Source organism: Alkalihalobacterium alkalinitrilicum, assembly GCF_002019605.1.
GTDB classification, from domain to species: domain Bacteria; phylum Bacillota; class Bacilli; order Bacillales; family Bacillaceae_F; genus Alkalihalobacterium; species Alkalihalobacterium alkalinitrilicum.
Genome location: NZ_KV917368.1, coordinates 3,796,519 through 3,854,189 on the forward strand (window position 1 = coordinate 3,796,519; position 57,671 = coordinate 3,854,189).

Sequence of the window (57,671 nt, forward strand, 5' to 3'; positions counted from 1 at the left end):
GCTTCAGGAGACCGCGATAAAGATTTCACAGCTTTGGGAATATCCAAGCTCGAAAGTGGAAGGCTGTTTAAAAAGAATTATGCATTCCTTGAACGGCTATTAAAGGAGGACAGTCCGACAATCAACAGCGATTTAGGCGTCATCGATGGAACGGATATGAGAATGATCCCCAAGCCTTTTTCCTCGATTCCGACCATGGTGACAGGATTCAGCAATCAATCGATTGAATGGATCGCCCAGAATGGGGACGGCTGGATCCATTACCCGAGGGCTATCCCACAACAAACTCAATTGATTAACGAGTATCGCGAGTTGTCGGAAATTCACGCCCCAGGAGTGTTTAAACCTTTCACTCAGACTTTATTTATTGATTTATCGGAAAATCCCGATGCGTTACCTGTTCCGATTCCTTTAGGATTTCGTGTAGGACGCAAACAGTTATTAGAAATTTTATATCAATTTCAATCCATTGGTGTCAATCACCTGGCTTTTGTTTTGTATTTTTCAAAGCGCCCTCCCGAGGAAGTCATACAGGAGCTTGGAGAGTTTGTGTTGCCTTACTTTCCGACTCATGAAATTCCAGTAGGAGATTAGTTTTTAATAAAATTGGATAAGGGAAGAAGATGAACTTATGTCTAAACATGCAATTAAACTAAACGAAATTCCATTCTCAGTGCTGGATCTTGCACCGATAACAGCCAGAAGTACTCCTGCAGATTCTTTCCGCCACACATTGGAACTCGCACAGCATGCTGAAAAACTTGGTTACAACCGTTTTTGGCTTGCTGAACATCATAATATGCCGTTCATCGCCAGTTCCGCCACTTCGGTGGTGATGTCCCATGTGGCAGCCGGTACATCAAAAATCCGGATTGGTTCAGGAGGAATCATGCTGCCGAATCACGCACCGCTCGTCATCGCTGAGCAGTTTGGCACTCTTGAATCCTTATATCCTGGGCGAATTGACCTTGGTCTGGGGCGGGCACCCGGTACAGATCAGGGGACTGCTCGTGCATTGAGACGCGACTTGGGAAGTACCGGAGATGACTTTCCTGAGCAATTAGCGGAACTCCGCGGTTACTTTGATCCATCCTTGGCACAAGGAAACCTAATAAAAGCGATTCCAGGTGAAGGTTTGAATATTCCAATCTGGCTGTTGGGTTCAAGCGGCTTCAGTGCGCAGCTGGCCGGAGAACTGGGTTTGCCATTCGCATTTGCCGCCCATTTCTCACCACTTAACACTCTGGGTGCTCTACAGATCTATCGCAAGGCGTTTAAGCCTTCGAATGTTCTCGATAATCCGTATGCGATGGTGGCATTGAATATCATTGCAGCAGAAACGGATAAAGAGGCAAAACTCCTTTTCACAACCCTGCAGCAGCAATTTTTGAATCTGATGAGCGGCAACCTTACACCGCTTCAACCACCAGTAGATGACATAAGCGAAGTGGCAAGTAGTTACCAAATAAATGCTCTTCAGCAGCAATTAGGTTCATCGATCATTGGCAGCCAGCAGACGGTGAAGGAAAAGCTGAAGACATTTGTGGAGGAAAGCCAGGCTGATGAAATCATGGCCATTGCCCAAGTTTACGACCACAAAGCTCGCCTGCATTCATACGAACTTCTGGAAGAAATTACAAAAAGCGAAAGGTAAAAAGGAGGACATCAGCAAGGAAACCTTCTTGATGATTTTTCTAAGGCATTGAATATGGATGAAACCGTGAGATCAGGTTATGAGATTGTTCACAGGATTCCTTAATTAAAAAGATAAAAGTTATTAGAATAGGAGACAATGATATGAACTGCAAAATTAATCGAAATGCTGCTAAAGTGCTGAAACAAATGTTGGAAAGTGAAGAGGCCGAAGGGAAAATGGTTCGTGTCTACATTACATTGGACCATGGGGACCATGCCCATTATGATGTAAAACTTGATACGCCCACGGACCATGATGAAATTGTGAAAACAGACAAAGGCATTGATGTTTTACTTGATAAAAGGGAACCGTTTTTAGATGGGGTTTGGATCAAGTATTTCTATGTGCCGCAAGCAGGATTTGACATCACGAATTCTTCCAAAGGGCATCACCATCATTAAACACGTGACAGAGCGATACTAAATGTTTTTATATCCTCATATATCTAGCAGTAACATATACTAAACACGGTAGATTACTTGTATTTATTGTGATAAATGAGAATAATACCAACGATGCTTTTACAAATTCAAGGGGGCTTATCATGATGAGCAAAAAAATCGCTACACTGCGGGTCTTGGGGACAGGTAATTCGACCCGTCTGCGCTTTAAAATATGAAAGTGCTGCACCATAGGAATAACAAAAACAAATTGAACTTCCACAAGTGAACGAACAATTGTCTTGGCCGAATAAAATAGGGGGGAAGATTCTCCTCAGCTATCAGCACAAGTTCAAAAAGAAGCACTAACACTACCTAAAGCTGCTTATTTTCGTAAATAATTTAGTCTATTAAAGTGTAAACGGGTCATAGTTCCTGTCCCCCCAACCCAGTCTAGGGAACAGTTAAGGTTTAAATAGAGTTATAAAAACGTAAGCGTCAAATAGTCCTCATCTTTTTAGTAGGTGGGGACTATTTGACGCTTACGATTCTAAAGGGAAAATAATCGGTGTGCATGGTGTTGGAAAAGGAGCTGGTGATTGGATGCAAACCATTATCTTTGCTATCACTCAAAAGCATAAGATTGGAGATCTCTCACAAATGATCTATCCGTATCCCAATCATGTAACAGCCGTTCAGCGTACAGCAGATTTATATTGGAGAGAGAAGTTATTTAATGGTGTATACCAAAACTAACAAAGTTTCGATAATAAACATCCTAACTAACGATTATAGTTGGGATGTTTATATTTCTTCTAATACCTGCTGTACTTTATCAGCATTAATGGACATCTTTATTCCCTTTTTTATAAATCCATCCTTTTTAAGTTGACTTAATATGGCACTTGTTGTTTCACGAGTTGACCCAATCATATTAGCAATATCTGCATGTGTAAGTTTCATGTTAATTGTTTGCCATTCTTTATTTCTTATTCCTGTTTTTTCACTTAATTTTAATAATAAATATAATAATCGATATTTGACGTCACTAAGAGCTATTTTCTCACTCAGACTATAAACTTCCTTTAAACGATTGGACAGAATATTTATAAATTTTAGAGCGATTTTTGGGTTTTTTTCAATGAACCTTTCAAAATCATTTTTTCCTATAATGCATAGGTAGGTATCTACCATTGCTTCGGCATAAATCTGATCATCTGTTAATGAGAGAGTTGAGGTTTCACCAAATATATTTCCTCCAGTTAGCACATCAACAGTAAATTGTTTCCCCTGATTGTTCATACGGTACAAACGAACTTGCCCTTCCTTTAACAAAAACAAAGCTTCAATTGGTTGATCGGGTGATAATATGAGAGTTCCTTTTTTTACTGGTTTCATGTCGCTTAATTCATCTATAACCATGAGGTCATCCATTGGAAGTTCATCAAATAAACTAATTTGTGAAAGTAATAATAATTTATCCATTTCTAAGCAATCCCTTCACCATTTTATAGAGCATTATACTTTTAAAAATGAAATTAACTGTAATTTAACTTACTGTTAGAATGCAAAATAAGCTGTAAAGTATATGTAGGAGGAATGAAAGGTGAAACTCATTTTATATACAATTGATGGCTGTATCAAATGTCATAGAGCAAAAAAATATCTCACAAAAAAAGATATACCATTTATTGAAAAAAATCTACTTCTAGATAAAGAAGCTGCATCACAGTTAAAAGAATTACTTGGAGAAATAGTGGCACCTGTTTTTGTCTCTGGAGCGAGCATTATTAATGGATTCGAAATATACAATTCTGAAAGGGAGAAGATGGATCAAGATGAATCCAATCAGTTTAAACGATAATATACAAAAAGGAGCAAAGGTTAATGGTCCAACAGAAAAAAGAAATGGACGAATTTCTTTTGTGTGCTGGAAACATGGGTGATTACTCACAAACACTATATCAAGTATCGAATGAAAGAGGTTCACCATTGGATTTATATGGGTATTATGCTAATTTTCATATCTTTTCTATCACAAAAGGTTGGTTGGATTTATATGATGGCTCCTCCCCTAATAGTAACACTATATGAACTCACAAAAAACAAGTCATTATTAAGAAAAAAACCAATACGATTAATATCATTGATGTTTTTGTCTAGTATTTGGGGTGTTATTTGCGTAGTTATTCTATATCATTTATTCAACGTTCCACTATGGGGTGTAGCAGGGGTTATTACTCTATCTATTCATTTAGTCTTTATGATCATTAAGCTAGAATTTCCTTCTGCAGCTGCTATAGCATTATTACCAACTATTATTCACCTTGAAAATCTTTGGTTCTATCAATACAAATACTGTTTGGTATATCTTTTTTCGTTTTATCAAGCCTGATTTATCTTCGTAAAGGAAAACTTAATTCCCGGGATTATATAAAAGAATTAAAAAATGAAATATAAAAATAGTAAATGTAATCGAGCTTACAGAAGATTTTTCGTATCAGATTTATAATAAATAATGTACCAAATAACTTAAGGAGGAATATTAAATGGCAACTAAAACAAAAGTACAGATTACATCAGAGTCCAAAGGGATGCAAACTGTGATAAATGCAGGAAAACATACAATTACAATAGATGAGCCAGCAGATATGGGAGGAAATGATACAGGGGCTGATCCATTAACAATACTACTATCTTCTCTTGCTGGTTGTGAAAATGTTATTGCAAACATGGTAGCTAAAGAAATGAGTTTTGATTTACAGGGGATTGAGTTCGATATAAAAGGGTTACTTGACCTTCGTGGATTAATGGGTGAAGAGGGAGTTAAACCATACTTTGAAAAAGTAACGATTAATGCGAAAGTCAAAACATCAGAGTCCCAAGAACGTGTAAATGAATTACAATCTAAAACTGATAAGCGTTGCCCGGTATTTACTACATTTGAGGCAGCTGGAATAGAGCTTGTACCTAATTGGGTAAAGGAATAATAAACAGTAAAAAAGCAATGCGACCATTTTGGGTTCGCATTGCTTTTTTATTGTTTATGTGAATTCATAAAACGTTTATCAATATAGTGCTTTATATTCCATGCAGCAGGATGAGATTGACCTGATGTAACTTTTACTTTTTTACTGACAGGATCCAATTCAATAATAGTATCCTTAATAAACTGTACAGAAGCCGCTGGGCATAGTTCTTCAATATTAATACGAATGTCATCTATATCACAAATTACCTTCTGTAAAACCTGAAAATATACCCGAGTAGTACTGATATTTATTAGGTGAAATAAGTATAATTTCATCAGGAATAGTTTCTTTTCGTAATGCACGAAGAATAGCGAGATGTGCATGACCACCCCCAATGAGTATTAATTCACTCATTAAAATCACTCCGTTAAAATAAGGTTAAATTGAAAAGGAGCCTCTTTAAAAGGAGACTCCATTACGGTTTTATGAGAAGTATTTTGAAAGGAATTCATTTACTTGATCAGGTGTTTTAGCATTTGCACTATGCAAGTGACCAAGTTTTTCACCGTTTTTAAAGACCAGTAAACTAGGTATCCCCATTACTTCATTTTTTTCTGAAACATTTGGAAAAGAATCTTTATCTATTTCATAAAAAGGAATATTATCAAATTCCTCCAAAACAGAAGGTAAAAAAGCCTCCATTCTTTTACAATCTGGACACCAACTAGCAAAAAATTTTACAACTACAGGATTTTCACTATTAATTACTTCGTTAAATTTTTGTTCTGAATCAATTAATATAAGCATATAAACTTCTCCTTTATTAATTCAAATTTTCGGATACAGGTATATTAAGCTTTGAGGGGAGCTTAAATACCAATGCTACAAGGATAGAAAAGAAAATGTGAGTTCCGAGGTTTATTAATTGTTGAGGTGCTAAAGAGTTAGTATGGTTTGCCCATTCCCATCATCTCTGCAATCTCAGCTATCATACTCAACATTTGCATCATAATATTGTAGTACCTTTATCTTACAGGAGTGGTGATAATATTTATGTAATCTCGATTACAAAACAGAATAATCGTTATATTGTTGTTATTTAAAGCGAAACCGTCTATGGAAAATAGACAGTTCACTTGTAACCCCTTAGTGTCCAAATGCACTTACACCGACAATGATAAGCAAAATGAATAAAACTACGATTATGGCAAAGCCACCACCATGAAATCCACTCATATAAATTCACCCTATAGCTTTCTATGATATCTTTTTTAAATTTGTATAGGTACATGTATAAGAAAGTTAATTCTGTAAGGTAGTTTACAAAACATTAGTGGATTTTATTTTGAAATTGTAACTGAGAACGTTGTTAAATAACGGAAAATTAGGCGTATATAAGACCGAATTAGGCTTTATAGCGATATTTCACTTCATAATACTTTGCAAGATTTAAAGGGGGGGGTTACTATGAATCGATGGTAAACAAACATATGAAAGAGCAGATACTGATTTTGTCTGCTCTTCGGTAATTGTTACTATTTCAAATTTTTTCCAATGTACTGTACGATTTTTCTTAATTCAGTTGATGTAGGTCGTCCAAATGGACTTGTTTGTTTTTGTTGATAAAGCAAATTTCCTTTTTCATCAACTAAGAAGTAAGCAGGTTCACCATGCGCTCCATGGTCTTCATATGGTGCATCATCACTATGATAAAATACGTCAAATAACTTTAGTGCTTCTAGATCCTCATCAGATAAAACTGGAAAAGATAACTGATGTTCTTCTACCATTTTTTTTAGGTTACCAAGTGTATCTGTAGAAATAGTGACTAGGTGAACATTCTTGCTTTTAAAAAATCCTTTATTTTCTTCTAAATCTTTTAAGTCTTGAACACAAACAGGACACCATGCACCTCTAAAGAAAATAATTAGATGCCAATTTGGATGCTCTTTTTGATGCGATTCAAAAGATAATTCATCACCAGAAACAGAAGGTAGAGTAAAGTCTGGTATCTTGTCTCCTAATGAAAATTTGGACAATGAAAATCCCTCCTTGTTAATTTTCGGATTATGTTAAGACACTCTATATAGTATCTTGATTTTAAAATTATATATGTATGGATCCCCTAGAAGAGTAAGCAATTATCAAATCATGGCATTTATTGAGAATAAAAAGTTACACCCAGAGCTTATATTTGAAGTAGGAGTTAGGGGAGGTTTGGAAACAGCTAAGTTATTTAAGGAGAAACATATTTTGAATGTGAATATAGAAAAGCATTCAGTATAACTGGTCTCAATGCTCACTTTTTTGCCTCTTAAATAACCACGGTGAACCTTATCACAAATAGGTTGTGGTTGGACTTAAAATATAATTAGCGCATGATAATAAGAAGAAATTCATTTTTTAGAAAATGATGTTTGTGACGTTATGGAACATCCTTGAGGGTAAAGAGAGAGATTGATAAATAAAGTTTTGAGATATTACTTTCTGTATAACAAGGAACTATTCGGTTTCTCCTTTGTTTTAATTTGTATTTACTTGTAATTGTTCATACCCTTCTTTTTCTGCATGACCTAATAAGTATAGGAAAGCAAAGGCGGGGATACGGATAATTTTTGTACTTGTCTCGTGCTTTGTCATTCCATAATCATCGTCGTTACGGGTAACAATGATTGCCCCTTTCGTTTGTTTGTCATTTGCCCATTCTACAATCGCTTCATTTTTAGAAATAGTAGAGTTTTGTCTGTATTTCACTTCAATAATCGTTCTACCAAACGGGAAAGATACAATAATGTCAATTTCCTTTTGGGTTTTTGCATCTCGAAAATAGCCGATAGTAGGGTGTTGGTCGTAAAAGAATGTATGGATATGTTTGTATACAGCAGTTTCAATAATGGTTCCCATTTCTAATGGATCGGTTAAAACTTCCTCTCCCAACATGAGAACAGCGTTTCGAATAGCAGGATCAGCCAAATAGATTTTTGGTTTCGATTTTAAAATTTTCTTCCCTTTTAGTTCAAAAGGTTTACTCATATAAATTAAGTTGGCGTGTTCAAGAAGCTCTAAGTAATTACTAATGGTTGGTCTAGAAACGCCAATTTCTTTGGCAATGGTTTCCATAACAACAATATTTCCACTTGTCATACACAAATACAAGAAAATCTTCTCGAATTCAGATACATTACGTATATTAAATAAAGAGACAATATCACGCTTGATGACTTTATCGACTACATCTTCTCGAATGATTTTTTGAGCGAATGGAATATCATGTGTCTTTGCTACTTCTGGAAAACCACCAATTAAGAGATATTGGTGAAAGTGTTTCTGCAATGGCTGTAAGGCAAGCATTATAGCAGTTAAATCAATTTCAGATAATTGACTTAATTGAGTTGGTTTAATATTTTGTGGTAGTTTTGGTTGAGTTGCACCAATCAATTCTATATATTCATAAAAGGAGAGCGTTGGTATTTTAATCTGTGTCCACCTTCCAACACCGCTTTCACTCATTTTTGAAACGAGTATAGGACTTGCTGAACCTGTCGCCATTATTTTATAAGAAGGGTGCTGATCGTATAATGTTTTTAGCCATGTATCCCAATCTGTGGCGTACTGTATTTCATCAAAAAATAAAAATAAATCTTCTGATCCCTGAGAAATATTATTCTCAAACACTTCAAGAATATCGCCAATCTCACATAATTTAAGCATAGGATGATCAAATGAAATATACAAAATTTGTTTAGGTGAAGAATGTTCAAGTATATCACCAATCATTTGGTACATAATCGTGGTTTTTCCTACACGCCTTGGTCCAGACAAGATGACTTCACGTCTGATTTCTGTATGATAAAAATACTTTTTCGCTTCATAAAATGCTAATCGTTTGACAGGTTTTATAAAGTCACGAGGAATTTGTCCGCTATTCCACCAAGGGTTGAAACCTAATAAAACTTTTAATATTTTTTCTTGAGATATAAAGGACACCAAAATCACCCCTTCAACAAACTTAATTATATTTTATACTTATTTAGTAAAATTTTAAAGTATACTTTATATTTTTACCGAAAAAACTAAAATATAAACCAAAAAGCAAAGAAAACAGCATAGGTAAGTTGATTTTACCAATGCCGTTTTTGCCTCTTAAATAACCACGGTGAACCGTATCATAAGTAAAAGAAAGTTTCTTTGTGTAATTAAAGCCGGCTGCGATCAGCAGTCGGCTTTATATTTATATCCAATTGCAATTATCGAATCACTGATTTATCGGGAAATCTCATTGTTTTTTATATTCTCTGCAAACAGGTTTTTAAACAAAACCTTCTAGTACAATTTTACCAATCGTCCTATTGCTCTCCAAAAATTTGTGGGCTTGACGGAGATTTTCTGCTGAGATCGGTCCAAGGACTTCGGCCAGTGTTGTCTTTAATTTTTGATGGTCCACAGCATCAGCAATACGATTAAGCAATAGATGCTGCTCAATCATATCATCTGTCTCGTAAACAGGGCGAGTAAACATAAACTCCCACACGAAGGTGACGCTTTTTTGCTTAAGCAATTTGAGGTCCAGCGGAGAGGCTGGATCATCAATTGCGCACACAACTCCTTGCGGAGAAATAGCTTCGCTAATACCGGCCCAGTGTTTTTCCAAAGCATTCAGGCAAAAAATGTACGGAACGTTTGTAAATCCAATTGCTTGAAGTTGTGGAAGGAGCGGGTCATGGTGATTAATGGTATAGTCCGCTCCCATTGATTTAACCCAGCTAACAGTTTCCGATCTGGAAGCAGTCCCGATTACAGTAAGCCCCGCTTGTTTTGCAAGCTGAGTGGCAATGGAACCTACACCCCCGGCTGCACCAATGATCAGCAGAGCCTTTCCTTTGTTAGGGCCTGGATCTTGGGAAATAGACATTCGGGTAAATAACGCTTCCCAAGCTGTAATTGAGGTTAGGGGAAGAGCTGCGGCTTCCACAAAACTTAAGGAACCAGGTTTGCGCCCAACGATTCGTTCATCGACCAGATGGTATTCACTGTTTCCGCCTTGTCGTGCAATACTGCCAGCATAAAAAACTTCATCTCCCGGACGAAACAATGAACAGTCCGGCCCTGTCTCTTCGACGACTCCTGCTACATCCCAACCTAGAATTTTAGGAACTTCCTCAACTCTTTCCTTAGGAGCTCGTACCTTTGTATCAACAGGATTGACCGATATGGCCGCAACTTTGACCAAAATGTCACGACCCGTTGCTTTTGGTTTTTCTACAACTACGTCCACCAGGCTTTGGGGATTGTCAATTGGAAGGTAACGAGTTAATCCTACCGCCTTCATTGTATTCATGATGAACCACATCCTTTCCTTATTAGTATACCCGTTATTAGTAATGGCTTAAAATAATTACTATTAGCCTATAGTTTCTAAGCATCAGTGAAATTTAGTGTTAATATGTGAATGAGGTGTTAATAGTATGGAAGATATAACCTTAAGTTCACTGCTGGACGTCATTGGTGAATTATTTTCGGATACAAAAGAATATATCTACTATCGGCCAAGTAAACGAATTGATTTGAAAATTAGCGCCGGAGATCCTATAAAGGAACGATTGCCCATAAAGCAATGGTGACGAAGCAAAAGGTCTCAGAGTTTTTTAACAGGGATATTTTTGGTATTCCTTATCTTGGAACGGCCGTACCATTTTTATATAATGAAAATCTTGAGTAGGGGCATCGTCTTTTTATTTTGCTAAAGGAGAGATGTCATTTGAAAAAATCAGCTGTTAAAGAAGATACGGCAATAGGTCTGTACGAAGATGGAATATTAAACAAGACCGATACCTTGTATCAAATAGAGAAGTGTATAAGCTAAAAATAATGGAATAAGTTCAAAGATGGAGTGGCGGAACCGTCGAAAAAACCTGTTATTTGCAGGTTTTTTAGTGGTCTTTTTTAAGATGGAAGCATTTAGCCGTATCTCCTTCGAAACAAATCATTTGATTTGGAAGGACCAGATGGCTAATCTATTAATATCGGGAATTACCGATTTGGCATGATGCTTTCAGATCATCTATCCAGCTTCCATTGGGATAGTGATAATTGATATAGAAAGAGGCAAATGACATTGAAGCAGGAATCGGAACGCTTAAATGATGAACAAGCCGTTGAAATTTTTAAGGCATTGTCGAACCAGACGAGGGTGAGCATTCTTCAAATGTTAAAAGATCCCGACAGTCATTTTTCACCGCAAGCCCATATTATTGCTGATGAAGGATTTGAAGGCGGGGTTTGCGTAGGGGATATCCGAAGCAAGGCGGGGATTTCGCAATCCACTACTTCACAGTATTTATCGATTTTGCTGCAAAGCGGACTTGTTGAAATAAAGCGAATCGGACAATGGACATATTATCGCCGTAATGAGGAGACGATTAAAAAGTTCGAAAAATACATTGGTACAAAAATATAAGGAGAATTGAAGTGAGTTTATTACAGCATCGAGCATATAACAGGTTGTACCAAAGGATAAAATGACGCTTGGTTTCGCGGCATTGTGGCTTCGGGACGTTACGATTCAGAATTTGAATATTGATGATAATGGTCAAATGTTTGATGTATGGATTTATTTAACCTATCTTGCGGCCCATACCAAGGATATTGCACTTGGGACGGCTAGTGTGGTCCTCCCTCTGCGCCACCCTGTCAGAGTTGCAAAGGAAGCATCATCTATTGACCAGTTGTTTCCCGAACGGCTGATCATGGGAGTGGCTTCAGGAGACCGCGATAAAGATTTCACAGCTTTGGGAATATCCAAGCTCGAAAGTGGAAGGCTGTTTAAAAAGAATTATGCATTCCTTGAACGGCTATTAAAGGAGGACAGTCCGACAATCAACAGCGATTTAGGCGTCATCGATGGAACGGATATGAGAATGATCCCCAAGCCTTTTTCCTCGATTCCGACCATGGTGACAGGATTCAGCAATCAATCGATTGAATGGATCGCCCAGAATGGGGACGGCTGGATCCATTACCCGAGGGCTATCCCACAACAAACTCAATTGATTAACGAGTATCGCGAGTTGTCGGAAATTCACGCCCCAGGAGTGTTTAAACCTTTCACTCAGACTTTATTTATTGATTTATCGGAAAATCCCGATGCGTTACCTGTTCCGATTCCTTTAGGATTTCGTGTAGGACGCAAACAGTTATTAGAAATTTTATATCAATTTCAATCCATTGGTGTCAATCACCTGGCTTTTGTTTTGTATTTTTCAAAGCGCCCTCCCGAGGAAGTCATACAGGAGCTTGGAGAGTTTGTGTTGCCTTACTTTCCGACTCATGAAATTCCAGTAGGAGATTAGTTTTTAATAAAATTGGATAAGGGAAGAAGATGAACTTATGTCTAAACATGCAATTAAACTAAACGAAATTCCATTCTCAGTGCTGGATCTTGCACCGATAACAGCCAGAAGTACTCCTGCAGATTCTTTCCGCCACACATTGGAACTCGCACAGCATGCTGAAAAACTTGGTTACAACCGTTTTTGGCTTGCTGAACATCATAATATGCCGTTCATCGCCAGTTCCGCCACTTCGGTGGTGATGTCCCATGTGGCAGCCGGTACATCAAAAATCCGGATTGGTTCAGGAGGAATCATGCTGCCGAATCACGCTCCGCTCGTCATCGCTGAGCAGTTTGGCACTCTTGAATCCTTATATCCTGGGCGAATTGACCTTGGTCTGGGGCGGGCACCCGGTACAGATCAGGGGACTGCTCGTGCATTGAGACGCGACTTGGGAAGTACCGGAGATGACTTTCCTGAGCAATTAGCGGAACTCCGCGGTTACTTTGATCCATCCTTGGCACAAGGAAACCTAATAAAAGCGATTCCAGGTGAAGGTTTGAATATTCCAATCTGGCTGCTGGGTTCAAGCGGCTTCAGTGCGCAGCTGGCCGGAGAACTGGGTTTGCCATTCGCATTTGCCGCCCATTTCTCGCCACTTAACACTCTGGGTGCTCTACAGATCTATCGCAAGGCGTTTAAGCCTTCGAATGTTCTCGATAATCCGTATGCGATGGTGGCATTGAATATCATTGCAGCAGAAACGGATAAAGAGGCAAAACTCCTTTTCACAACCCTGCAGCAGCAATTTTTGAATCTGATGAGCGGAAACCTTACACAGCTTCAACCACCGGTAGATGACATATCCGAAGTGGCCAGCAGCTACCAATTAAAGGCTCTCGAGCAGCAATTAGGCACATCGATTGTTGGCAGCCAGCAGACGATAAAGGACAAGCTGCATACATTTTTGGAGGAGAGCCAGGCTGATGAAATCATGGCCATTGCCCAAGTTTACGACCACAAAGCTCGCCTGCATTCATACGATCTTCTGGCAGAAATTACAAAAAGCAGAAGGTGAAAAGGAGGACATCAGCAAGGAAATCTTCTTTGATGATTTTTTAAGACATTGAATATGGATAAAACCGTAGATCAGGTTATAAGGTTGTTTACAGGATTCCTTAATTAAAAAGAAAAAAGTTGTTAGAATAGGAGATAATGATATGAACTGTAAAATTAACCGAAATGCTGCTAAAGTGCTGAAACAAATGTTAGAAAGTGAAGAGGCTGAAGGGAAAATGGTTCGTGTGTACGTTACACTAGAGCATGGGGACCATGCCCATTATGATGTAAAACTTGATACGCCCACGGACCATGATGAAATTGTGAAAACAGACAAAGGCATTGATGTTTTACTTGATAAAAGGGAACCGTTTTTAGATGGGGTTTGGATCAAGTATTTCTATGTGCCGCAAGCAGGATTTGACATCACGAATTCTTCCAAAGGGCATCACCATCATTAAACACGTGACAGAGCGATACTAAATGTTTTTATATCCTCATATATCTAGCAGTAACATATACTAAACACGGTAGATTACTTGTATTTATTGTGATAAATGAGAATAATACCAACGATGCTTTTACAAATTCAAGGGGGCTTATCATGATGAGCAAAAAAATCGCTACACTAATAACAGACTTATTTGAAGATGTAGAATTCACAGAACCAGCACAGGCATTTAAAGATGCCGGTCATCAAGTGATCACAATCGACATACAGGCTGGAAAAGATATTACTGGTAAAAAAGGTGAAACAGTAAAAATAGATAAAGGAATCGGGGAAGTTAATCCTCAAGACTTTAATGCTTTACTAATCCCTGGCGGCTTCTCTCCTGATTTATTACGTGAAGATGACCGTTTTGGTGAATTCGCAAAAGCATTTATACAAGAAGGTAAACCTGTTTTTGCCATTTGCCATGGTCCACAAGTATTAATTGATACAGACCTATTAAAAGGCGTCGACATAACAGGTTTCAAATCAATAAGGAACGATCTCAAAAATGCAGGTGCTAACTACAAAGATGAAGAAGTTGTGGTAAGCAATAATATTGTAACAAGCCGTGTTCCGGATGACATTCCTGCCTTTAATCGTGAATCCTTAAAATTATTAGCTGAATAATAGGTACTGAATAGTATCGTTTTAGAAATAAATTTTACAATGAATGATCAATACAAAAAAGGTTTTAAGAAGGAAGGGTTTTACTATGTCATTAATGGTAAACGAGTAGTTCAACGGCATTGCACAACAGCTCCCCGTTGGACGGATTGCAAAGCCGGACATAGCTGAAACCTATGTATACCTTGCTAAAAATGGTTTTACTACTGGGACGGCTGTTCTTATTGGTGGTGGAGCTCACTTAGTATAATGGCCTAAATGGATGTTGAACCGAAACTTACCACCCTACCAAGCAGCAGTTCTAACTAAAATAGAAATAAGGTAAGAATAGAGTGATTTACTGGTGGCAATACTACAAAAGAGTATTGGCGCCTTTTTTGTTCATTAGGTACATAAAAAAATACAAAAGGAAGTGTTGATTTTTAATGAGTGTACAGGACGAAAATAAAGTAACAAAAATAAAAAATTCCCTTGAAAGTCGTGTAGTTACATTGCCTGATGGAACTTCTCTACCAAGAATAGGACAAGGAACTTGGTACATGGGAGAAAATCCTCAAATGAGAGAAAGGGAAATCAAAGCTTTACAACTCGGAATAGAATTAGGCATGAAACTAATAGATACGGCGGAAATGTATGGTGATGGCGATTCTGAACGCTTAGTAGGTGAAGCAATTAAAGGACGTAGAGATGACGTCTTTTTAGTATCAAAGGTGTATCCTCATCATGCAGGATTAGATATGATTGCCAAAGCGTGTGAAAACAGTCTAAAAAGGCTGGGAACCGATCATCTTGATTTGTACCTTTTACACTGGCGAGGACGTGTGCCATTAGCAGAAACCATTGAAGGAATGGAAAAGCTACGCAAGGAAGAAAAAATAGTAAGGTGGGGAGTCTCCAATTTTGATACCGATGATATGAAAGAGTTATGGAACACCACTGGCGGAAAAAATTGTATGACTAATCAAGTGTTATATCATCTTGGTTCAAGGGGTATAGATTATGATCTCTTACCATGGCAGCGAGAACATCACATGCCTATTATGGCATATAGCCCGCTAGCTCAAGGAGGTTCATTAAGAAGACAATTGTTAACGGATCCAACCATTAAAGAGATTGCAGAAAAATACGCTGTACAACCCTTACAAATTGCTCTCGCTTGGACAATCCGTTCTAACAATTGTCTAGCTATTCCAAAAGCTGTTCAAGAAGAACATGTACTAGCAAATGCAAAAGCTACTATAATTGAATTAACAAAAGAGGATTTAAATAGACTTGATGAAGTATTTCCGCAACCGACTAGAAAAATGCCTTTGGACATTATATAGAAATTTTAGAGGATAGACAAAGAGAGAGGGGATTGAATGTGTATGTCAACAGAGGTATTGGAAGATTTACTCCAGATGCAGCTAAAACCGCTTGTATGAAAATTAGCTTCTATCTTATCCAATGCAAAGCAACTTAAATACAAACTCCTTGTGGTCAGTCGATTTCAATATCTGAAGCACATACAATAATGGAAATTCAGTTAAATCAGGAAGTTACACAATCAGATTTAACGCAGATACTAAATTTAGAAAAAAGTACAGTAAGTCGTTTAGTTCAACAGTTGGAGAAGAAAGATTGGTTAAAACGTAAAATAAGTCCAAAAGACCAGCGAATGAAAATACTGAGATTAACTGAAAAGGGACAAAAAATATGCGCAACGCTTGGAAACCTCTCGAATAGAAAAGTTTAATAGTATATTAGCTAATATACTTGAAAATAGGCATAAAGAAGTTATTCTTGCCCTGGAATTACTTATCCAAGCATAACCCCAAGAAAAGATTAGTAGAGGAGTAGAATATGAATAGAACTATAATAATGTTAACCTTGTTAATTCCTTTTGCTCTAACAGGATGCTTTTCATCAACGGAAAAAGAAACTTCTAACGAGGCTGAAGTTGTAACAAGCCCCTACGTAGAGCTAACAAGTCAAGAAATTAATGCCTTACCAGAAGGGAGGATACAAGCTTTACTTAATGGAGCAGGAGCTGGTTATGCTATGTCTGCTGAATTAAGAGCTATCCTTACCTTATGAACAAAAGAAAAAAACAGAAGAACTCTATAATAGGATGAAAGAAGAAGCACAGATGATTGGGGAACAAATCGTCAATTTAGAACTTCAACTTGAAAATGCCTTTAGATCAAAGGCGATTACAAAAAAAGAGGTAGATAATATGACAAATCAAATTTCTATCTTAGATGGAAAATTAAGAAGTGTACATATAAAAGCACATATCGATATGTGTTTCTCACAATTCACAATATTATTGAAACCTATCCTGATTAAAAGTGTATACCATACCCTTTTTATAGTTTTAATAAAAAGAGACAATATACTCTTTATTATGTCTCAGATATCTTTTAAATTTTTATCATCAATTTCAGGATGCTTTGATTGGATATATATTTATTTTATAACTTCCATATAATTTTTTCCCCATTTATACATCATTTTTAATATAGGTATTAGACTTTCTCCATGCTCTGTTAATGAGTATTCTACACGCGGAGGTACCTCAGGATACACTTTTCGAGTAATCAGTTGATCCTCTTCTAATTCACGTAGCTGGTTTGTTAGCATTTTTTGTGTAACGTTTGGAACTAGCTTTTTAAGCTCGCTAAATCGCTTTGTGCCATCATTTCCTAAATGCCAGAGAATGATCAGCTTCCATTTCCCTCCTATAACAGATAAGGTTAGTTCCTTTTCACAATTAATAGCTGTATGATTCATCATTTTTTACTACCAATACTCATGTTGCAAACCTCCTTATTTAAAGACTACATAAGTGAAATATATCGATAGGTGAATACCGAATACTGAACTGTGCATAATAAAATTAATAAAAAGTGATTAGAAATTATTAAATTAAATTAAGGTGATGATGATCATATATGCGTCGAAAAAAAGGAAAAAATAGTATAAATATGGAGCATGGCAAGATAAAAGATACTACTCAAGATACTACATTAACCATAGATGTCCTAAAAGAGAAACTTATTAATATAGAAGATGCAGAAATTATTGAGCATCAATTTAATCAAGATGAACTAGTTACCGTACTATACATACGTACGTTAGTCGATGAAGAGCGTTTCAATGAGTCAATAATTGCCCCATTAAATCGTTGTACTTACAAAACTCTCTATGCTTGTATTGATAACTCCAAAGTAACAATTATCACTTCATTGGAAGACGCACTAAATAAACTGTTTAGTGGTTCGATTATTCTATATGATTCAACAAAAATTCAATGGTTGTCAGTTCAGCTTGAAAATTCATTACACCGTGCGATTCAAACCTCTAGTACAGAAACCGTCATTTACGGTGCGAAAGATAGCTTTATCGAAAATATTAGTCACAATATTTTGATGATCCGTAGAAGACTTGCTATACCTGAGCTAAAATCAGAAAAGTTTACCGTTGGTTATCTTAGTAAAACAACGGTTGTCCTAATGTATATCGAAGGTATAACTAATCCAGAGATTATAACTTATGCTAGAAAAAAAATTAAAAATATTAATTTTGATCAATTTCTAGATTCATCACAAATTGCCGCTTTTATAGAAGACCATCAGTATAGTATTTTTCCGCAGTTCCTTCAAACCGATCGACCAGATGCATGTGCATTTGCTTTGGGTGAAGGTAAAATTACAATCCTGGTTAATAATACACCTTTTGCTCTTATTGCTCCCATCACATTTTTTCATCTGTTTCAATCTCCAGAGGATTACTTTCTTCGTTGGCCAATTGCAAGCTTTCTGCGTTTGGTTCGCTATGTAAGCTTTATTCTTTCGATGATATTAATCCCTGCATATGTTGCCTTAACGACACATCATTATCAAATCATTCCTCTGCAAATTCTCTTTGTGATCTTGGAGTCTAGGAGCAAGCTCCCCTTTACTCCATTTTGGGAGGCCTTGTTGATGTTAATTACCTTAGAAATTATAAAAGAAGCTAGTCTTAGGATGCCAACTAAAACGAGTCAAACATTAGGTGTAATTGGTGGCATTGTCGTAGGACAAGCGGCTGTAGAGGCAGGCTTTGCCAGTAAAGTATTAATCGTGTTAATGGGTATTTCAGCCATTGCCTTCTTTTTGGTTCCCAATTATTTAATGACTAAAGCTAATGTCTTAATCCAATTTTCATTACTATTGCTAGCCTCTTTTATGGGCATTTTCGGGCTAATGTTAGGGGCCGTTGTTGCACTAGCACATCTCAATAGTCTTACCTCGTTAAAACAACCTTACTTAGCACCATTTGCTCCATTTTATTGGAAAGATTGGATAGATTTATTTATTCGTGGCCCCTTAACTTGGATGACAACACGACCAAATTACTTGAAAACGCTTCAGAAATGGCGATACAGCAGCAGGAGATGATAATGTGTCAGTATTTTCTTTATATGATCAAAAAGAATCACCTTTTGGCGGAATATATGTCATTTTCCTCGTAAATCGCTTGCAAATGATATATTTCTTTTTAATCATGCCTACCTATCTTGTCTATCCCTATATGGTGTGGGGAATATTAGCTCTTGGTATAGTTTCACATCTTAATTTGTTAATCCTCTCAAAATGGTTTTCTTCAGACTTTGCCAAAAAGGGTTATCTAGGGTTTGTGCAGCTATTTGGCCAAGGTATGGTACGTATCTTTGCTTGTGTAGGAGTATTTCTTATTCTAATAAAGATATCTGTAATTATGCTTGGTTATGTAGAGGTTTATCATCAATTTATTTTCTCATCAGTAAATCCTAATTGGTTAATTCTGTTTGTGTTTATCGTTATTTTTTACATCACCTATCAAGGAATGGAAAATACCATACGCTTTGTTGTTATTGTTTTCTTTTTCACGTTTTGGGCAATTGGATTATTTGTTCCTTTTTTATTTCCGCCAATTGCTGCATTACACGATTTGTATCCCTTGATTCCTGTTGAGTGGTCACGTGATTCCTGGAAAGGGTTATTGTTAATTTGGTCAGCGTTGTCCGGCCCTGAATATCTAATCTTACTTGCTACATGGTTAAAACCGAATAACAAAATGAAACGTAATCTGGCGATTGGGAATGCAGTCACTGTGTTCGAGTATTTGTTTTTGTTTATTGCATCTCTATTTTATTATAGTTCGAATTTTTTAAGCTTAAGCAAATTTCCAGTTCCTAATATGCTGCAATACCTTGAATCTCCTGTTTTTGAGCGAGTCGATATTTTACTACTTACATTACATTGGTTGCTTGTCATATTTGTTATAGCAATATTCATGTTAGTTATTTTTAGAGCAAAAGGGATTATTATGGGAAAATGGGGAAAAAACCCGACTCTGTTTGGTTTGGTGCTGAGTTTTATCGTTGTTATGGTTTTTATAGTTATAATGAATGAATGGTTTTGGAAATCCGAACAGAACTTATTACTTGAGCTTCAGATTTGGTTAGGTGCACTAACATACACCGTTGTTCCTTTTCTTCTTTATGTAGCAGTTAGATTAAAGGAGCGTGTCAACAAATGATTCGATATATTCATTTGAAAATATTACATATGCTTTGCTGTTGTGTGCTATTAGCTGGATGCTCACCATTTATTGAAAACAACACAATTGAAGAGATTGCACCAGTCATTTTTTGGTCAATTAGTCAAGGGCAAAATGATAAAATTAAAATTAATACGGTTGTGCCTCCGATGATCCAAGAGAAAAAGCAATTGTTATCTATGGAGGTTGACTTGTTAAAGGAAGGGGAAAAAGAATTTAATCTCATTTATTATCGTGAGTTAAAGTCAGGTCAACTTAGGATGGTGCTAATCAACGAAGAGCTTGCCAGGCAAGGAATAAATTCTTTAATAAATACCTTTTTAACTGACCCTGATATCCATCAAAGACTTTACTTGGCCATAGTAAAAGGAGATTTTGAAAAATATATCGAGAATCAAATCGATAAGCAAGAGAACCTTGATTATTTTCTCTATCAAATGTTTAAGCATTATGAAGAACAAGGGAATATGAGTATCGTCAATTTACATCAATTTAAGAACAAATTATATTCACCCGTAGCTGATCCCTTTCTTCCCGTATTTAAAACGACTGAGACAGATTTTATATACGAAGGTACTGCTTTTTTTAGCAAGGATAAGCTAATCGCTTCCATTAAACATATGGATGAGCAAATCTTTCAGCTGATTGGCCATAAATATTATTTAAAGAACCTAACTATCCCAGGATTATCTGTTTCCCTAGGTCAGGTACGAGCTCATGTTAAAACGGAACTGAGTCAAGATTTATCAACACTGTCAGTTATAGTTAATCTTAATGGAAGAATCGAAGAATACCGTGGAGATAAAAATATACTTGAGCCTGATAACTTAGAAGCACTAAACCATGAGATTGAACTCTATTTAGCAGAACAGACCAAAGGATTGTTAGATAATATGCAAAAATGGCAGGTAGATCCGTTAGAGATTGGGACACTCTCGCTTCATCCATTAAAAAAACCATTATCTGAGCAAGAGTGGAAAGAAAGCTGGGACAAAATGAAAATAACTGTTGGATATGATATATATTTAGAGCCTCTAATGAATACAAAGGATTAACTATGAGTACAACCAAATAATGGGTGCAATCAAAGATGGGCTTGATGATGTCGTCATTGCCCTAAAAGATGCTGTCATAGCTTTAAAAGATTCTCAAACAAAACTAATTTAAATTCTAGCTTAAACTATTTGTCAACTCATAAAAAAACCACATGATTAAAGCTTGAGTAGCTTTATCATGTGGTTTTTCTTTATGGATAAGCTTTATAACCAGTAGTACTTCTTTGGGAAAGGATTTGTTCATGTGATATACAAATCTCCTGAATTATATATTGATAAATTAAGTGAGGAAAATCCATACGAGACTCTCAAGATTCGCTATGATAAAATCAGCAAACAAAGTTTATATTATGTGAAGTCTATGATAGTGGGATAGGTGAAGATAATGAATATCCACATGGAGAAATATTAATCAGTGTCTAAAAAATATAAGACTAACAAGCAAAAGCGATTTTAATAAACGAGAGAATAAAAGTCAAAATTATTTAACAATTACCTTGAGGTAGACAGTTTAAATAAAAAAACTGTTTACTCCAAGGAGGAGCATTTTTATGTCCCGTAAAGCAAAAATATCAGGATCAGAAAAGATTACTGCTATTGAAAAATATCTTCGTGGAGAAGATTCACTTAACCATTTAACCACTCTACTAAATATTGCTGAATCATCTGTAAGACAATAGTTACATGTAAATTAATTAGAAGAAAGAGTTAACAAAATAGAGGAAAAGTTTGACGAGAATGATAAATATACTCAATAGTTCCAATAATCTCTACATCCCCAATCAAAGGAACATAGAAACCGACCTTTCTACTAAAAAAGGTCGGTTTCTATGTTAATTTTTCTGTTTAAGAGATCCCTTTAACAATTTGAGTGAGCCCGTCACTAATTGGTGTAGCTGAACGCCCAAGAAGTTTTTCGAAGTCATTACTTTCGACTTCAAGCGTACCTTCTCTAATGCCTATTTGGATTTCCAGAAGAAAAGGAATAAGAAAATCTGGTACAGCTACACTTTTCATAATGTCTGCATAAGTATTGTCATCAACTTGCAACAAATCATTATATAAAACATTCAGGTTCAACAAACGAGTTTGAAATTTGGGGAAGCTGATCAATCTACAATTAAATTGAGCATTGAGAAATTCCCCAACGCTCAATTTTTTGCCTCCTAAATAATCACGGTGAACCGTATCATAAGTAAATGAGGTTTTATTTGAAGTCCATAAAACAGACCAGCGAACCACAACATTCTGAAACAAAATTAGGAAAAAGTCCTTTAAAGGAGAGATGAAGGACAAACCCAGAAAAAGAACAAGGAAAAAGTCCTTCAAAAGAGAGATGAAGGACAAAATCAGAAATGAACAAGGAAAAAGTCCTTCAAAAGAGAGATGAAGGACAAACCCAGAAAAAGAACAAGGGAAAAGTCCTTCATAAGAGAGATGAAGGACAAAATCAGAAAAAGAACAAGTAAAAAGTCTTTCAAATGATGTTTGGTAGACTTCGAAAATAGATCCCTTAAATAGATTTTTCGAGAGCGTAAAAAGTTTTGTGTAAATGGTTATACTTTCCAATAAGGAGATAATCATTTATGCAAGACTATGGAAACAAAACAATTATGGAATTGGCAAAAGAATGCCGTACTGTTGAAGATGTCCACGCCATGTTAAAAAACTTATTTAAGGATACAATTCAAGAGGTTTTTGAAGCTGAAATAGAAAATCAGTTAGGCTATAAAAAGCACGAATCTCAAGGAGATCATACAGGGAATAGTAGAAATGGCTATAGTAAGAAAACATTAAAAACCAAGTTTGGGAATACAAAATTAGAGGTTCCGAGAGATCGTAATGGTGAGTATGAACCACAAATTATTAAGAAGTATGAAACAACGGCGAACGGACTTGAAGATCAAATTGTCGCTCTTTACGCTAAAGGTATGTCGACTAGGGATATTGAATCTCACATGAATGATATCTATGGCATAGATGTCTCTCCTACGATGGTTAGTAAAGTAACAGATAAAATTATGCCATTAATTACAGAGTGGCAATCGCGTCCTTTAGATCGTGTATATCCGATTGTTTTTTTAGACGCCATTCACTTTAAGGTGCGTAAAGACAACCGAATTATCAATAAGGCTGCGTATAGTGTTTTAGGTATAACTGTCTCAGGTCATAAAGAAATTCTCGGCATTTGGATCGGCGAGAATGAGAGTGCCAGCTTTTGGCTAGGCGTATGTACAGACTTGAAAAATCGAGGGGTTGAGGACATCTTGATTGCTTGTAAAGATGGTCTTTCAGGTTTTTCTGAAGCTATTAATTCCGTCTTTCCTCAAACGGAAATTCAACTATGTGTAATCCATCAAATTCGTAACTCTATGAAATATGTTTCATACAAAGAACAAAAGCAAGTGATGGCAGATTTAAAGAAAGTCTATCAAGCTTTAACGATGGAAGAGGCCGAACTAGCCTTTGAAGAGTTTAAGGAAAAATGGGGCAAGAAGCACCCAATTATTATCAGGTCTTGGGAAGCGAACTGGATTGAGTTGACCGCTTATTTTGCTTATCCACCTGCCATTAGAAAAATGATTTATACCACCAATATTATTGAAGGTTATCATAGACAGCTACGAAAAGTAACCAAAACAAAAACAGCCTATCCAACGGATGAGGCTTTAAGGAAAATTATTTATTTAGCTACCATGGAAGTATCAAAAAAATGGACTATGCCCCTAATAGGTTGGAAAGAATGTATATCACAGCTAGCCATTTATTTTGAAGATCGGCTTAAGTCGGAACTATCTGCATAGCAGTTTATAAAGTTCCGGCTTGACATGGAGCCTCTACGGGCATGGATTTCTGGCGATGGGGCGATCCTTTGAAAAAAGTATCGCCTGGCTGATAAGCCTATCATGCCCGCCTCTCCATGTAAAGCCTTCTTAGTTTATTGAGTGCAATTCCCATTTACACAAAATAATTTATACTCCCGATTTTTCTTTTATTAATAGATTTTATTCATAATAAGACCATTGATGAACCCCGACTATTTTAAAATTTTTTTCTAGAATTCGTTTTATTCGTTTTTTTGAGTGCACCACTTTACACTAATCATGAATTACATTTGTAGTTATTTTTTGATTAGGAAAAAGAAGCTTAAACTCTCTCACATTTCGCATGACGGCAGCTGCAATGATTTCCTCATGTCCACATTCCTTGCAAACACATTTTCTTCCTTCAACAGAAATTAAAAAAGAGGTGCATTTACCGCAAGTGATGCCTTTTCGCAGTTGGTCATAATTATAGGATGGTATTTGTGTAAAAGGAGAGTCTTTCGAATGTAGGGAAATTAACTTATTAGCGATTATTTTGTGTTGTTCATTTACCTTGGAAGGTATCATGCTTAGCTTTTTTATATAGCGATTAATTTGAGTTGGGAAAATAAATGGTTTGTTGAGAGGTGTTTGGTATAACATGAATTCGGGGTTAATAAAAACAACAGAAGCAAATCATTTAATATTAAGCATTCACATTCAATCTTTTCTGTCATAGAATCAAATATTTTTTCACCTTCATAACCCTTTTTAAGATTCAAATAGTGTTGCTTGTCTTTTTCAGACAGCCTTATCCGCGTGTTTAGTGATTTTAGAGTAAATAGTTCAGTTGATTCAATACGAGATTTATAAGGGCATAGTCGACATCCTTTCTTGTTTATAACTTCAATTCTATTATACAGTTAAGATATAGTAAAAAATCCCATTTAAATACATGTATCATAAGTAACGGCGAAATTTTTCCTTTAAACTCAAATAGGTCGAGGAAAGCAACCCCTACCTAGAGGGATCTGTCCACGAACCATGAGGAAAGGTCGCCTCTCAGAGTTATTCGTCTATATTTATGAGTAAATTCTCAAAAGACGAACCTACAGTAAAACCAGTAGCAAGTTTTCCCTCTCCTTATCATATAAAATTAGATATAGATGCTATATATTGCTTGATAATTCCAAGAAAGAAGCGTTGAAAAGATTTTTTGTCGAAGGTACCATCTCTTCAAATAAATGAAATGGGGTATGACATGATACAAGTAGCTGGAAGGCCATTTTCACTAGCTAGCACGATGGACCTCGGAAGGATAGAAAGAGTAATCATTCGACAAATGATTAATTCTCCTGAATTGTTTTCCTATTTTTCTATGAATGAACTTCAATTTGAAATTAACATTCGCAAAAATATTATGGAAAGTGCAAAAGAGATGAATGAGAGTCAAGTGACGTTTACGATCTTTGAAAATGCGAGTTGTAATCCTGCCTACTGGACTTTGACAAACTCAGGTGGCTTTTTGTTAAGGCCAGATGTGCAGCCATCTGATGCCATTCTAGACATTTACGAGAATGGTTCCCTTTATGGATTTGAATGCGCGACAGCAATTATTATCATTTATTATCGTGCCATTTTAAAAAGTATCGGGAAACATCATTTTAATTCTCTATTCCAAAACCTCTATTTATACAGCTGGCATACAGATCCTGACTTAGATTTACACATCTTCTATGGAAATCATGTTTCACCTGGAGATGTGGTGTATTTTAACAATCCTGAATTTCATCCAAATGCGTCATGGTATCGAGGATTAAATGCCGTCGTGTTGAGCGATGAAACGTTTTTTGGGCATGGGTTTGGAATTATGACTGCTGAACAAATAAAAGAATTTTTAAATTCACAAAGATTTCCAGGAAGTATGCAGCCTGCATACTTAGCAAATTTAATCACAAGAATATCTCCTGTAACGCTGCAAAAACTTTTATCGATACAAAGTAACCGTTCCTCTTATAAAAATCCTAAAATTGTCATACATCATAATCTTTGTTCCATTTCCAGTATTCATTATCAGTTTTATCTTTCAAACATTTATAACTAATTATTTGCTGGTGGTTGTTGTTTGAAAAAAAGGGGACATTCACCCATTTTGCAGGTTGACAGGTTCATATTCCAACTAGGTGAGTATAATGTAGTGTAAATACACAAACCCGAAAGGAAGTGCTGAGAACATGTATGCTAGCGCAAATATACCGCCTAATATGATGGCAGGAGCAAATATACCACCAAATATACCGCCTACAATGGTGGCTGGCGTAATGGATGCACCGATGCCATATCATACTGCCCCTGCTTACGGATATGGTTATGCTGCTCCTACTCGTGGGTACGGCTTTACATTAATTGTTGTGTTGTTTATTTTATTAATCATTGTAGGATGTAGTTTTCCTAAACCTAAATGCTAATATAAGAGTCCAAGATTAGGGCACGGTCAATGATGAACCGATTACCGTCCTTGTTATTCTACTAGCGATCGTCCTAAAACCGTTCGTCATAAAGGTTTACACAAAATGTGTACTAATAAGGGATAGGAGATTTAAGAAAATTAGTTTTACAAGGAAAGTCAGTTGTTTAAGTACTTATAAACTAGACTAACCTAAATTAATGAGACACTATAAAACACCTTCGAAATGGTACACTTAAACAAAGTACTAATTCGGAGGTGTTTTTGCATGGGCAAAAACGTGTATTCAAATGAGGTTAAGTGGGCAGTTGTGAAAGATAAGATGAGTGGTCAGTTTACGAACCATGAGATCATGGAGAAGTATGGGATTAAAAATGTGTCTCAAATAAAAACGTGGATGAAATGGTATCGTGAAAATCAGGTTCATTGATTCGATCAACCAATAGGGAAACAATATTCATATGGTCATGGACCTGACAGTTCAAGTGATGAAGAGAAAAAAGAACGTCAAATGAATCACTTAAAACAGGAAAATGAAATCTTAAAAAAGTATTTGGAGATCGAAAAGGAGTTGAAAAAGAAATCGTCCTCAAACTAGTCCAGACTTCACGAAAAAAATATACAGTATCAGCTATTTTATCAGCTTTAAATGTTCCCAGATCCACCTATTATCGCTGGGCATCTGCGCAACTAGTCGAGTTGTCTAAGGACGAGGAAGCGATTATTTACCTTTGCGAAAAAACAAAGTACCGATATGGCCATCGTAAAAGCAAGGAGCTATTAAAACGTGACTATTATATCAAATTAAACCGTAATACTGTTCAACGGATCATGCAGAAATACCACCTTCAATGTAGAGTAAAGCAAAAAAGTAGGTGGAAATCTCAAGGGGAATCTGTCGTTGTCGCGCCAAACTTATTACAGCGAGAGTTTCACGCAAGCAAACCTAACCAAAAGTGGGTAACGGATATTACCTACATTCAATATGGTCCAGACACTTTATATTTATCAACGATCATGGACTTGTTTAATAATCAAATCGTTGCTTATAAGCTTTATACTCATCAACAAATCCCTTTGGTGATTGATACCTTAGATGAAGCACTAGAAAAGCGAGGAAACCCTAAAGGAGTCATCATCCATTCAGATCAAGGAAGTGTCTATTCTTCTTATGCTTATCAAAAGCGGATTAAAGAAAAGAATTTAGTCAGTAGTAGGTCACGCCGGGGACACTGTTGGGACAACGCAGTCATTGAGTCTTTCCATTCGAACCTGAAATCAGAAGAATTTCAGTATGTTAAATTCAATTCTTTGTCTTTAGAAGAAGTAAAGGATCGTGTAGATCACTGTATGAGGTATTATAACGATGAGCGTATCCAAGAAAAACTAGGCTACCACACACCAATAGAGTTTGGTGATATGGCAGCCTAGGAAGGTGTTTTATTACTGTCTCATATGACTAGGTCAGTCTATTCCTGCAATTTTTTAATAGATAATAACGGGATCGTAGACACTTAAATTATCATATACCTTTTTCATGACACCAGGAGGTACGTTGACACAGCCATTTGATCCTGCATTATGGTAGGCATTTTTTGACCAGTTAGTTCGCCAATCAGCATCGTGGAAACCTTGGCCGCTGTTTGTAAATGGTGCCCAATAATCAACGTCAACGGAGTAATTACTACCAGTGAGTGTGTATGGTGTCCGTTTAAAGAGGATATACCAAACCCCTGGTAATGTATCCTGTTGTGTACTACGGTTACCAGTAACCACATCGGTAGATACGACTAATTCCCCATCTCTGTAAATCCACATACGCTGTTCTGCAATCGACACTTCAGCATAAGTATCACCTATGCCGTAGTTTGAAATTGTTTCATAGCCATAACCTTCGCCACTCCAGCCATTTCCGTAAGTATTAGAAGCAGAAACCGATTCCTGACCTTTCTGAAAAGCATCTTTTATCATTTTTGACTCTTTTTCTACATTAAGGGCCCAGCCATAACCTTGTCCTTTAACCGATATAACTGAACCTGAATGAGTCTTAAAGGTGAAGTCTTTGCCTAATGTCGATTGAGCGTTATTAATCTCAACTATCTTCTCATGAATACTATCTGAGTTGATCATAATATTCATATCTTCTGATAAGGAAGCATTTATAATAAGTTCGCTAGCCGTTAATGAATAGACTTGATCTTGTACCTTATACTCAACAGTATGCCCAAGGAAATCTTGCAGTTTTTCCACCTGTTTTTGTACAGTCTCACTATCTTCCTTAATGGGTTGTAGAAAAATTGTCTCTAGATAAATTTCACTAGTGTATTCATGTTGGTCGTATTCCTCTAATAGACTTTTAACATCATATTGCTCACCTTCAGCGCTTTCAGAAACGATAATTTCGCCATTTTCTAAAGTTGCCTGGGCGTCTATAGGTGCAATCAAATCCTTATTTATAAAGTTTAGTTCTTGTTCCAACTCCGTTTTTAGTACTTGGCTACGATAGGGGTCTTGGTTGCTTAGTGTTAAATAATACGATTTTGCCTCGGAAGAAGGAAAAAATGTCCACTGACTATTTAATAGTTTTTTTATCTCGGGCAGATCATTTTCTGTAAATTCCATCTGCGTTTCTTTTCCTTCTAAAATGAGTAGTTCTCCAATATAAATTTCATTTTTAAAAGCAGATGTTTGCAATTTTTTTAGAGCTTGGTCAGCTGTTAGCCCACTAACTTCTATGTTATTAATAGTGATATTTGAATTAAAGTGGGTCATCTGATAATAGCTCATTGCAGCAAATATAATTGCAATAACACTGATGATTGCAATTATAAACTTCCAACTTTTAAACCATTTAGTTGATTTTTGTGGTGAAAGATTATTCTCTTCAACTGATTTTTCTATGGCATACCCCATATATATTCCCCCAAAACTATCACTTTCTTAGACTATATACTTGTCCTTTATACGAAGTTTATACTTATCTTTATTTTACCTCATTATTAATCTTTTACTAGATAGAAAAGACTATTTTTTGTAACTATTTGTAAGTTTAGAGAGAAATATTTGATATTTTACTCGTTTTTAATCTCAAGTAATTGTGTGCATAAGAGAACCATAGGTTAATTAGGAAAAGGCTTAGGATATTCTTAGCCTTTTTTGAGGCGAATTAAATTGTTAACTAATTCCTGGGGTGTTGTATAAGCATTGACGTATGGAGAGTAAACGGATTGTAGTGGAGTTTAGGTTTTTTTATCCCGTACTGTAGCTCTTCAAGGAGGATGGAGATGAATAAAAAAAACCGTTCGAGAAGAGAATAATCCTCTTCGAACGGTTATATGAGTGGTTATTATACTATTGTTGACCTTACAGATCTTGAGCAAAGCTACAATATAGTATGTGAGCTTAATATGCAACAGGTACAAATCCAGAATGATCAGTATTGTAACCAGTAATATCTGGTCTCGGGATCTCATCCCATCTCTCGGGGTCGACACCGAACACTTCCTCAGAGGCTAATCCATAGAGTAATTCTTGAATTCCTAATGCATTTTGACGAATATTATGACCGCGAGCACGTTGCCCTAAATTCCCGTCTCGTGTATTCCCAGATGTTTCAAAGAAAATAGCAGGATGGCTATGCTCTGCTTCGTTCAATCCGTCATAATTAAGGCCCAACATCATGGCTGAAACTACACCACCGTGAATATCAATTTCAGTAAAGCCTGTACGATTATTTCCAGTCGTGTATCGATCGATATTAATAAAACCATAATCTTTTAAAGCATCAAAAACATACACTTGCATTTGGCGCGTAATATCTTCGTATTGGCCGTCCTTAATATTAGGAAGTGTTGGTCCACCAGGAGCTAATGAAATTCCAAGTGACATCGTAATAGCTTCACCTGTCTCAGAATCTGTTTTTAAACCTTGATGGTGAATGTCAATACCATAGTCGGGTTGAATGTCTGTCCAATAGCTGTACCAAGCTTTAGATTCAACTGCTGCAAAGGCACCTTCCGCCCAGTCACGGTTCAAGTCTATTCTAATTTGATTTCCTCTATCATTTAATAATGGTTCACTTGTTTCTTGGTCCATTAATACCGTTTGGCGGATATTCATTTCACTGCCATCAGGATTATACATGGGAATAATATACAAGGTTAGTTCATCTAACACTTTACGGTATTGCGTTGACTGATTGCTAATATACATTTGAAGTAGTTGTAGAGACGCTTCCGTTCCGTAAGGCTCATCACCATGAATTCGGCTTTGGATCCATACTTTTTCAGGTCCATTTCCAATTTTAGCAACATACAAGTCGCGGCCTTGTTCACTCTTACTATATTCATAACCTAAATCATCTAGAGTAAATACTTCTAATTCACCTTTACTTCTTTTTTCAAGGGCTTTTAACTCTTTAATCATGTCATCGTATGTAACAATGCTTGAAATGTTTGTATTTCCTTCGGTTGACGGATGATTTTGTTTAGCAAATACAGAAGAAGAAAAAATAGAAAGCAACATACAGGTACTCAATAATAAAATAAATGCTTTTTTCAAAAAAAACTACCTCCTAGAATTTTGTATATGTACGGATACTCTAGTGAAATTTAGTATCTCTATCATTTCCGTTGGTTGAAATTATAATAGAATGTAATAACTGGAAAATACCCCTAAAAGGTCCTGAATTTACGTAGTGTTAAACTAATGGTGATCTTATCAATACTTTTATCCTATTAAAGTATTAAATTATTAAATTGTTTTGACAATTTGTAAAATTGGCACTACCTATAAACTAGATAATGTGCCTATAATTATTTCCGTTTTATGAGTTTCTTCTTTTTTGATAAATAGAAGTTGATTAAAAAGTCCTGTAAAAACAATTTTCAAGAAAGTGATGTTCAACTTTCCATTTGTTTATGAAGACAATCATAGGTTGTTATATTAGGGAGTGGAAAACAAAATTTAAAGGCTAGCTTTTTTTGTAAATTTTTGGAGAAGGGCTCCATCCCTTTTGGAATAGGTGGTCCAATTAGAAAAGCAGGTGTAGGGCTAAATGCGTAAGATAATAGGGGGGAGTGAATGAAATGGATGGTAAAGAGGGGAGATTACAAAGAAATCCTCAGAAGGTTTTTAAAAAAGAGCAGCGAGCTAGTTTAGCCTTATAAATTTTTGCTATTATGAAAAAATAGGCTTAGTTTGTACGATTGAAAATAGCTTAAGAGTGGCTATGTAGAATATAAAGCATGGATAATGATTTAAAGGCTTAGGATGGCATGTCTAAGCCTTTTTGGTCATTCTAATGTAATTGGCATCTAAATTTAAAAGCCGCAAGTAAACAGAGTTTGAAGTTTCATATAGTTATAGAGCAGACGGGAGTGTCTTCCTTCTTGTGTGTAGGGATTCATTAAGGGGCGGAGACGATGGAGAAACGCTTGGTCACATTCACAGCGATTATGATGCAATTTGTAGCAAAGATCATGGTCTCTACACGCTGCATCTACTCGATTAATAGGAGCACCAGGCCCGCTGCAGCCAGGCCCGCACCAATTATAGCCAGGGAAAATACAAAACCGGAAACCTCTATTTGTATTATGCTGCACTATAAAACCCTCCTTTCACTTCTGAAAGTTTTATAGTACAACCTATTCGTTGGTGTGTGAGTTGGTGTGAGCTGGAACCTAATTGAAAAAAATAAAGACATTTAGTTATAAAAGTTTCGACATCAAAAAGGAGCTCACTAAATGAGCTCCTACAATATAACTATTATTTTAAATTTACTAAAATAAAACATTGATCATCATTTTTATGATAAGCATTTGCTTCATGACTGATCCCTGCAATTAACTTCTCTTTTAACGTAGAGAGCGGAACATCTAAGTTCGAGGCTAAAATGGCGCGTAACCGACTGTCTTCTTCAATTGGGTCTTCTACACCATCTGTATAAAGAAGGAGTTTGCTGCCTTTTGCATACGGTAACGTTTTCGATTGGAATCTAATACCGTTGAGAAGACCGACTGGAGGACTGGTCGCTGACAGCTCGTCCACTTCTCCATTGGCATGTTGGAGCAACGTTGGTGGGTGGCCCGCATTAATATACTCAATTTGTTCTTTGTACGTATCGACTACAGCGTAGAAAGCAGTGCAATAATGGCGTGTTTCCTCATTGTTGTGAAACAGTGAATGCAAGTAATGATCAAGCTCACTCATGACATGCTCGGGTGTAAATCCTCTTGAGATGAGACGTTGAAAAAGGGATTGAAGTGACATTGTGATTAATGCTGATGAAATCCCGTGGCCCATCACATCTAAAATCATAACTCCGTACCGATGGGAACCGATTTGGTAAAATCCATAGATGTCGCCTGATAATTGACTAGAAGCTTTATAATAGGCTTGAATTTCAATATGTTCATTATCAATGGGATCGGTTAATGATGTTTCTTGAATTTTTCTTGCTAATTCTAATTTTTTACTCGTATCGAGTTTATATTTTTGATTTTCTTTGTTTAGTTGAACGAGTTCAACTTGTTTTGTTTCTAACGTTTGTAGAGCAATTTCTAATTCGGCATTCGTCTGATTTTTCGCATGCAAAGCGGCTTCTGCCTCTTTTTTAGCAATGAGAAGTTCATTTTCGTATTCATCTCTTTTCCGTACAGGGATGAATACACAATCGATGACAGTTATGTTTTCTCGTTGATTTTGTTTAGCGTTAAGAAGTATCGGAATTTCTTCACCTGTTTTCATACGTAAAGACAAGTACATTTCTTCAACTTTTCCTTCAATTTTCACGAGTGGAAAGAAATACAGTTGATAAAACATCTGAGCTGGAGCCGTTAGGATCTTATGAATATGTTGTTGATCTAATTCATCTTCTCTATAACCTAACAAACGAAGTAATGATTGGTTAATAGTGATGATTGTCCCTTCTTCTGTTAAGGTTACAAATCCACAAGGTGCATAGTTTAATTGTTCATCCATAGGATAAAGTCCACCTTTATTGTTAGCCATTTTTCAAGCAAGATTGGTTCAAATATTGTTGTATTAAAAAGACGGTTTCTTCAGGGTGACTCATATGTGGACAGTGCCCTGTTGCTTTCATTAAGGTAAAAGTACTATGATGAAGTTGTTCATGTATATATTTGCCCACTGAAACGGGTGCAATGATATCATCTGAACATTGTAATATATAAGTTGGAACCGTAACATGATGTAAGTCTTGTCGGTTGTCTGTAAAAAATGCAGCTTTGGCAAACTGATTAGCAATAATCGGGTCGGTTGAGCAAAAGCGTTCTTCTAATTCACCTTTCATGTCAGGTCGATCTGGGTTATTTGTAACCGTTGAAGCAAATAAGTTGGCCCACCCAATATAATTTTTCTCCATCATTTCAATTAAGCCGAGAAGATCTTCTTTTTCAAAACCACCGATATAATCGGGAGGGTCATTTAGATAGCACGGCGATGGACCAAGCATAATGAGGTGAGAAAAATATTCAGGTCGACGAAGAGAGGCTAACATTCCAATCATGCATCCAACCGAGTGACCAACAAAAACAGCTTCTTTTAAATTCAGGAATGAACAAATGTCGAGAAGATCTTCGGCATAGCCTGAAAGTGTACGATATTTATCAGCAGAATAAGCTCGTAAATCGGAGTTACCTGAACCTACATAGTCAAATAAGATCAATTGATAATGATCAACAAAAGAATCGAGAGTTAAATTCCAAACACTTTGGTCACAACCAAAACCAGGTGCAAATAAGATCGGTTGCGAACCATTGCCAATAATTTTTACATTGTTACGTAGTAAGATATCGTGACTCATAATAAAACTCCCTCTATGTATCTGAGTGAAATAGATGGTTTGTATATCATCTATATTAGCACTATCTAACTCGTTTTTGTGCATTTTGAAGTCAGCTATTTAGGAAAGCTGAATACAATACATAGCATGTCAACAATGAAAACCAGTACAATAAACGGAGAAGGAAGAGGTGTTGTATGGAGAAGAGGATTGAAACACAACTAAATAATTTACAAGCAAAAGATAAGAACGTACGCTATGAAGCATTCATGGACATTTTATCAGTTACTGAGGAAAAAGTAGATTGGGCTTACGAGATATGGGAGCAGTTCGCGCGTGATTTAAGCGACTCGGATCCTCATCGACGAGCTGTAGCTGCACAAATTTTATGTCGGTTAGCAAAAAGTGATCCCGAGAATCGGTTAAAGACCGATTTCCCAAAAATTTTAGCTGTAACGAAAGATGAAAAATTTGTGACTGCAAGGCATAGCCTACAATCACTTTGGCATATTGCTTTAGCTGGAGCTGAGCAACAAGAAATGGTTATCCAAAGTCTAGCCGCTCGCTTTCATGATTGTACGAGTGAAAAAAATTATACATTAATTCGCTTTGACATTATCCAAAGCTTGAAAAACCTATATGAAAAAAGACAAGATGAAGAAATAAAGGAGATAGCTCTCGAATTGATAAACATCGAAGAAGATCCAAAGTATAAAAAGAAATATAACTCGGTGTGGAAATAATCGTCTCAAATTAATAGTTTGGTTAATTATGGCAGGTAAAAAACAGGTTAAATCGATTTCAATGATTTAACCTGCTTTTCGTCTAAACATGATTGCTTGCACAAAGTAAATTCTTTTTTACTTTAAGATTGTTAAGATCCAACGGTAATACGCTTGTTAATACTTGAAGACGGTGTTTCTAGAAAGGCAATATATTCTTCTGGTGTTACCCCTGCTTGAAGTGCTTCTAAGATGATTTTGTCCCAATCGGGGTCTATTGTGTCCAAAGAACTTTCCACTAAAATCGAATCAACAGAAATATTTAACGCCTGGGCTATTTTTTCAACAAATGTGAACGAAGGATATTCGTTATCTTTTCTTTCAATGGAGCGAAGATAGGACTTGTCTACTCCTGCACGAATTGCAAGTTCAGTTTGTGTTAGGCCTTTTTCTTTACGAAACTTTCTAATCGTTTGTCCAACCATACTTATTCACCCCGTATAATTACTTTTATTTTCCTATCTATACGGGGAAAGTTGCATTTTTTAGGGGGTATCACTAAAAAATTTTATAAATTAACTGATGAGCCTATTAATATTGTCCTAATCTGTATTTTCTTTTTGTTAACCGATAGGATTTCTATTACTGAAGAACCTGCTATGAAATAAAAATATGTAAAATTGGTTGGAAGTCGTTTTAAGTGTTAAAAATTATCCTTTATTCACTCGAGTTTTTTAATAATGCAACAAGTTAACTATGATATAATACCTATAACAAAAGTAAAAATTACGATACGTCCTAAAAAATGGTATAGAGATAAGATCGAGGGGGCTTGGAATGTGGGGGGTACAGTGGAAAAAAATCTGAATGTTTCGGTATTAATGAATGAATTAAAGCAAGATAATCAGGAAATGCAAAATGTAATGAAAAATATAAAAGATATATCAACAAAATCGAATATTTTAGCATTAAATTCAGGAATTGAAGCAGCTCGTGCAGGAGAGGCAGGTCGCGGTTTTTCAGTTGTTGCGACAGAAATTAAAAAATTTGCGGAAGAAAGTTTAAATGCTAGTAAAGATAGTGAAAAAATCATTAATAAAATTCAAAATAAAGCCAATGAAATTATTGCGGTCCGTACGGTTGATATAGCTTACGATACGATTGATAAGATTGATCGGAATTTATTTGAGCGGAATTGCGATGTGCAGGCTTGGGCAACATTTGATGCGATTAAGAATTGTCTAACAGCTCCTTCAATAGAGTCAAAAAAAGCTGCACAAGATTTAATGAAAAATATATATAAAATTTATGAAGTGTACTTTGATTTATTTGTCGTTGATATTACAGGTGAAATTGTGGTCGCATCGCAAAATCAAAATCAAGTTGGAAAAGACATGTCTGGACGTGACTGGTTTAAAGAAACAGTGCGAACGAATCATGTTCATGTAACTGATATGTACTACTCTTCCGTTGTAGGCGGTCACACGATGGGATATTCGAGCCCTGTACATAACGATGCGGGGGAGATTATTGGGGTATTTACAACGAGGTTTAACTGGGAATTTATCTATGATATTATCGATCGTGTAAAAATCGGGGAAAATAGTAAACTATATGTTATTAATTCTGAGGGTTACATTATTGCATCGAAAGATCGTTCTGGAATACTAGAAACGAAGATGACGCAATTAAAAGCGGTACAATATGTACTGTCAAAAAGAGAAACGCGAGGGTATACGCTAGAAAATAATCAAATATATGCATTTTGTTTAACCGAAGGCTACAATGCATATAAAGGCAAAGGCTGGTCGGTTATTGTCGTAGAATCTATCGTTTAAGAAAAATAGGAGCTGACCGATTGAGGTTAGCTCCTATTTTCAGTCGTTTTATTAAAGTTTAATCGTTATTCATTGACAAAATAAGGTTCTGAAACGGGTGGATTCCACCGAACTATGTTTTTTCCATTCACTCCAAAAATGGCTCCTGTTTCTTTCATGTCGTGTGTTTTCAACAGATGGACGACAAATGAAGCCACTTCATCAGAAGAACCGATGTTCCAATAAGAAGGTAGCTCTTGGCCACCTTCAGCAGCTTTCTGTTTTGCTTTTTCAATATAAGGCTGGGTCATATTCGTTAGCGCAGCAGGAGCAATTGCATTGACTAGTATATTGTCACGTTTTAACTCTTTAGCAAGGGTCCAAGTCATTCCGTTAATGGCCGCTTTTGCTGCACTATAATTAATTTGTCCAATGGTACCCTCTAATCCAGCGGTTGAGGTCATATTGATGATATGCCCGCTAGACTTTTGCTGTTTTAGAAATTTGATAAACGGTCGTGTACAGAGGAATGTCCCATTTACGTGAACATTAAGGACGTGAGAAAATTCATGATCGCTCATTTTATAGGTAAGTTGATCATGGATGATTCCTGCGTTATTAATGAGTATGGATACATTTCCAAACGTTCTTAGGGCTAGATCCAATAGCTCTTGTCCTGTATCAGGATGCTCAACAGGCTTTGCTAATCCAACCGCTCTTCCACCTGATGAATGAATTTCTTCAACGGCTTCTTTCACTTTGTTTGCATTCCGGCCATTTATGACAACAGCAGCACCACTATCTGCAAGTTGTTTGGCAATACTGTAGCCAATTCCTGTTGTGGAGCCTGTAATAATGGCAACTTGTTCATCGAAATTCACTTTTACACACCACACTTCCTATAAATTTAATCCACCAATTCGAACAGGGTAGCTAAGCCTAGTCCACCACCAATTCCTAGTGTTGCTAGTCCTCGTTTTAATCTTTGTCTTTTCATTTCTGTCATCAAGCGAGTGACTAGTATCGCTCCAGACGCACCGTATGGATGACCAATGGCTAATGCACCACCGTTTTGATTTACTTTTTCCAGAGGGATCTCTAGTGCGTTTAAACTAGCTAAAACTTGTGAAGCAAAGGCTTCATTAAACTCGACGATATCAATGTCTAAGGAGGAGAGCTGTTGACGTTCAAATAACTTTTGGACTGCAGGGACAGGACCAATACCTAGAAAATTGGGGTCAACCCCTGCACTTACTGCATCAACAAACCGTAAAGTAGGCTGCAATCCTAACTCGTGGCACTTTTCAACTGACATTATTAATACAACAGCTGCACCGTCATTCATCGGACATGCATTTCCTGCAGTCACGGTACCCTTTTCTTTAAAGACTGGGGGAAGAGAATGTAGCTTTTCAAGGGATGTATTTTTCCGTGGACATTCATCGTTTGTCATTCCAGCAATAGGAACAATTTCTTCAGAAAAATGTCCTGATTGAATTGCTTTAACGGCTTTCATATGACTATTGTAGGCGTACTCATCTTGCATTTCCCGAGTAATTTGGTGAGCTTCAGCGACGTTTTCAGCAGCCATTCCCATATCGGGATCACCAATTTCATCTGGAGAAAAACGAGCTCTCGTAAACAATTCAGGTCCTTTTGGATGATAAAGAGAAGTAGGCTTGGCTATTTTCCATGGGGCGAGACTCGTACTTTCAACACCACCAGCTAAGTAGATGTCGCCAGCTCCTGCTTGAACGAGGCGAGCAGCGAGGTTGATAGCTTCTAGTCCAGAGCCACACTGTCGGTCAACAGTCACTCCTGGTATAGAAACAGGTAACCCTGCCGTTAAGGAAGAAAGACGAGCAAGGTTTCCTCCTGGTCCAACAGCATTCCCGAGAATCACTTCATCTATTGTTGTTTGATCTAGTTGAACTTCTTCGACAATGCGTTGAATGAGAGGAGCAACTAAGTGCTCAGGAGGAATATCTTTAAACATTCCGCCAACCTTCCCGACGGCTGTTCGTTTTGCGGTAACAATCACGGCTTCTTTCATCATTTCACATCCTTTGGTGTTCTAATTTTGGTTGCACTAATTTGATTAGTTCTTTTCTGGCAATTTTTCCACTTGTCGTATAAGGAAAGGCGTCTATTTCAATTAACATTTGTGGACATTTGTAAGCAGCTAACTTTTGTTTGCAATATTGTTTTAATTGGAGTTGAGAAAGTGGTTTTCCATCTTTCCATTGAATGGCAGCAATTACTTTTTCACCCCAATAGAGATCTTCAATACCGAAAACAGCCACTTCAGCAACTTCAGGAAGAAGACATAACACTTTTTCTACTTCTTCAGGGTAAATATTTAAACCACCACTAATGATCATATTTTTTTCGCGCCCAACAAGAGTGATGTACCCATTAGTGTCCATGAAAGCTAAATCACCAACTGTTGCCCATTCTCCATGGAAAACTTCTTTTGTAGCGTCAGGATTGTTGAGATAGCCACTAAACATCTGCTTACTTTTTATGAATAATTTTCCAATTTCACCATAATCCGTTTCAGTTCCGTCAGAACGTCGAATTGATACTTGAACACCAGGGAATGGGTGTCCGACAGACTCAGGATTTTCGCTATTTCCGTTATGATCCAAAACGCTGACAAAACTTAATTCAGAGGCACCGTAAAATTCGAACACTTCTGCATTGGGAACGAGTTGACGTGCTTTATTCTTCAAAGGAACTTGCCACTTGGCTCCTGCTGAAATTACTTTTTCTAAGCGGGTGATCGAAGGATTTCCGTCTTTATACACGTTATCTAGTGCAGAAAACATCGTAGGTACGAGATACAGTACGGTTATTGGTACGGCAGTTAACGTTTGATAGACTGAATGGGCACTGAATTTTTTTGTCACATACAAGGTGGCACCAATATGAAGCGAGTGAACGGCTGCATATAAAAAATGGGAGTGAACGAGAGGACCTGGAGAAAAAATAAGATCATCTTTGTTGAGCTTAAATACTTGTTCGCTTCCAGTAAAGCTGTGAAGCCAAGAAGAATGAGTCCGCAAATATCCCTTTGGTTTCCCTGTTGTTCCTGATGTATAGCCAATATAAAAGATGTCACTTTCTGATGTTTCGTAGTTTGGAATAGGTGTTTTAGGTTGCTGTTTGAGTTGCTCTAGCGAGAAAGTGAGAATGTTCTGGGTTTTGATTTGTTGTGTAGTTATCAACACATCAGGGGTACAGTCTGAGATAATGTGTTGCAAATCGTCATTACTCCATTTGGGGTCAAGTGGAATCGCTATTGCTCCTATTTCACTTATTGCTAAAAATAGGATTAAAAAATCAACATCGTTTTCTAGTAAAAAGGCAACCTTCTTTTGGTATGGATGTTCAAGGGTAGTGACTAGTTGTTGTTGCATGCTTTGAATATTTTCGTAAAGTTCTTTATATGTTAGTTGGTCATCATCACAAACAACCGATATTTTCGAAGAACATGAATGTACAGTAAATGGAATTGTTTTACCAATCGTCATAAATTCACCTCGTTTTATTACTTTTTTAATTAATTTCTTTATATAGAGAGGAGGGGAGGGGGCATTGTTTATTTTTGATATGTTATGAAAGCTTTGATTTTCACTATTTTACTTTAGAATAATAGAAAAGGGGTGTCCATGGGACACCCCTGTATTAATTACGCCGCTTTGCTTTTTGGGTCACGAGACTTTTTAATAAGTGGGTACGCTTTCTTTATTTGCATAGCAATGACAGCTGCAACTACTACTTTTGCAATATCCCCAGGAATATAAATGAGAGCTTGATATGCAGCAGTGCCCCACGGAATCCCGATGTTGAAGGAAGTGTAAGTAACTCCAGCAGCATAAATAACAATGATCCCACCTATGATATTAAATAATATAAAGCGAGCAATGTTCATCTTATGCCAATATTTTTCTACTAAATAGCCGATCACAAACGCTGCTATTGGCCAACTTAAAATATATCCACCACTAGGTCCTAAAAACACGCTAATGCCGCCGCGTCCACCAGAAAGAAGTGGTGCACCGAATGCTACAAGTAAAACAAAAATAACCAGACTCATTCCACCATACCTGGCACCTAAGATAGCACCTGCGAGCATAACACCTAATGATTGTGCTGTAATAGGGACTGGAGAAATAGGTAGTACAAGTGGCGGTAAAATACCAAGAGCTGCGATAAGTGCTACAAAAACTGAAGCATACATCATATTTTTCAATTTCATCATAATCACCATTTTCAAAATAGTATAAAGATTTCTTTTGCTTAGTATAATGTCAACAGAAGATCATGTCAACTATATTTAATATTAAGTTAACAATAGAGTGTAACTTTAAAAACGGTTAAGTTAACCTCGTATAGTAGGTAACCTAAAGTTAAACGATCTAACTAAAGATAAGGTAGAAAATAAAATGGAATTTGAAATATACTTCATAGTTAATAGAAATTGATAATCCAGCTACTTAATTCCGTATTAGTTGGCAATAGCACTCCTATAAAATAAATGAAGTTTATAGTATGAAAAACAGAGTAGGGGAGGGAGAACGAGTAATAGTACAGGGTAAAATGGTAGCAGAATACAGACGTTTACAATTTGGTATACAAGTACACACAATGTATACTTTATGTTTACAAAAATTTGTACATGTATTCAAACCAGTACACATACTGTCATTACAAGTTGTATACATTTTTAGATGTTTTGTTTACATTAATGTATACACGTTTGCAAAATGAATACAACTTATGGATTATTGACTTGTTGCTCGGAATCTATTATCCTTTAATTACCAGATAAATTGGTAGTTTAATAATGTAAATTTGAAAGGATGATTGGATGAGTGTTTCACGAATTGCGGCGATTGATGTAGGTAATGATTGTGTGAAGGCAATCTTTGGAAAATACGACTCAGAACTGTACATACCTAATGTTATTGCTAGAGATACAGAAGATCGACCTGTTATCGGAATAGAAGATTTAAATGAAAAGGACCCTCTAGATGGAATTCATATAAGAGTTCACTCCCCTGCTTTAAAAGAAAACAATGTTATTTATCGTGTAGGAAACTTGGCAACGAAAAGTGACAATCCAAACGAACTTGACCCAGGAAGTAGCAAATCTGAAGAAGATCAAACATTAGTGATGCTGTTTACTTCTTTAGCATTGGATGCAGTTAAAAGTGGAACGTCTAATACTTCGAGAGACTCCAAAGCGGTAATTGATGCAAATTATACACTTGGAACAGGGTTGCCGCTTCGTGAAGTGAAAGAAGGAAAAGATGTGGGTTACCGTTCACAACTATTAGGTTCTGTTCACCAAGTTGAGTTTCTCGTTACCCCAAAATATCAAGGGATAAAAGTCAATATTAAATTTGATGAAGTGAAAGTGTACCCTGAAGGTTTTGCTGCTTATATTAACTTAGTGATGGATAAGGACTTAAATATTATTAATAGAGATTTAATTGATAAAAGAATTTTAATACAAGATATTGGTGGGTTATCGACTGATGTGGCTGTTATCAAAAATCGTAATGTCGACGATGATAAGGCTCAAGGGTTTAATATTGGAGTATCAGAAGCATTAGAATCCATTCGTGAGGAAATTCGTTCCAAACATGGAGTTGAATTAGATAGCCGTCGTGATGTTGTTGAAATCATTACGAGAAAGAATGACAGAAACCATATTATGGTAAAAGGGAGTCGGACAAGCGTTCATGATATTACCGATCGTATCCTTTTAGAGCTAGCCAAAAAACAGTATAGACATTTACGTAATGTTTGGCAAAAAAATTCCCAAACTGAAATTTGCTATTTCGTTGGTGGCGGTGCAATGGTATTAAAAGAATATATTAAAACATTAAACAATAATTTAGATGGTTACAATATTGAGTTTTTTGAAGACGAAAAAGAAAGTATTTGGATGATGGCAAATGCGTATTATAAACTCATTTCTGATTTTGTAAGAAAGAGTAATAAGGAAACGAAAGTACCAGAGAAAAAAACAGTACAAAATAAATAGGGTGATTCCATGAATAAAAAGGGGACAGCGGAAATACAGCGAGGACAGGCAATTACGTTTCGCCTTCCTTCTGATACACCCGAACATATTATAAAACAATTACAAAAGTTAAAGGAAACGGAAAGAAGAAACTTCTCTAGCAAAATAGCTCAATTTGCTTTAGAAGGAGTAAGCAACTCGTTGGCGAAAGAAAGAGAAACCTTAACGATTCCGCTTCCAAAACCATTAAGTAAAGAACAACGCAATTGGTTGAAGCATTCGCATTCAGAAGCGATGTTAGGAAGTATTGTTTATCAATTACTTGTAGATCCCATGCGAGCAACATCCATTTTGGCAGCATTAAATAGTAATGCATTAGATATAGATGAAGCCCTTTATTTACAAGAAGTCGAGAATGGAACTACTCCATTAGATAATCCCTTCGAAGATCGTCAAGATAATCAGTTGGAAGACATAGAAGCTGTAGAAACGTTCAATGATCATGAACTTGACGATGACTTGGATAACTTTAATTGGAATGAAGCAAAACAAGAGATGGCCTCATCCGTTGAAGAAGAACAAGAGAAGGAAGAAGAGAGTATTGATGACCTCCTTGGCGATTTCTTAGCCGAGATGAACAAATAGGTTAAGGCTATTAGCAGATCCCTTGGGATAGAAGCAGTTCGAGGGGTTGGCTAATAAGTATAAAGAGGCTAACTTAAATGTTAGCCTCTTTGGTTTGTTTTGATATCCATATAGAAAAACTGAAAAGACGACTAGTCTGGAAAAAAGGCTACTCGTCTTTTGGCTTAAAATAAGTTATTTACTCCTTTAGTTAGATACTAACAAGTTCTGAATAACGTTGTTTGTTAAATTAGGAACGATTTCAAGTGAATATTTTAACTCCATTCGTTCGTATTGTTTATGGGCATCAAAGCCATAAGGACCAATATTAATGACAGGGACATTAATATCGCGAATGTCTTGGTAGTTTACATAATGTTTTGTGCCCCAGCTCGGATTGTTGTTAGAAACAGCATTAATCCCATCTTCATCATCACTTAAAGCAACAAAACTCATATCTGAAATATACGGGAAAAAGTTTCTTGTTGCTATAGGATAGTCATAATCGGGTTGGATGTCAGTAATGGCTTGTTCGAGTGAATGAATTAAGTTTTCTTCTTTTTCATTCTTCCCTGTCACTTCAATTCTAGGAGAATATAAAGAAGAGTAAAAGAGGATTATCGCAGGACTTCGGTCACTCATCCATTTCCATGCTTCTTCAACTACTCTTGCTGCAAACATTCTCGTATCTAATTCTGTATCTAGTAATAATTTTTCTTTAAATTCACTCATATGGTTTACATACTCATAACCGTATTCTTCGATTAAGAGTTGATTCATTTCCTCGTACGTAAATACTCTAGGTTTCCATGGGAATTCAAAGTAAGGTTGATTACTTGCTTGACTGAATTGTTGGTATTTGCTCTTAAATTCTTTTAGAGCATTGTCAAAGGCGATTTCAGCTTGTTCTTTTAATAGCGATAATACATCTTTTGGTGACCACGAATGGATAAAGAAATTATAGTAAACATAAGCAGAAAGAGCCGTTTGTACGGTGTATGTTGGTTTTAAATCCATTTGTTTTAATGAAACAGGAGGTACTGTCGTTTCACCGAAAGCTTCATTACATAATTCTGGATTATAACTAATTTGTTTCGTTAACTCTGCTGCAATAAAATTCGGGTCAATTCCTTCAAAGCATGAACCTACATGTGTTTCGGCACCAGTGATAAAAAAGGAAGGGAGTAATTTCCCAACTGTACCTTTATAAATATACCGATTCACATCTCCTTCATAACGAGGCGAAACAAAATCTGAATTGATAGCAGCAACATAATCAAAATGATGTTCATCTTTTAAGCTTTTTAATTCTTTTAAGGCTGATAAAATCCCGTGAGAGCCATCTTCTTCATCACATTCTACGACAAGAAGGAGATTTCCCTCTAACTCCTCAGGATGTTCAGAGTAATATTTTAGAAGATATAGATGACTCGCTACACCACTTTTCATATCAAGTACGCCTCTACCAAATAAGTAATCTCCTGAGTTTAAATGGTTCTCTACCATAGGAGGGAGATCTTCTGTTTTGAGTGCTTTCATCAACTCTTCTGGGTAACAAGCCTTATCCTTGAGTTGATTAAAGTCGTCTATTCCGACTGTGTCCATATGTCCCATTAAAATGACCGTTTTATCACTTTTCTTTTTCGTTCCTTTAACAAAAGCAATTACATTATACCTTTCTTGTTCATCATCTATTGTTTTTTGCTTGGTCACAAATGTTGGGTTTTTAATAAAATACGGAAAAGAGGAAACTAAGGTGTAAATGGCTTGACTAATTTCTTTTTCTCCATCTGAATTTACGATACTTTCTATATTTACAAGCTGATTTGTTAAAAATAAAACTTCATCACGACAAGATAACATAAAGGCACTCCTTCATTATCATATACTGAATAAATATTAATCTAATATAATATCTATTTATTGATATAATAAAACAAGGTTGGAAGTCAAGTTGTTTTTCTGCTGTTATTTCCAAGGAAATCTTTCCATAAAACTTTTCTTGAATAATGTCTTTATTTACTTAATAATTATTTCGTAAAACTAAATATAAATCCTCATCAATCATAACGGATGGGGTAGAGGTCGCGGTTTATAAGAGTAATTTTGTTTGAGATAAGGTAATCGATGAGAACAAATGAAAGGATAAACTGCCGAAATTTTTATGTAAGCCTGTACATAAAAATTGGGGCTGCTTTCAAATAGAAGCAGAACTGTCACAACTATTAGTGGTTGTGAAGAGCTATCTTAGAAGGTTACTAGATGCGGGTAAATTCTTGGCACCGTATAATTATCATGGTGTTTTTTTTATGTCCAAATCTGCCTTCAACTTACTTTAGAAATTATTAGGGGGCTATATGATGAAAAAAGGATTATTTGCAGTAGTTGCTGCGATTGCTATGATGGCAATGAGTGCATGCGGTTCAAGTACGGAACCAGCAGAAACAGAAATTAGTGGAGAACATACAACTGCAGAAGTGAAACTAGTCAATGATGGGCAGCTATCATTTGCAATGAGTGGTTTATATCCACCGTTAAACTTCACTAAAGATGGAGAATTAACAGGATTTGATGTGGAAATTGGAAAAGAGATTTCTATACGTATTGGTCTTGAACCTAATCCTGTAACCAACCCTTGGGAGACAATTATTCAAGGACTTCGAGCGAACCATTATGATGCTATTATCGGAAGTATGACGGCAACAGAGGAAAGAATGGAACAAGTAGACTTTACGAACCCATACTATATTTCTGGGGCTCAAGTGTTTGTTAATGTAGGGGAAGAGGAAATTCAATCTACTGATGATTTAGTTGGTAAAACGATCGGTGTTATCCAATCGAGTACGTGGAGAGATATGGCTGAAGAGATCTCTGACAAAATTAAAGGATATCCAAGTGATGTTAATGCACTTCAAGATTTAGCGGTTGGCCGAATTGATGCAGTCATTACTGATAAAATTGTTGGTTTATCAGCGATGAATGAGCGTGGGTTAGATATTAAGCCTGTTGGTGACTTATTAAATGAAGATTTAATCGCGGTTGCTGTAAATAAGGGTAATGAAGAATTAATCAATCAAATAAATGAAGCAATTGCTTCTATGATAGAAGACGGAACGTACGAAGAAATCAGTATGAAATGGTTTGATGAGAACATTATGAAATAAGGGTGCGTGATTCACGTGCCTTTTTTTCTTAATAGGAGGGAGGAAATGATATGGGCTTTTTTGAAAGTATTTTAGATATTTTCCTTAGACACGGTGTATCGTTTTTAAATGCGGCTTGGATTACGATCGGTATTACAGCGGTGTCCTTAGTCATTGCAACCGTCATTGGAATTATTTTTGCTTTATTTAAAATATCATCTAGTAAAATATTAAATATAATTGCGGATGCCTATATTGGTGTTATTCGAGGAACGCCTTTAATTGTCCAAATTATGTTTTTATATTACGGAATTTCAAACATTATTCTACTTGATAATTTTACGGCTGGAGCATTGGCGCTTGGACTACACTCAGGTGCTTATATAGCTGAGATTTTTCGAGGAGCGATTCAATCGATTGACAAAGGTCAGATGGAAGCGGCAAGATCCCTTGGGATGTCGTATCCTTTAGCAATGAGGAAAGTTGTTTTTCCTCAAGCACTGAAACGAGCGATCCCTCCACTAGGGAATCAGTTTATTATTGGCTTGAAAGACTCTTCATTAGTCGCTTATATAGCGGTTACTGATTTATTCAATACAGCCTTACAAGTTCAAGGGGAAAACTTCATGCCTTTTGAAACATATTTTGTAGTCGGAATGTATTATTTAATTCTTGTGTTAATTTTCACGAAGATCTTAAATCGAATTGAGAATAAATTAGACGTTTCAAAAGAGGTGAAAGCAGCATGATTAAAGTAACGAATCTCGTTAAATCATTTGGTGATCTACAAGTATTAAAAAGTATTGATTTAATGATAGAAAAAGGTGAAGTTGTCGTACTTATTGGAGCGAGTGGTTCTGGTAAAAGTACATTGTTACGCTGCTTGAATTTCCTTGAAACTTCAAATGGAGGGGAAATTTACCTCAATGATGAGAGAATTGACCCAAAAAAGACGGACATTAATACAGTGAGGCAACGTGTAGGCATGGTGTTTCAGCACTTTAATCTATTCCCGCATAAGTCTGTTCTTGAGAACCTAACGATGGCTCCTTTGTTTGTAAAAAAAGAAGGCAAGGATGCAGTAGTAAAGAAAGCGAAGCAACTGCTTGAAAAAGTCGGTTTAGCTGATAAAGCAAACGTTTATCCAGATCAACTGTCAGGTGGACAAAAACAGCGTGTGGCCATTGCTAGAGCGTTAGCGATGGAACCTGAAGTTATTTTATTTGATGAACCAACATCAGCATTAGACCCAGAGCTTGTTGGTGAAGTGTTACAAGTGATGAAGGACTTAGCTAAAGACGGAATGACGATGGTCGTTGTTACGCATGAAAGGGGATTTGCTAAAGAAGTTGCAGATCGTGTCGTTATGCTTGCGGATGGTCATATAATCGAAGAAGGCCATCCGAGTGAAATCTTTGCTAATCCTAAGCATGAAAGAACGAAGCGTTTTCTTAATAAAATTTTATAAAAGCCTAGCAATAAGTAAAATTTTTGAGCATTATTAAGCACAGTTCTTGTTGATAACTGTGCTTTTTCAATGCTTGCGAAAATCAGCCTTCATTTCTTGGTTTATTGTTCTGTAGAAAACCTTTTTGTTTGGCTAACAGTGCTTTCGCTTCGTTATACGTGAGGCCTGATTGTGCATTTAATTGTTTAACTTCTTCAATATTTGTACCAGTAATAGTTGTTTTCGGTTGATTCACGATGATCCTCCTATGCTTTTGAATGAACTTTAGTTTTTACTAAGAAAATAATAATTATTTTGCCTAAAAATATTAAGTTTTAAAAAATCGATTGACACAATTATTGGAAAATTATACACTTATAAATGCAAATATACAGGAAACGGAGGGTTACGATATGAAGCAATTAATTGTATTTACAAAAACAACTTTATTTGAATATGATGTGACCCGCCAGTACGAAGTATAAGTTATTATTATTGCTAAATGTACTCGTATGTATTGATTCCTGCGTAGGTCACAATTTCGTGACGTACGTTATTTTTATGTCTTTTATAGGCACCGTGCGCTCAAGCATGGTGCCTTTTTTGCGCTTTTACGGATTTAGAGGAGGAATATATTTGTGTTTTCAGTTCTTTGGAAATTAGGCTGGTTTTTTAAGCAATATTGGAAGCGATATACCGTTGCCATAACATTATTAATTATTGTTAGTTTTTTAGATGTTATTCCTCCAAAATTAATCGGAATGGCAATAGATGATATTCACTTTGGGCAAATGACTAGTGAGCGTTTATGGGAGTTAATTCTCTTTTATGGGGGTCTCATCGTTGTCAGTTATATCATCACTTATTTTTGGATGTACCAATTGTTTGGCGGGGCTTATTTAATTGAAAGAATTATGAGGTTTCGCTTTATGAAACACCTTTTAAAAATGACGCCGACTTTTTATGAAAAAAACCGTACAGGCGACTTAATGGCCCGTGCAACGAATGATTTAAAAGCCATTTCAATGACTGCTGGATTTGGGATCTTAACTTTGATTGACTCAACGATCTTTATGATCATTATCATTGGTGTAATGGGCTTTACGATTAGTTGGCAGCTCACACTTGCAGCGTTAATTCCATTACCATTTATGGCGATTGCAATAAACTTCTATGGAAAGCTTATTCATCAACGCTTTTCTGTCGCGCAAGATTCATTTGGTCATTTAAATGATAACGTACTTGAGTCTGTTTCGGGTGTGAGAGTGATCCGTGCCTATGTTCAAGAAAAAGCAGACGAAAAGCGGTTTAATGATATGACTGAAGATGTGTATAACAAAAACATTGCTGTCGCAAAAATCGATGCTTTATTTGAGCCGACAGTTAAAATCCTTGTCGGAATGAGTTATGTGATTGGACTTGGATATGGGGCATATCTCGTATTCAATCAGATGATCACCCTTGGGGAACTGATTTCCTTTAATGTATATTTAGGGATGTTAATTTGGCCAATGTTTGCAGTAGGCGAACTCATTAATGTCTTGCAACGAGGAAATGCGTCACTAGACCGAGTGAACGAAACTCTTTCTTATCAAGCAGACGTTCAAGATGATGTTGAACCAATTGATGTTGAGGTGCCAGGCACGATCATGTTTAACGATTACACGTTTCGTTATCCGTCTGCCCAAAAGAATAACTTAAATAATATTTCTTTATGTGTAAATAGAGGAGAGACCATTGGTGTTGTTGGTAAAACAGGAAGTGGCAAAACGTCGTTGTTAAAGCAGCTTTTACGAGAGTATCCACTTGGGACTGGAGACATCCATGTGGGAGATGTACCTTTACAAAAGATACCCGTTGATACCGTTCATTCTTGGGTCGGCTACGTTCCACAAGAGCAAATTCTCTTTTCTCGTACGATCCGTGAAAACTTGAAATTTGGAAAAGAAGAAGTGAGTGAATTGGAAATTCAACAAGCATTGGAATTATCCGCTTTTCAAAATGATTTAACAGTGCTTCCAAAAGGACTTGATACGTTAGTTGGAGAGAAGGGCGTCGCACTTTCAGGTGGCCAAAAGCAACGTATTTCGATTGCAAGAGCTTTAATTAAAAATCCTGAAATTCTCATCCTCGATGATGCAATGTCAGCAGTTGATGGAAAGACAGAAGCAAAGATCATTGAAAACATTCGTCATGAGCGCACAGGAAAAACGACGTTTATAACAGCCCACCGTCTTTCAGCTGTTCAACATGCGGACTGGATCATTGTGATGGGTGAAGGTGAAATTGTTGAGGAAGGCACGCATGATCAGCTTCTTGATATGGATGGCTGGTATAAAGAACAATATGTTCGCCAGCAAGCTGATTCCTACGGTGAGGTGAGTTAGATGAAACAAAAAACAACAGGGAAGCGCCTTTTTCAATATGCAATGCTTTATAAAAAAACAATCTTTATTGCACTAGCGATGTTGACAATTGCAGTCGCAGCGGAGCTAACGGGACCATTTATCGCTAAAAAAATGATCGATGATCATATGCTTGGAATTGAAAGCCCTTGGGTGGAAGTGTCTGAGGAAAATGAGCAAACTGTTTGGTACAATAGCGGGCTGTATACGCGTAGCATAAATGCAACACAAGAAGAGCAAATTGGGAATGAAATTCAAATTGTTCAAGTAGGGCGCTCATTCTACGTCGTACCTGAACACCTTCCATTTGACGGAAGTCGTGCAGTTGATGGAAATCTACTAACGATTACCCAAGGGGCAGAGACTGTTAGCTTTGAGGTTGAAAAACTCAGTCAACAACAGTTGTTTGCTTTTTATCAACCTGAAATTCGCCCGATGATTTTACTTTTAGTTTTTTACCTTGTATTACTCGTTGTCGCAGCCTTTTTTCAATATGGAAAGGCAATAATGCTGCAAACCGCAGCGAATCGAATTATTCAAAAAATGAGAACCGATGTGTTCGAACAAATTCAACGGCTACCTATTACTTACTTTGATAGTCGGCCTGCTGGAAAAATTGTTTCACGTGTAACAAATGACACAGAAGCCATTCGTGAGTTATATGTGAAAGTATTGGCGACATTCTTTACGAGTGCTATTTATATGACAGGGATCTTTATCGCTTTGTTCTTACTCGATACGAAATTAGCAATGATTACAATGTTTCTTGTACCGATTATTTTGATTTGGATGATCTTCTATCGTAAAGTGGCATCGAAATATAATCATCTCATTCGGTCAAGAGTGAGTGATATTAACGGTATGATTAACGAGTCGATTCAAGGGATGTCCATTATCCGAGCATTTCGACGTAAAAGCCAAACCGCTAAAGAATTTGAGAAATTGAATGAAGAGCATTTTACGTATCAAAACAAGCTTTTGAGCCTAAATGCGATGACATCGCATAACTTAGTGTTTGTTTTGCGTAACATTGCCTTTGTGATCCTCATTTGGTATTTCGGTGGGCAATCGATTGGAGCAGCAGGGGTGATTTCAATTGGATTGTTGTATGCCTTTGTCGATTATTTAAATCGTTTATTTCAACCTGTTACAGACATCGTCAATCAACTAGCTCAATTAGAGCAAGCTCGAGTTGCTTCCGAACGAGTGTTTCAGCTTCTTGATGAAGAAGGAGAAGTCGTCAATGAAGGAGAAATTCCTCGCTATGAAGGGAATGTTCGCTTCGAAAATGTGTCATTTTCCTATGATGGGGAGAATGATGTGTTGAAAAATATTTCGTTCTCAACAGAAAAAGGTGAGACGGTCGCATTAGTTGGTCATACGGGCTCAGGGAAAAGTTCGATTATTAATCTTCTCTTCAGGTATTACGATATTAACCGGGGAAAGATTACAATTGATGGGGTGGAGACAAAAGATATTCCACGTCAACACCTTCGAAAGCATATGGGGATTGTCCTTCAAGATCCATTCTTATTTTCAGGAACAATTGCTTCAAATGTTAGTTTAGAAGATCCGAATATAACAGAAGATCAAGTCAAAAAAGCTTTACAAGATGTAGGAGCCTCTCGCTTTATTGAAAGTTTACCAGAACAATATGATGAGCCTGTCTTAGAAAAAGGAAGCACTTTATCTGCAGGAGAACGGCAACTCATTTCTTTTGCTCGCGCGTTAGCGTATGATCCTGCAATTTTAATTTTAGACGAGGCAACAGCGAATATTGACACCGAAACCGAAGCGATGATCCAAGACGCTTTAAATGTCGTGAAAAAGGGAAGAACAACCTTCATTATTGCACATAGGCTATCAACAATTCGAAATGCAGACCAAATTCTCGTGTTAGATCGAGGTGAAATTGTTGAGTGTGGAACACATGATGAATTACTCCAGCAACAAGGGAAGTATTTTCAAATGTATCAGCTTCAACAAGGAAAAGAGATCTCTAAAGCGGTATAAGAATAGAGCCAAACTTTTATTGAGGTTTGGCTCCTTTTTGTATGGGTTAAGTTGTTTTAGGTTATGTAAAATGCTGTGGTTTAAGAGTCCATCTCTTTCAGTGAAGCTAGTTTATTCTTTTTCATTAAATAGGGTAAATCATTGTGTAATTTGTAATCGGCGTCCAAATGGCAAAAAGCACATTTACACGTTTTCGAACGCTCTTCTTCGTTTGAGATCTTCGTTACATGAGGAATATCGAGAACATCTAAGCCGTTTTTTATGTGTCGAGGACAAACGGATACCATTTGAATTCCCTCCTTCTTAAGTAGAAGCGGTAGGTGCTTCTGTCGCTACATTTTTATTTTTTCTGAAAACGAGCTTGCTTAAAGTAATGCTAAACTCATATAAAAGGAGTAAAGGAATAATAACTAACACATCTGACAAAAAGTCAGGTGGTGTAATTAATACAGAGACGACAATGAGTAGGAAGTAGGCAAATTTTCTTCCTTTCACAAGCTTTTGTGGATTAACGATTCCTAGTTTGGTTAGGAACATGACGACAGCGGGCATTTCAAATAAGAAGCCAAAAGGTAATGTCAAATTGAGCATAAATTGAAAGTATTTTTCTGCTGTAAAAAATGTTTCAAATTGGTTTCCTGCGATATTGATTAAAAAGGAAAGGACGAGTGGAAATAAAATAAAATAACCGAACGAAATCCCCGATACAAATAAGACAAACATTCCAGGAATGAACCATAAGGTTGCTTTCTGCTCTTCCTTTTTTAGTGCAGGTTTGATAAATCTCCATAATTGAAAGGCCGCAACTGGTATCGACAAGGCGATGGCAATAATAGAGGCGATCATCATATACACCCAAAGGATGTCACCAGGACCCAATAACGCTAATTTCCCATCCAGATCTTTTACTAAAAATTGATAAATGTCTTTGACAAAAATAAAGGCTCCAACCAAAGTGATGAAAAAAGTAACTAAAGTAATAATAATTCGTTTACGTAACTCTGCTAAATGGTCGATGAGTTGCATACTTTCTTTTTCCATCCTAATCTCCTTTCATTAGAAGCGGATGAGACTCAGAGAAAGTGCCTAGCGCTAATCAAGATAACGTTCAACTGGAGGATATGGGACTTAGCGCTAGACACTCTTGAGCCCGATGCAAGATTAACTTCCTGTTTTACTATTCGATTGCTCGACCGCTTGAAGTGTCGTTTTTTCTTCTGGAGTTTTTTCCGTTTCTCCATTGACTAATTCATTCGTTGCCTTTTTAAACTCTTTTAACGTAGATCCAAAAGCTCGTCCAATCTCTGGAAGTTTAGAAGGGCCAAAGATAATTAATGCAATAACTAAAACGAGAATTAGACCTGGAATACCAATGTTTGATAACATAAGAAGCCTCCTTATAAATGGTCAAAATAAATACTAAAAATTGAACTACAATTAAATCGTTACTCCATGACGATCTAGAACGGCTGCAGCTAATGGTGAAATTCCTTCTCTTTCAGCATAAGCTACTACTTTGTCTGAAATTTGCGGTGCAAAACTAGCTGGAGGAGCAGCATGGCTCATGGCTACTTGGCGAGCTGAGTTTCTGCGAGCAAATGGTCCCCAAACAGCAATGGTAAAACCAGGGCTTTGCATGTTGACGAACATGGTTTTTCCGTCAGGTGCGAAGCATACCCCAGCAAATTCAGATTTGTTAAATACATTTTGAGCAAATTCATACACATTTCCCTCTGGAGTTAAACCGATAATCCGGTCTCCATTAGGGTTACCATCTTCAGCGATCCAAAGATCTCCCCAAGGAGTAATTGTAATATTATCTGGAGCTCGTAAATCATTTGTATCTTGAGACTCAAAGAAAAGTTCTAATGTATTTGTAGCTGGGAAGTAGCGGTATACACGACCAAATCTATTTGGTCCATTACCAGTACGTGCATTTGTATCGTCAAACCAGAATGCTCCACCACCAAACCAAGAGCCTTCTAAGCGTGTAAATTGTATACACCCTAAATCTCTTGCATCTTCTTTTGCTCGTTCAGGGTTTACCTTTTTCCAAACAACACCGACTTTTTGACCTGGTGTAAAGTGACTTGCTGAATTATTTGGTAGCTCATCAAGGGCAGCTGCTTCGAGAACTCCACCTTCTTGAAGAGAGCCTAACTTTTGACTACGGTTATTAGGCGTAAAACGATATAGGAAAGAAGGCGAGTTATCTTCTGTTAAATACCAGATCCCAGTAGCAGGGTCGACACTACAAGCTTCATGAGAGAAGTAACCCATGTCACGAATTGGTGTTTTTGACATTTCATTTTCTGGATCATGTGGATTGACTTCAAATACAAAGCCATGACCCATTTCACGTGTTTCTTCACACGTTAACCAGGTCCCCCAAGTCGATGGACCACCTGCACAGTTCCGGATATTTCCAGAGTTCGTTACATATTCGTCAACAACTTCATGATTAGGTGCAACAACAAGAGCTGTTGTTCCACCAGCAGCCCCTTTACTCCATGGGTTTTTACCGTTTACAGCCCATTGGTGGTTCGTACCGCATTCGTGGTTACGGACAAGAATTGTTGTGTTTTTCGGCCCTTGGTAAGCTGCCATTCCATCAGGTAGACCTGGTACAACGTCACCACTTGGATTTACCATTGGTTGTCCACTTGTTGAAATGATCTTGTACTGAAAACCTTGAGGTAAATCAAGAAAACCATCTGGATCCTTTACTAATGGACCGTAACCACCAAATCCACTCGTTGGATTGTTAGAATTTCCTCCACTCGCTAAAACATTCGCTTGTCCACCAAGAGAAAAAACGCCAGTTGTTCCTAAAGTTAATGCAAGTGTGCTCATGCCTCCAACTTTCAAAAAGTCACGTCTGTTCATGTTACTTGAATTCATGAAAAAGCCTCCTAAAATTTTTTAGTAGCTGCTGAACATGGAAGTGGCTCTACAAAAAATCTACCAAACGAACTTTAAAGGATTATGTAAAAAAGGTTTTGATAATGTAAATGTGAGAAAACACTTCAAAAGTATTGTTAATTCAAAAGAAAAGGAAAGGTTTTTTAATAAAACTTGGGGAATTAGCAGTGTGAAAAAACAGGCACATATACAGCATTTTTTCTATTTAGGTTGTAAGACTACTAACTTTTGTACTGAACAACATGTCATGGCGCCCAATAAATTTAGCGTTTTTGTTAATTTTCTGTAGGAAGACTGTAAATTCGGGAAAATTTTGTTCATGTTTTTATACATTCAACCATTTTAGTGTAAAGAATGGTTATTGGGTGAATAATAGCTTGATACGATGGTAGGTTAATAGAAATAGCTAGACACTAACCAATAATTTTGATAGGATATTATTGATTAGTGTCTAGCGGTCATTAATTCCCATACTATTAATTTTTAAAGTTCTAATAAGTTCTATTAATTAAAGTGAATATTGTATATTTGGTAAATGGAAGAAACTATCTCAAATAGATGTCTTTTCATGGCCTAACTTCAGCAATTTGAGGTTAGGCCTTTTTTATTTTTGTCGATAGATAGGGAGGAACATTCTAGAATGATCATGTCAAAAGTAGGTCAAGAGGAGTTAATGTATCTTAGTAGCTTTTTAAGCAAAAAGATGAAAACTAACTTCGGAAAAGGCCCCGAAACATGTGTATCTATTGTTAAACATCATACAATCTACGTCCAAATTCGAAATTTTATTACCCCAGCGGAAGAAGTTCTTAAAAACAAAAATCAACTGAGTTTAGCCATTCAATTTCGTGCCGCGATTATGGAAACTATTTTTCAAGAATATAAGACGGAAGTTTTCAACTTATTAAATATGGAATTAGAATCTTTTTATTACGATTGGGATTACAATTTAAACCAAGCACTTGTTATGTTTGTTAGTAATAAGGGTATAGATGAAATAAAGAGTGACGACCAAGAAGTCCTACTAAAAGAAAAAGTGATGTACGTGAGCTCGAAAGTTCATAAAGAGCCAAGTGAAGTACACATTCAAAAAATAAATGCAAACATGTATGTTGCTAGATGCCAAGAAGCCATGTGTGAAATTGGGAAAGTTTTATATAAAAAGGGATTAAACGAAGTTTTGTATGAGTATGCGTATAATTTAAAAGGCCGCTTTTTTGAGAATACCCATTATTTAGAGGCTGAACTGAACCGAAAAGTCGAGGCACACTATGTGCTTTGGGATTTTCGTCAAAATATAAACTATATGGTTTTCATATTTAGATGAGAATAAATTTTAATATTCTCCCTAAAAAGTAGAAATACTAATGAAAGCATTGAAAAATATAAGGGAACAAAATATTACTCGATGTAATAGTTGTTAATATTGTCAAAGAAAGGAAATCTATGGTACGATTAATATGGTCAGTGCTCTATAGGCATGGACTATTTATTGTTCCCTTGTAATAAAGGAGCTCCTATGGAAATTCAAGAGCAACTAAAACATATCAGTAGTTATACTAGCAAATTGTTAAGGAAGAATTTTGGACGTGGACCAGAGTCTTGTCAGGCTACACTGAACGGAAAGCACCTAGTGTTATACATAAGAGGGTTTATTTCACCAATGGAAGAAGTGTTGGTGCAAAAGGGTCAACAAAATTATGTTCATAGTGCTAGAGATGTTATTATTGGGGACATCATTATTGAACTAAAAGGTGTTGTTCAAGTTACATTACAGACCGATGTCCATGAGGCGTATCATGATTGGAATTTTCCCAATAATTCCGGAATGGTGATACTAGAACTTGAAAATGAAGTTCTAGAAAGTGACGAAGATTTAGGGTTTAAAATTCATACTTTTGAACAAGAGGTTTCACGTATTAGTAGTTTAGTTCAAAAAGTACCTGAGCAGATCAATACAGTTGTTCATACGAAAAATATCCTTTTAGTTGAACGAGTGGGTATCCTAGTACCAATTGAAAAAGCTCTAGTACACAAAGGTTTTACGTCCGAGTTAATTTTGACAAAAGATGAGCTTGAAAAAAAGTATTTTCATCGAGATGGGAAGTTTGAGGAAATATTCCATAGACGTGTTCAGGATATCTTTATTGATTGGAATTTAATTGAAGACAAATCGTTGATGGCATTTATTTTAAAATAATAAAGGTAAATGATGGGGAGATATCATAGGATAAAAGCCCCGCATGACCTAACTTCTAATGATAGAGGTTGGGTTTTTTCTGTTTGTTAGTTGT

At 36.5% G+C, this 57,671-nt stretch carries 62 protein-coding genes, 2 pseudogenes and 1 riboswitch; of the genes and pseudogenes, 38 read left to right on the top strand and 26 right to left on the bottom strand.

The window, feature by feature from the left end; translation table 11 throughout:
- The 4 genes from BK574_RS18480 to BK574_RS18495 all read left to right on the top strand — a co-directional run.
- On the top strand, nt 1-594 hold a 594-nt coding region (locus BK574_RS18480), incomplete at its 5' end, for an LLM class oxidoreductase (protein WP_142248080.1).
- Between the two features lie 37 nt (nt 595-631).
- Nucleotides 632-1,654, top strand: a complete 1,023-nt coding sequence (locus BK574_RS18485) for an LLM class flavin-dependent oxidoreductase (protein WP_078429590.1) — start codon at nt 632-634, stop codon at nt 1,652-1,654.
- Nucleotides 1,655-1,797: 143 nt separating this feature from the next.
- Entirely contained in the window at nt 1,798-2,097 is a 300-nt protein-coding gene (locus BK574_RS18490; protein ID WP_078429591.1) for a heme biosynthesis protein HemY, read from the top strand.
- A gap of 549 nt (nt 2,098-2,646) precedes the next feature.
- Nucleotides 2,647-2,832 (top strand): hypothetical protein, encoded by a 186-nt coding sequence (locus tag BK574_RS18495; protein ID WP_238458045.1) that lies wholly within the window; start codon nt 2,647-2,649, stop codon nt 2,830-2,832.
- Between the two features lie 48 nt (nt 2,833-2,880).
- Here BK574_RS18495 and BK574_RS18500 read toward each other — a convergent pair whose 3' ends face one another.
- Nucleotides 2,881-3,561: a Crp/Fnr family transcriptional regulator gene (locus tag BK574_RS18500; protein WP_078429593.1), complete on the bottom strand. Its 681-nt coding sequence runs from the start codon at nt 3,559-3,561 to the stop codon at nt 2,881-2,883.
- A gap of 121 nt (nt 3,562-3,682) precedes the next feature.
- On the opposite strand from BK574_RS18500, the gene BK574_RS18505 reads away from it, so the two are divergent.
- The 4 genes from BK574_RS18505 to BK574_RS18515 all read left to right on the top strand — a co-directional run bounded on the left by BK574_RS18505 (nt 3,683) and on the right by BK574_RS18515 (nt 5,066).
- The gene (locus BK574_RS18505) at nt 3,683-3,940 is read left to right on the top strand and encodes a glutaredoxin family protein (protein ID WP_078429594.1); all 258 of its coding nucleotides are present in this window, start codon (nt 3,683-3,685) and stop codon (nt 3,938-3,940) included.
- Nucleotides 3,941-3,963: 23 nt separating this feature from the next.
- On the top strand, nt 3,964-4,170 hold the full coding sequence (locus tag BK574_RS27070; protein ID WP_142247992.1) for a hypothetical protein: 207 nt from the start codon (nt 3,964-3,966) through the stop codon (nt 4,168-4,170).
- A gap of 61 nt (nt 4,171-4,231) precedes the next feature.
- Complete coding sequence (locus tag BK574_RS27630; protein ID WP_158211690.1) at nt 4,232-4,471, top strand: hypothetical protein; 240 nt, start codon at nt 4,232-4,234, stop codon at nt 4,469-4,471.
- 154 nt (nt 4,472-4,625) lie between these two features.
- The gene (locus tag BK574_RS18515; RefSeq protein ID WP_078429596.1) at nt 4,626-5,066 is read left to right on the top strand and encodes an OsmC family protein; all 441 of its coding nucleotides are present in this window, start codon (nt 4,626-4,628) and stop codon (nt 5,064-5,066) included.
- Nucleotides 5,067-5,303: 237 nt separating this feature from the next.
- Here BK574_RS18515 and BK574_RS27635 read toward each other — a convergent pair whose 3' ends face one another.
- From BK574_RS27635 to BK574_RS18535, 4 genes are all read right to left on the bottom strand, one after another.
- A complete protein-coding gene (locus tag BK574_RS27635; protein ID WP_158211691.1) occupies nt 5,304-5,462 on the bottom strand; it encodes a hypothetical protein in 159 nt (52 codons plus the stop codon).
- Nucleotides 5,463-5,531: 69 nt separating this feature from the next.
- Complete coding sequence (locus BK574_RS18525) at nt 5,532-5,855, bottom strand: thioredoxin family protein (RefSeq protein ID WP_078429598.1); 324 nt, start codon at nt 5,853-5,855, stop codon at nt 5,532-5,534.
- A 339-nt stretch (nt 5,856-6,194) separates the two neighbouring features.
- The gene (locus BK574_RS18530) at nt 6,195-6,284 is read right to left on the bottom strand and encodes a YjcZ family sporulation protein (RefSeq protein ID WP_078429599.1); all 90 of its coding nucleotides are present in this window, start codon (nt 6,282-6,284) and stop codon (nt 6,195-6,197) included.
- 299 nt (nt 6,285-6,583) lie between these two features.
- On the bottom strand, nt 6,584-7,087 hold the full coding sequence (locus tag BK574_RS18535) for a peroxiredoxin family protein (protein WP_078429600.1): 504 nt from the start codon (nt 7,085-7,087) through the stop codon (nt 6,584-6,586).
- Between the two features lie 112 nt (nt 7,088-7,199).
- Here BK574_RS18535 and BK574_RS28875 point away from each other — a divergent pair, with 112 nt between their 5' ends.
- The gene (locus BK574_RS28875) at nt 7,200-7,334 is read left to right on the top strand and encodes a hypothetical protein (RefSeq protein ID WP_274379434.1); all 135 of its coding nucleotides are present in this window, start codon (nt 7,200-7,202) and stop codon (nt 7,332-7,334) included.
- Between the two features lie 237 nt (nt 7,335-7,571).
- Here BK574_RS28875 and BK574_RS18540 read toward each other — a convergent pair whose 3' ends face one another.
- Together BK574_RS18540 and BK574_RS18545 are read right to left on the bottom strand one after the other, a co-directional pair.
- Nucleotides 7,572-9,035, bottom strand: a complete 1,464-nt coding sequence (locus BK574_RS18540; protein WP_078429601.1) for an ATP-binding protein — start codon at nt 9,033-9,035, stop codon at nt 7,572-7,574.
- Between the two features lie 322 nt (nt 9,036-9,357).
- A complete protein-coding gene (locus BK574_RS18545) occupies nt 9,358-10,386 on the bottom strand; it encodes a zinc-binding alcohol dehydrogenase family protein (RefSeq protein ID WP_169917355.1) in 1,029 nt (342 codons plus the stop codon).
- A 127-nt stretch (nt 10,387-10,513) separates the two neighbouring features.
- On the opposite strand from BK574_RS18545, the pseudogene BK574_RS18550 reads away from it, so the two are divergent.
- From BK574_RS18550 to BK574_RS18600, 10 genes and pseudogenes are all read left to right on the top strand, one after another.
- A pseudogene (locus tag BK574_RS18550) lies at nt 10,514-10,764 on the top strand (LytTR family transcriptional regulator); the annotation flags it as partial.
- 393 nt (nt 10,765-11,157) lie between these two features.
- Complete coding sequence (locus BK574_RS18555) at nt 11,158-11,505, top strand: ArsR/SmtB family transcription factor (protein ID WP_078429603.1); 348 nt, start codon at nt 11,158-11,160, stop codon at nt 11,503-11,505.
- 112 nt (nt 11,506-11,617) lie between these two features.
- Entirely contained in the window at nt 11,618-12,397 is a 780-nt protein-coding gene (locus BK574_RS18560) for an LLM class flavin-dependent oxidoreductase (protein ID WP_238458046.1), read from the top strand.
- Between the two features lie 37 nt (nt 12,398-12,434).
- Nucleotides 12,435-13,457 carry an LLM class flavin-dependent oxidoreductase gene (locus BK574_RS18565; protein ID WP_078429354.1) on the top strand — a complete coding sequence of 341 codons (1,023 nt, stop codon included), beginning with the start codon at nt 12,435-12,437 and terminating at the stop codon, nt 13,455-13,457.
- Nucleotides 13,458-13,599: 142 nt separating this feature from the next.
- A complete protein-coding gene (locus tag BK574_RS18570; RefSeq protein WP_078429353.1) occupies nt 13,600-13,899 on the top strand; it encodes a heme biosynthesis protein HemY in 300 nt (99 codons plus the stop codon).
- 146 nt (nt 13,900-14,045) lie between these two features.
- Nucleotides 14,046-14,558, top strand: coding sequence for a type 1 glutamine amidotransferase domain-containing protein (locus tag BK574_RS18575; RefSeq protein WP_078430900.1), 513 nt, complete (start codon nt 14,046-14,048; stop codon nt 14,556-14,558).
- 422 nt (nt 14,559-14,980) lie between these two features.
- Nucleotides 14,981-15,880: an aldo/keto reductase gene (locus BK574_RS18585; protein ID WP_078429604.1), complete on the top strand. Its 900-nt coding sequence runs from the start codon at nt 14,981-14,983 to the stop codon at nt 15,878-15,880.
- Between the two features lie 167 nt (nt 15,881-16,047).
- Nucleotides 16,048-16,290, top strand: a complete 243-nt coding sequence (locus BK574_RS18590) for a MarR family winged helix-turn-helix transcriptional regulator (RefSeq protein WP_274379465.1) — start codon at nt 16,048-16,050, stop codon at nt 16,288-16,290.
- Between the two features lie 107 nt (nt 16,291-16,397).
- The gene (locus tag BK574_RS18595) at nt 16,398-16,631 is read left to right on the top strand and encodes a hypothetical protein (protein ID WP_078429606.1); all 234 of its coding nucleotides are present in this window, start codon (nt 16,398-16,400) and stop codon (nt 16,629-16,631) included.
- Between the two features lie 34 nt (nt 16,632-16,665).
- On the top strand, nt 16,666-17,025 hold the full coding sequence (locus BK574_RS18600) for a hypothetical protein (protein WP_078429607.1): 360 nt from the start codon (nt 16,666-16,668) through the stop codon (nt 17,023-17,025).
- Here the strand turns inward: BK574_RS18600 and BK574_RS18605 are convergent.
- Nucleotides 17,004-17,330 (bottom strand): winged helix-turn-helix transcriptional regulator, encoded by a 327-nt coding sequence (locus BK574_RS18605; RefSeq protein WP_078429608.1) that lies wholly within the window; start codon nt 17,328-17,330, stop codon nt 17,004-17,006. The genes BK574_RS18600 and BK574_RS18605 overlap by 22 nt on opposite strands.
- Nucleotides 17,331-17,488: 158 nt before the next feature.
- Here BK574_RS18605 and BK574_RS18610 point away from each other — a divergent pair, with 158 nt between their 5' ends.
- The 4 genes from BK574_RS18610 to BK574_RS28880 all read left to right on the top strand — a co-directional run bounded on the left by BK574_RS18610 (nt 17,489) and on the right by BK574_RS28880 (nt 21,855).
- On the top strand, nt 17,489-18,976 hold the full coding sequence (locus BK574_RS18610) for a spore germination protein (protein ID WP_078429609.1): 1,488 nt from the start codon (nt 17,489-17,491) through the stop codon (nt 18,974-18,976).
- Nucleotides 18,977-18,980: 4 nt separating this feature from the next.
- The gene (locus tag BK574_RS18615; RefSeq protein ID WP_142247993.1) at nt 18,981-20,099 is read left to right on the top strand and encodes a GerAB/ArcD/ProY family transporter; all 1,119 of its coding nucleotides are present in this window, start codon (nt 18,981-18,983) and stop codon (nt 20,097-20,099) included.
- Complete coding sequence (locus BK574_RS18620) at nt 20,096-21,175, top strand: Ger(x)C family spore germination protein (protein ID WP_078429610.1); 1,080 nt, start codon at nt 20,096-20,098, stop codon at nt 21,173-21,175. The genes BK574_RS18615 and BK574_RS18620 overlap by 4 nt, the downstream gene beginning before the upstream one ends.
- Nucleotides 21,176-21,726: 551 nt before the next feature.
- Entirely contained in the window at nt 21,727-21,855 is a 129-nt protein-coding gene (locus tag BK574_RS28880) for a hypothetical protein (protein ID WP_274379435.1), read from the top strand.
- A 166-nt stretch (nt 21,856-22,021) separates the two neighbouring features.
- Here BK574_RS28880 and BK574_RS28500 read toward each other — a convergent pair whose 3' ends face one another.
- Complete coding sequence (locus BK574_RS28500) at nt 22,022-22,744, bottom strand: hypothetical protein (RefSeq protein ID WP_238458047.1); 723 nt, start codon at nt 22,742-22,744, stop codon at nt 22,022-22,024.
- A 17-nt stretch (nt 22,745-22,761) separates the two neighbouring features.
- Between BK574_RS28500 and BK574_RS18630 the strand changes: the two genes are divergently transcribed.
- Nucleotides 22,762-23,979, top strand: coding sequence for an IS256 family transposase (locus BK574_RS18630; RefSeq protein WP_078429611.1), 1,218 nt, complete (start codon nt 22,762-22,764; stop codon nt 23,977-23,979).
- A gap of 294 nt (nt 23,980-24,273) precedes the next feature.
- On the opposite strand, the gene BK574_RS29280 is transcribed toward BK574_RS18630, so the two are convergent.
- The gene (locus BK574_RS29280) at nt 24,274-24,642 is read right to left on the bottom strand and encodes a hypothetical protein (protein ID WP_420796963.1); all 369 of its coding nucleotides are present in this window, start codon (nt 24,640-24,642) and stop codon (nt 24,274-24,276) included.
- Between the two features lie 553 nt (nt 24,643-25,195).
- Here BK574_RS29280 and BK574_RS18640 point away from each other — a divergent pair.
- From BK574_RS18640 to BK574_RS18650, 3 genes and pseudogenes are all read left to right on the top strand, one after another.
- The gene (locus BK574_RS18640; protein WP_338020603.1) at nt 25,196-26,083 is read left to right on the top strand and encodes a protein-glutamine gamma-glutamyltransferase; all 888 of its coding nucleotides are present in this window, start codon (nt 25,196-25,198) and stop codon (nt 26,081-26,083) included.
- Between the two features lie 130 nt (nt 26,084-26,213).
- On the top strand, nt 26,214-26,447 hold the full coding sequence (locus tag BK574_RS29285) for a YjcZ family sporulation protein (RefSeq protein ID WP_078429612.1): 234 nt from the start codon (nt 26,214-26,216) through the stop codon (nt 26,445-26,447).
- 267 nt (nt 26,448-26,714) lie between these two features.
- A pseudogene (locus BK574_RS18650) lies at nt 26,715-27,877 on the top strand (IS3 family transposase).
- Between the two features lie 54 nt (nt 27,878-27,931).
- On the opposite strand, the gene BK574_RS18655 reads toward BK574_RS18650, so the two are convergent.
- The 5 genes from BK574_RS18655 to BK574_RS18675 all read right to left on the bottom strand — a co-directional run bounded on the left by BK574_RS18655 (nt 27,932) and on the right by BK574_RS18675 (nt 34,271).
- The gene (locus tag BK574_RS18655) at nt 27,932-29,359 is read right to left on the bottom strand and encodes a L,D-transpeptidase family protein (protein WP_078429613.1); all 1,428 of its coding nucleotides are present in this window, start codon (nt 29,357-29,359) and stop codon (nt 27,932-27,934) included.
- 489 nt (nt 29,360-29,848) lie between these two features.
- The gene (locus tag BK574_RS18660; protein ID WP_218970591.1) at nt 29,849-31,006 is read right to left on the bottom strand and encodes a M14 family zinc carboxypeptidase; all 1,158 of its coding nucleotides are present in this window, start codon (nt 31,004-31,006) and stop codon (nt 29,849-29,851) included.
- Nucleotides 31,007-31,767: 761 nt separating this feature from the next.
- Complete coding sequence (locus tag BK574_RS18665; RefSeq protein WP_078429614.1) at nt 31,768-32,049, bottom strand: phospholipase A2 family protein; 282 nt, start codon at nt 32,047-32,049, stop codon at nt 31,768-31,770.
- A gap of 163 nt (nt 32,050-32,212) precedes the next feature.
- Nucleotides 32,213-33,427, bottom strand: a complete 1,215-nt coding sequence (locus tag BK574_RS18670; protein WP_078429615.1) for a SpoIIE family protein phosphatase — start codon at nt 33,425-33,427, stop codon at nt 32,213-32,215.
- A 22-nt stretch (nt 33,428-33,449) separates the two neighbouring features.
- Nucleotides 33,450-34,271 carry an alpha/beta fold hydrolase gene (locus tag BK574_RS18675; RefSeq protein ID WP_078429616.1) on the bottom strand — a complete coding sequence of 274 codons (822 nt, stop codon included), beginning with the start codon at nt 34,269-34,271 and terminating at the stop codon, nt 33,450-33,452.
- Between the two features lie 176 nt (nt 34,272-34,447).
- Here BK574_RS18675 and BK574_RS18680 point away from each other — a divergent pair, with 176 nt between their 5' ends.
- The gene (locus BK574_RS18680) at nt 34,448-34,993 is read left to right on the top strand and encodes a hypothetical protein (RefSeq protein WP_078429617.1); all 546 of its coding nucleotides are present in this window, start codon (nt 34,448-34,450) and stop codon (nt 34,991-34,993) included.
- Between the two features lie 131 nt (nt 34,994-35,124).
- On the opposite strand, the gene BK574_RS18685 is transcribed toward BK574_RS18680, so the two are convergent.
- Nucleotides 35,125-35,457 carry a helix-turn-helix domain-containing protein gene (locus BK574_RS18685; RefSeq protein WP_078429618.1) on the bottom strand — a complete coding sequence of 111 codons (333 nt, stop codon included), beginning with the start codon at nt 35,455-35,457 and terminating at the stop codon, nt 35,125-35,127.
- Nucleotides 35,458-35,811: 354 nt separating this feature from the next.
- Between BK574_RS18685 and BK574_RS18690 the strand changes: the two genes are divergently transcribed.
- Nucleotides 35,812-36,810, top strand: a complete 999-nt coding sequence (locus BK574_RS18690) for a methyl-accepting chemotaxis protein (RefSeq protein ID WP_218970592.1) — start codon at nt 35,812-35,814, stop codon at nt 36,808-36,810.
- 65 nt (nt 36,811-36,875) lie between these two features.
- Here the strand turns inward: BK574_RS18690 and BK574_RS18695 are convergent, their stop codons facing one another.
- The 4 genes from BK574_RS18695 to BK574_RS18710 all read right to left on the bottom strand — a co-directional run bounded on the left by BK574_RS18695 (nt 36,876) and on the right by BK574_RS18710 (nt 41,050).
- The gene (locus BK574_RS18695; RefSeq protein WP_158211692.1) at nt 36,876-37,670 is read right to left on the bottom strand and encodes an SDR family NAD(P)-dependent oxidoreductase; all 795 of its coding nucleotides are present in this window, start codon (nt 37,668-37,670) and stop codon (nt 36,876-36,878) included.
- A gap of 26 nt (nt 37,671-37,696) precedes the next feature.
- Nucleotides 37,697-38,842, bottom strand: coding sequence for a thiolase family protein (locus BK574_RS18700; protein WP_078429620.1), 1,146 nt, complete (start codon nt 38,840-38,842; stop codon nt 37,697-37,699).
- A 4-nt stretch (nt 38,843-38,846) separates the two neighbouring features.
- Complete coding sequence (locus BK574_RS18705; protein WP_078429621.1) at nt 38,847-40,322, bottom strand: AMP-binding protein; 1,476 nt, start codon at nt 40,320-40,322, stop codon at nt 38,847-38,849.
- A 158-nt stretch (nt 40,323-40,480) separates the two neighbouring features.
- Nucleotides 40,481-41,050: a biotin transporter BioY gene (locus BK574_RS18710; RefSeq protein ID WP_078429622.1), complete on the bottom strand. Its 570-nt coding sequence runs from the start codon at nt 41,048-41,050 to the stop codon at nt 40,481-40,483.
- 612 nt (nt 41,051-41,662) lie between these two features.
- On the opposite strand from BK574_RS18710, the gene BK574_RS18720 reads away from it, so the two are divergent.
- On the top strand, nt 41,663-42,844 hold the full coding sequence (locus BK574_RS18720; protein ID WP_078429624.1) for an Alp7A family actin-like protein: 1,182 nt from the start codon (nt 41,663-41,665) through the stop codon (nt 42,842-42,844).
- A gap of 9 nt (nt 42,845-42,853) precedes the next feature.
- Complete coding sequence (locus BK574_RS18725; RefSeq protein ID WP_078429625.1) at nt 42,854-43,468, top strand: hypothetical protein; 615 nt, start codon at nt 42,854-42,856, stop codon at nt 43,466-43,468.
- 186 nt (nt 43,469-43,654) lie between these two features.
- Here the strand turns inward: BK574_RS18725 and BK574_RS18730 are convergent, their stop codons facing one another.
- A complete protein-coding gene (locus BK574_RS18730; protein WP_078429626.1) occupies nt 43,655-45,310 on the bottom strand; it encodes a M20/M25/M40 family metallo-hydrolase in 1,656 nt (551 codons plus the stop codon).
- A gap of 208 nt (nt 45,311-45,518) precedes the next feature.
- Nucleotides 45,519-45,700, top strand: a riboswitch (Lysine riboswitch).
- Between the two features lie 107 nt (nt 45,701-45,807).
- On the opposite strand from BK574_RS18730, the gene BK574_RS18735 reads away from it, so the two are divergent.
- The 3 genes from BK574_RS18735 to BK574_RS18745 are packed head-to-tail and all read left to right on the top strand — an operon-like array spanning nt 45,808 to nt 48,058.
- On the top strand, nt 45,808-46,611 hold the full coding sequence (locus BK574_RS18735; RefSeq protein ID WP_078429627.1) for a transporter substrate-binding domain-containing protein: 804 nt from the start codon (nt 45,808-45,810) through the stop codon (nt 46,609-46,611).
- A gap of 50 nt (nt 46,612-46,661) precedes the next feature.
- Nucleotides 46,662-47,339, top strand: a complete 678-nt coding sequence (locus BK574_RS18740; RefSeq protein WP_078429628.1) for an amino acid ABC transporter permease — start codon at nt 46,662-46,664, stop codon at nt 47,337-47,339.
- Nucleotides 47,336-48,058, top strand: coding sequence for an amino acid ABC transporter ATP-binding protein (locus tag BK574_RS18745; protein WP_078429629.1), 723 nt, complete (start codon nt 47,336-47,338; stop codon nt 48,056-48,058). Before BK574_RS18740 ends, BK574_RS18745 begins: the two co-directional genes overlap by 4 nt.
- 82 nt (nt 48,059-48,140) lie before the next feature.
- Here BK574_RS18745 and BK574_RS27640 read toward each other — a convergent pair whose 3' ends face one another.
- The gene (locus BK574_RS27640) at nt 48,141-48,293 is read right to left on the bottom strand and encodes a hypothetical protein (protein WP_158211693.1); all 153 of its coding nucleotides are present in this window, start codon (nt 48,291-48,293) and stop codon (nt 48,141-48,143) included.
- A 382-nt stretch (nt 48,294-48,675) separates the two neighbouring features.
- Here BK574_RS27640 and BK574_RS18750 point away from each other — a divergent pair, with 382 nt between their 5' ends.
- Both BK574_RS18750 and BK574_RS18755 read left to right on the top strand, forming a co-directional pair.
- Nucleotides 48,676-50,424, top strand: a complete 1,749-nt coding sequence (locus BK574_RS18750) for an ABC transporter ATP-binding protein (RefSeq protein WP_078429630.1) — start codon at nt 48,676-48,678, stop codon at nt 50,422-50,424.
- Complete coding sequence (locus BK574_RS18755; protein ID WP_078429631.1) at nt 50,425-52,455, top strand: ABC transporter ATP-binding protein; 2,031 nt, start codon at nt 50,425-50,427, stop codon at nt 52,453-52,455.
- An 80-nt stretch (nt 52,456-52,535) separates the two neighbouring features.
- On the opposite strand, the gene BK574_RS18760 is transcribed toward BK574_RS18755, so the two are convergent.
- From BK574_RS18760 to BK574_RS18775, 4 genes are all read right to left on the bottom strand, one after another.
- Nucleotides 52,536-52,742 (bottom strand): hypothetical protein, encoded by a 207-nt coding sequence (locus BK574_RS18760; RefSeq protein WP_075385188.1) that lies wholly within the window; start codon nt 52,740-52,742, stop codon nt 52,536-52,538.
- 16 nt (nt 52,743-52,758) lie between these two features.
- Nucleotides 52,759-53,496 (bottom strand): twin-arginine translocase subunit TatC, encoded by a 738-nt coding sequence (tatC, locus tag BK574_RS18765; protein WP_075385189.1) that lies wholly within the window; start codon nt 53,494-53,496, stop codon nt 52,759-52,761.
- Between the two features lie 120 nt (nt 53,497-53,616).
- On the bottom strand, nt 53,617-53,841 hold the full coding sequence (locus BK574_RS18770) for a twin-arginine translocase TatA/TatE family subunit (RefSeq protein ID WP_075385190.1): 225 nt from the start codon (nt 53,839-53,841) through the stop codon (nt 53,617-53,619).
- Nucleotides 53,842-53,892: 51 nt separating this feature from the next.
- On the bottom strand, nt 53,893-55,356 hold the full coding sequence (locus BK574_RS18775; protein WP_078429632.1) for an alkaline phosphatase PhoX: 1,464 nt from the start codon (nt 55,354-55,356) through the stop codon (nt 53,893-53,895).
- Nucleotides 55,357-56,023: 667 nt separating this feature from the next.
- On the opposite strand from BK574_RS18775, the gene BK574_RS18785 reads away from it, so the two are divergent.
- Nucleotides 56,024-56,704, top strand: coding sequence for a Na-translocating system protein MpsC family protein (locus BK574_RS18785; protein WP_218970593.1), 681 nt, complete (start codon nt 56,024-56,026; stop codon nt 56,702-56,704).
- Nucleotides 56,705-56,896: 192 nt separating this feature from the next.
- Nucleotides 56,897-57,577, top strand: coding sequence for a Na-translocating system protein MpsC family protein (locus BK574_RS18790; RefSeq protein ID WP_075385193.1), 681 nt, complete (start codon nt 56,897-56,899; stop codon nt 57,575-57,577).
- Nucleotides 57,578-57,671 lie beyond the last annotated feature (94 nt).

What these genes read in the sequence shown, in the direction of transcription:
- BK574_RS18630 (WP_078429611.1), top strand. Translation starts at nt 22,762, where the DNA reads ATGCAAGACTATGGAAACAAAACAATTATGGAATTGGCAAAAGAATGC.
- BK574_RS18775 (WP_078429632.1), bottom strand. Translation starts at nt 55,356, where the DNA reads ATGAATTCAAGTAACATGAACAGACGTGACTTTTTGAAAGTTGGAGGC.
- BK574_RS18570 (WP_078429353.1), top strand. Translation starts at nt 13,600, where the DNA reads ATGAACTGTAAAATTAACCGAAATGCTGCTAAAGTGCTGAAACAAATG.
- BK574_RS18585 (WP_078429604.1), top strand. Translation starts at nt 14,981, where the DNA reads ATGAGTGTACAGGACGAAAATAAAGTAACAAAAATAAAAAATTCCCTT.
- BK574_RS18595 (WP_078429606.1), top strand. Translation starts at nt 16,398, where the DNA reads ATGAATAGAACTATAATAATGTTAACCTTGTTAATTCCTTTTGCTCTA.
- BK574_RS18730 (WP_078429626.1), bottom strand. Translation starts at nt 45,310, where the DNA reads ATGTTATCTTGTCGTGATGAAGTTTTATTTTTAACAAATCAGCTTGTA.
- BK574_RS18770 (WP_075385190.1), bottom strand. Translation starts at nt 53,841, where the DNA reads ATGTTATCAAACATTGGTATTCCAGGTCTAATTCTCGTTTTAGTTATT.
- BK574_RS18685 (WP_078429618.1), bottom strand. Translation starts at nt 35,457, where the DNA reads ATGGTTGGACAAACGATTAGAAAGTTTCGTAAAGAAAAAGGCCTAACA.
- BK574_RS18610 (WP_078429609.1), top strand. Translation starts at nt 17,489, where the DNA reads ATGCGTCGAAAAAAAGGAAAAAATAGTATAAATATGGAGCATGGCAAG.
- BK574_RS27070 (WP_142247992.1), top strand. Translation starts at nt 3,964, where the DNA reads ATGGTCCAACAGAAAAAAGAAATGGACGAATTTCTTTTGTGTGCTGGA.
- BK574_RS18755 (WP_078429631.1), top strand. Translation starts at nt 50,425, where the DNA reads ATGAAACAAAAAACAACAGGGAAGCGCCTTTTTCAATATGCAATGCTT.
- BK574_RS18525 (WP_078429598.1), bottom strand. Translation starts at nt 5,855, where the DNA reads ATGCTTATATTAATTGATTCAGAACAAAAATTTAACGAAGTAATTAAT.
- BK574_RS18545 (WP_169917355.1), bottom strand. Translation starts at nt 10,386, where the DNA reads ATGAATACAATGAAGGCGGTAGGATTAACTCGTTACCTTCCAATTGAC.
- BK574_RS18490 (WP_078429591.1), top strand. Translation starts at nt 1,798, where the DNA reads ATGAACTGCAAAATTAATCGAAATGCTGCTAAAGTGCTGAAACAAATG.
- BK574_RS28875 (WP_274379434.1), top strand. Translation starts at nt 7,200, where the DNA reads ATGGCATTTATTGAGAATAAAAAGTTACACCCAGAGCTTATATTTGAA.
- BK574_RS29280 (WP_420796963.1), bottom strand. Translation starts at nt 24,642, where the DNA reads ATGTTATACCAAACACCTCTCAACAAACCATTTATTTTCCCAACTCAA.
- BK574_RS18725 (WP_078429625.1), top strand. Translation starts at nt 42,854, where the DNA reads ATGAATAAAAAGGGGACAGCGGAAATACAGCGAGGACAGGCAATTACG.
- BK574_RS18720 (WP_078429624.1), top strand. Translation starts at nt 41,663, where the DNA reads ATGAGTGTTTCACGAATTGCGGCGATTGATGTAGGTAATGATTGTGTG.
- BK574_RS18670 (WP_078429615.1), bottom strand. Translation starts at nt 33,427, where the DNA reads ATGGATGAACAATTAAACTATGCACCTTGTGGATTTGTAACCTTAACA.
- BK574_RS18575 (WP_078430900.1), top strand. Translation starts at nt 14,046, where the DNA reads ATGAGCAAAAAAATCGCTACACTAATAACAGACTTATTTGAAGATGTA.
- BK574_RS27635 (WP_158211691.1), bottom strand. Translation starts at nt 5,462, where the DNA reads ATGAGTGAATTAATACTCATTGGGGGTGGTCATGCACATCTCGCTATT.
- BK574_RS18700 (WP_078429620.1), bottom strand. Translation starts at nt 38,842, where the DNA reads ATGAAAGAAGCCGTGATTGTTACCGCAAAACGAACAGCCGTCGGGAAG.
- BK574_RS18500 (WP_078429593.1), bottom strand. Translation starts at nt 3,561, where the DNA reads ATGGATAAATTATTATTACTTTCACAAATTAGTTTATTTGATGAACTT.
- BK574_RS18735 (WP_078429627.1), top strand. Translation starts at nt 45,808, where the DNA reads ATGAAAAAAGGATTATTTGCAGTAGTTGCTGCGATTGCTATGATGGCA.
- BK574_RS18620 (WP_078429610.1), top strand. Translation starts at nt 20,096, where the DNA reads ATGATTCGATATATTCATTTGAAAATATTACATATGCTTTGCTGTTGT.
- BK574_RS18760 (WP_075385188.1), bottom strand. Translation starts at nt 52,742, where the DNA reads ATGGTATCCGTTTGTCCTCGACACATAAAAAACGGCTTAGATGTTCTC.
- BK574_RS18530 (WP_078429599.1), bottom strand. Translation starts at nt 6,284, where the DNA reads ATGAGTGGATTTCATGGTGGTGGCTTTGCCATAATCGTAGTTTTATTC.
- BK574_RS18680 (WP_078429617.1), top strand. Translation starts at nt 34,448, where the DNA reads ATGGAGAAGAGGATTGAAACACAACTAAATAATTTACAAGCAAAAGAT.
- tatC (WP_075385189.1), bottom strand. Translation starts at nt 53,496, where the DNA reads ATGGAAAAAGAAAGTATGCAACTCATCGACCATTTAGCAGAGTTACGT.
- BK574_RS18740 (WP_078429628.1), top strand. Translation starts at nt 46,662, where the DNA reads ATGGGCTTTTTTGAAAGTATTTTAGATATTTTCCTTAGACACGGTGTA.
- BK574_RS18675 (WP_078429616.1), bottom strand. Translation starts at nt 34,271, where the DNA reads ATGAGTCACGATATCTTACTACGTAACAATGTAAAAATTATTGGCAAT.
- BK574_RS18655 (WP_078429613.1), bottom strand. Translation starts at nt 29,359, where the DNA reads ATGGGGTATGCCATAGAAAAATCAGTTGAAGAGAATAATCTTTCACCA.
- BK574_RS18515 (WP_078429596.1), top strand. Translation starts at nt 4,626, where the DNA reads ATGGCAACTAAAACAAAAGTACAGATTACATCAGAGTCCAAAGGGATG.
- BK574_RS18485 (WP_078429590.1), top strand. Translation starts at nt 632, where the DNA reads ATGTCTAAACATGCAATTAAACTAAACGAAATTCCATTCTCAGTGCTG.
- BK574_RS29285 (WP_078429612.1), top strand. Translation starts at nt 26,214, where the DNA reads ATGTATGCTAGCGCAAATATACCGCCTAATATGATGGCAGGAGCAAAT.
- BK574_RS18785 (WP_218970593.1), top strand. Translation starts at nt 56,024, where the DNA reads ATGTCAAAAGTAGGTCAAGAGGAGTTAATGTATCTTAGTAGCTTTTTA.
- BK574_RS28880 (WP_274379435.1), top strand. Translation starts at nt 21,727, where the DNA reads ATGTCCCGTAAAGCAAAAATATCAGGATCAGAAAAGATTACTGCTATT.
- BK574_RS18555 (WP_078429603.1), top strand. Translation starts at nt 11,158, where the DNA reads ATGACATTGAAGCAGGAATCGGAACGCTTAAATGATGAACAAGCCGTT.
- BK574_RS18605 (WP_078429608.1), bottom strand. Translation starts at nt 17,330, where the DNA reads ATGATGAATCATACAGCTATTAATTGTGAAAAGGAACTAACCTTATCT.
- BK574_RS18710 (WP_078429622.1), bottom strand. Translation starts at nt 41,050, where the DNA reads ATGAAATTGAAAAATATGATGTATGCTTCAGTTTTTGTAGCACTTATC.
- BK574_RS18745 (WP_078429629.1), top strand. Translation starts at nt 47,336, where the DNA reads ATGATTAAAGTAACGAATCTCGTTAAATCATTTGGTGATCTACAAGTA.
- BK574_RS18790 (WP_075385193.1), top strand. Translation starts at nt 56,897, where the DNA reads ATGGAAATTCAAGAGCAACTAAAACATATCAGTAGTTATACTAGCAAA.
- BK574_RS18565 (WP_078429354.1), top strand. Translation starts at nt 12,435, where the DNA reads ATGTCTAAACATGCAATTAAACTAAACGAAATTCCATTCTCAGTGCTG.
- BK574_RS18600 (WP_078429607.1), top strand. Translation starts at nt 16,666, where the DNA reads ATGAAAGAAGAAGCACAGATGATTGGGGAACAAATCGTCAATTTAGAA.
- BK574_RS18705 (WP_078429621.1), bottom strand. Translation starts at nt 40,322, where the DNA reads ATGACGATTGGTAAAACAATTCCATTTACTGTACATTCATGTTCTTCG.